At 64.4% G+C, this 54,979-nt stretch carries 58 protein-coding genes and 2 tRNA genes (1 of these 60 running past the window's edge); 35 read left to right on the top strand and 25 right to left on the bottom strand.

Features of this window, described 5'->3' with window-relative positions; translation table 11 throughout:
* A protein-coding gene (recJ, locus tag CO675_RS12780; RefSeq protein ID WP_097672242.1) for a single-stranded-DNA-specific exonuclease RecJ crosses the window boundary here: on the top strand, positions 1–1,262 show its 3' portion. It extends 580 nt beyond the left edge of the window; the window shows 1,262 of its 1,842 coding nt (coding positions 581–1,842); its start codon lies beyond the left edge, outside the window; the stop codon is at positions 1,260–1,262.
* An 18-nt stretch (positions 1,263–1,280) separates the two neighbouring features.
* Positions 1,281–2,090, top strand: a complete 810-nt coding sequence (locus tag CO675_RS12775; protein WP_198964580.1) for an SDR family NAD(P)-dependent oxidoreductase — start codon at positions 1,281–1,283, stop codon at positions 2,088–2,090.
* Positions 2,091–2,449: 359 nt separating this feature from the next.
* Here CO675_RS12775 and CO675_RS40945 read toward each other — a convergent pair whose 3' ends face one another.
* The 4 genes from CO675_RS40945 to CO675_RS12760 form a co-directional block, all read right to left on the bottom strand.
* Positions 2,450–2,617 (bottom strand): hypothetical protein, encoded by a 168-nt coding sequence (locus tag CO675_RS40945; protein ID WP_198964579.1) that lies wholly within the window; start codon positions 2,615–2,617, stop codon positions 2,450–2,452.
* 9 nt (positions 2,618–2,626) lie between these two features.
* A complete protein-coding gene (locus CO675_RS12770) occupies positions 2,627–2,860 on the bottom strand; it encodes a DUF6894 family protein (protein ID WP_050629382.1) in 234 nt (77 codons plus the stop codon).
* 303 nt (positions 2,861–3,163) lie between these two features.
* The gene (locus CO675_RS12765) at positions 3,164–4,399 is read right to left on the bottom strand and encodes a lytic murein transglycosylase (protein WP_097672240.1); all 1,236 of its coding nucleotides are present in this window, start codon (positions 4,397–4,399) and stop codon (positions 3,164–3,166) included.
* 55 nt (positions 4,400–4,454) lie between these two features.
* Positions 4,455–5,024, bottom strand: a complete 570-nt coding sequence (locus CO675_RS12760; protein WP_097672239.1) for a MarR family winged helix-turn-helix transcriptional regulator — start codon at positions 5,022–5,024, stop codon at positions 4,455–4,457.
* A gap of 84 nt (positions 5,025–5,108) precedes the next feature.
* Here CO675_RS12760 and CO675_RS12755 point away from each other — a divergent pair, with 84 nt between their 5' ends.
* The 5 genes from CO675_RS12755 to CO675_RS40540 all read left to right on the top strand — a co-directional run bounded on the left by CO675_RS12755 (position 5,109) and on the right by CO675_RS40540 (position 7,938).
* A complete protein-coding gene (locus CO675_RS12755; protein ID WP_097672295.1) occupies positions 5,109–5,588 on the top strand; it encodes a carboxymuconolactone decarboxylase family protein in 480 nt (159 codons plus the stop codon).
* Between the two features lie 37 nt (positions 5,589–5,625).
* Complete coding sequence (locus tag CO675_RS12750) at positions 5,626–6,132, top strand: cupin domain-containing protein (RefSeq protein ID WP_097672238.1); 507 nt, start codon at positions 5,626–5,628, stop codon at positions 6,130–6,132.
* Between the two features lie 195 nt (positions 6,133–6,327).
* Complete coding sequence (locus CO675_RS12745) at positions 6,328–7,221, top strand: dihydrodipicolinate synthase family protein (RefSeq protein ID WP_097672294.1); 894 nt, start codon at positions 6,328–6,330, stop codon at positions 7,219–7,221.
* A gap of 116 nt (positions 7,222–7,337) precedes the next feature.
* A complete protein-coding gene (locus CO675_RS12740; protein WP_198964578.1) occupies positions 7,338–7,760 on the top strand; it encodes a chorismate mutase in 423 nt (140 codons plus the stop codon).
* 16 nt (positions 7,761–7,776) lie between these two features.
* Entirely contained in the window at positions 7,777–7,938 is a 162-nt protein-coding gene (locus CO675_RS40540) for a hypothetical protein (RefSeq protein WP_158231235.1), read from the top strand.
* Between the two features lie 220 nt (positions 7,939–8,158).
* Here CO675_RS40540 and CO675_RS12730 read toward each other — a convergent pair whose 3' ends face one another.
* The 5 genes from CO675_RS12730 to efp form a co-directional block, all read right to left on the bottom strand.
* Positions 8,159–8,338, bottom strand: coding sequence for a hypothetical protein (locus CO675_RS12730; RefSeq protein WP_097672235.1), 180 nt, complete (start codon positions 8,336–8,338; stop codon positions 8,159–8,161).
* Positions 8,335–8,634 carry a hypothetical protein gene (locus CO675_RS12725; RefSeq protein ID WP_502693377.1) on the bottom strand — a complete coding sequence of 100 codons (300 nt, stop codon included), beginning with the start codon at positions 8,632–8,634 and terminating at the stop codon, positions 8,335–8,337. The genes CO675_RS12730 and CO675_RS12725 overlap by 4 nt, the downstream gene beginning before the upstream one ends.
* Before the next feature lie 394 nt (positions 8,635–9,028).
* Complete coding sequence (locus CO675_RS12720; protein WP_097672234.1) at positions 9,029–9,484, bottom strand: Hsp20 family protein; 456 nt, start codon at positions 9,482–9,484, stop codon at positions 9,029–9,031.
* An 886-nt stretch (positions 9,485–10,370) separates the two neighbouring features.
* Positions 10,371–11,957 carry a peptidoglycan DD-metalloendopeptidase family protein gene (locus CO675_RS12710; RefSeq protein ID WP_097672232.1) on the bottom strand — a complete coding sequence of 529 codons (1,587 nt, stop codon included), beginning with the start codon at positions 11,955–11,957 and terminating at the stop codon, positions 10,371–10,373.
* Positions 11,958–12,104: 147 nt separating this feature from the next.
* Positions 12,105–12,671 (bottom strand): elongation factor P, encoded by a 567-nt coding sequence (gene efp, locus CO675_RS12705; protein WP_092125602.1) that lies wholly within the window; start codon positions 12,669–12,671, stop codon positions 12,105–12,107.
* Positions 12,672–13,034: 363 nt separating this feature from the next.
* On the opposite strand from efp, the gene epmA reads away from it, so the two are divergent.
* The 4 genes from epmA to CO675_RS12685 are packed head-to-tail and all read left to right on the top strand — an operon-like array spanning position 13,035 to position 15,678.
* A complete protein-coding gene (gene epmA, locus CO675_RS12700; protein ID WP_097672292.1) occupies positions 13,035–14,087 on the top strand; it encodes an EF-P lysine aminoacylase EpmA in 1,053 nt (350 codons plus the stop codon).
* A complete protein-coding gene (locus CO675_RS12695; protein WP_097672231.1) occupies positions 14,084–15,175 on the top strand; it encodes a lysine-2,3-aminomutase-like protein in 1,092 nt (363 codons plus the stop codon). The genes epmA and CO675_RS12695 overlap by 4 nt, the downstream gene beginning before the upstream one ends.
* Positions 15,144–15,395, top strand: coding sequence for a hypothetical protein (locus tag CO675_RS12690; RefSeq protein WP_245452731.1), 252 nt, complete (start codon positions 15,144–15,146; stop codon positions 15,393–15,395). Before CO675_RS12695 ends, CO675_RS12690 begins: the two co-directional genes overlap by 32 nt.
* Before the next feature lie 43 nt (positions 15,396–15,438).
* A complete protein-coding gene (locus CO675_RS12685; RefSeq protein ID WP_502693380.1) occupies positions 15,439–15,678 on the top strand; it encodes a hypothetical protein in 240 nt (79 codons plus the stop codon).
* Positions 15,679–15,744: 66 nt separating this feature from the next.
* On the opposite strand, the gene CO675_RS12680 is transcribed toward CO675_RS12685, so the two are convergent.
* From CO675_RS12680 to CO675_RS12670, 3 genes are all read right to left on the bottom strand, one after another.
* A complete protein-coding gene (locus CO675_RS12680) occupies positions 15,745–16,830 on the bottom strand; it encodes a 3-deoxy-7-phosphoheptulonate synthase (protein WP_097672228.1) in 1,086 nt (361 codons plus the stop codon).
* A gap of 233 nt (positions 16,831–17,063) precedes the next feature.
* On the bottom strand, positions 17,064–17,636 hold the full coding sequence (locus CO675_RS12675; protein WP_097672227.1) for an HdeD family acid-resistance protein: 573 nt from the start codon (positions 17,634–17,636) through the stop codon (positions 17,064–17,066).
* Positions 17,637–17,686: 50 nt separating this feature from the next.
* Positions 17,687–18,724, bottom strand: a complete 1,038-nt coding sequence (locus CO675_RS12670; protein WP_097672226.1) for a PrsW family glutamic-type intramembrane protease — start codon at positions 18,722–18,724, stop codon at positions 17,687–17,689.
* A 533-nt stretch (positions 18,725–19,257) separates the two neighbouring features.
* On the opposite strand from CO675_RS12670, the gene CO675_RS12665 reads away from it, so the two are divergent.
* Positions 19,258–20,181 carry a sulfite exporter TauE/SafE family protein gene (locus CO675_RS12665; RefSeq protein ID WP_245452730.1) on the top strand — a complete coding sequence of 308 codons (924 nt, stop codon included), beginning with the start codon at positions 19,258–19,260 and terminating at the stop codon, positions 20,179–20,181.
* 97 nt (positions 20,182–20,278) lie between these two features.
* On the opposite strand, the gene CO675_RS12660 is transcribed toward CO675_RS12665, so the two are convergent.
* Complete coding sequence (locus tag CO675_RS12660; RefSeq protein ID WP_097672224.1) at positions 20,279–21,511, bottom strand: Zn-dependent hydrolase; 1,233 nt, start codon at positions 21,509–21,511, stop codon at positions 20,279–20,281.
* Positions 21,512–21,703: 192 nt separating this feature from the next.
* Between CO675_RS12660 and CO675_RS12655 the strand changes: the two genes are divergently transcribed.
* The 4 genes from CO675_RS12655 to CO675_RS12640 all read left to right on the top strand — a co-directional run bounded on the left by CO675_RS12655 (position 21,704) and on the right by CO675_RS12640 (position 23,223).
* Positions 21,704–22,048 carry a hypothetical protein gene (locus tag CO675_RS12655; RefSeq protein ID WP_143278993.1) on the top strand — a complete coding sequence of 115 codons (345 nt, stop codon included), beginning with the start codon at positions 21,704–21,706 and terminating at the stop codon, positions 22,046–22,048.
* A 398-nt stretch (positions 22,049–22,446) separates the two neighbouring features.
* A tRNA-Glu gene (locus CO675_RS12650) sits at positions 22,447–22,521 on the top strand.
* Between the two features lie 167 nt (positions 22,522–22,688).
* Positions 22,689–22,946: a PilZ domain-containing protein gene (locus CO675_RS12645; protein WP_097672291.1), complete on the top strand. Its 258-nt coding sequence runs from the start codon at positions 22,689–22,691 to the stop codon at positions 22,944–22,946.
* Positions 22,947–22,977: 31 nt separating this feature from the next.
* Positions 22,978–23,223: a hypothetical protein gene (locus CO675_RS12640; protein ID WP_097672222.1), complete on the top strand. Its 246-nt coding sequence runs from the start codon at positions 22,978–22,980 to the stop codon at positions 23,221–23,223.
* 12 nt (positions 23,224–23,235) lie between these two features.
* Here CO675_RS12640 and CO675_RS12635 read toward each other — a convergent pair whose 3' ends face one another.
* The 3 genes from CO675_RS12635 to CO675_RS40535 all read right to left on the bottom strand — a co-directional run bounded on the left by CO675_RS12635 (position 23,236) and on the right by CO675_RS40535 (position 25,615).
* Entirely contained in the window at positions 23,236–23,877 is a 642-nt protein-coding gene (locus CO675_RS12635; protein ID WP_097672221.1) for a glutathione S-transferase family protein, read from the bottom strand.
* Between the two features lie 344 nt (positions 23,878–24,221).
* Complete coding sequence (locus tag CO675_RS12630; protein WP_097672220.1) at positions 24,222–24,674, bottom strand: VOC family protein; 453 nt, start codon at positions 24,672–24,674, stop codon at positions 24,222–24,224.
* 767 nt (positions 24,675–25,441) lie between these two features.
* Complete coding sequence (locus CO675_RS40535; RefSeq protein ID WP_158231234.1) at positions 25,442–25,615, bottom strand: hypothetical protein; 174 nt, start codon at positions 25,613–25,615, stop codon at positions 25,442–25,444.
* A gap of 167 nt (positions 25,616–25,782) precedes the next feature.
* Here CO675_RS40535 and CO675_RS12625 point away from each other — a divergent pair, with 167 nt between their 5' ends.
* The 3 genes from CO675_RS12625 to CO675_RS12615 all read left to right on the top strand — a co-directional run bounded on the left by CO675_RS12625 (position 25,783) and on the right by CO675_RS12615 (position 27,149).
* Positions 25,783–26,130: a GrlR family regulatory protein gene (locus CO675_RS12625; RefSeq protein WP_097672219.1), complete on the top strand. Its 348-nt coding sequence runs from the start codon at positions 25,783–25,785 to the stop codon at positions 26,128–26,130.
* A gap of 237 nt (positions 26,131–26,367) precedes the next feature.
* Complete coding sequence (locus tag CO675_RS12620; RefSeq protein ID WP_158231233.1) at positions 26,368–26,550, top strand: hypothetical protein; 183 nt, start codon at positions 26,368–26,370, stop codon at positions 26,548–26,550.
* 320 nt (positions 26,551–26,870) lie between these two features.
* Positions 26,871–27,149 carry a hypothetical protein gene (locus tag CO675_RS12615; RefSeq protein ID WP_097672217.1) on the top strand — a complete coding sequence of 93 codons (279 nt, stop codon included), beginning with the start codon at positions 26,871–26,873 and terminating at the stop codon, positions 27,147–27,149.
* A gap of 115 nt (positions 27,150–27,264) precedes the next feature.
* On the opposite strand, the gene CO675_RS40940 is transcribed toward CO675_RS12615, so the two are convergent.
* Positions 27,265–27,426 carry a hypothetical protein gene (locus tag CO675_RS40940; RefSeq protein ID WP_171947559.1) on the bottom strand — a complete coding sequence of 54 codons (162 nt, stop codon included), beginning with the start codon at positions 27,424–27,426 and terminating at the stop codon, positions 27,265–27,267.
* A gap of 266 nt (positions 27,427–27,692) precedes the next feature.
* Here CO675_RS40940 and CO675_RS12610 point away from each other — a divergent pair, with 266 nt between their 5' ends.
* The 5 genes from CO675_RS12610 (at position 27,693) to CO675_RS12590 (ending at position 31,212) form a co-directional block, all read left to right on the top strand.
* A complete protein-coding gene (locus CO675_RS12610; RefSeq protein ID WP_097672216.1) occupies positions 27,693–28,454 on the top strand; it encodes an SIR2 family NAD-dependent protein deacylase in 762 nt (253 codons plus the stop codon).
* Positions 28,455–28,653: 199 nt separating this feature from the next.
* On the top strand, positions 28,654–29,316 hold the full coding sequence (locus tag CO675_RS12605; protein WP_097672215.1) for a cold-shock protein: 663 nt from the start codon (positions 28,654–28,656) through the stop codon (positions 29,314–29,316).
* A gap of 123 nt (positions 29,317–29,439) precedes the next feature.
* The gene (locus CO675_RS12600) at positions 29,440–29,919 is read left to right on the top strand and encodes a DUF192 domain-containing protein (RefSeq protein WP_097672214.1); all 480 of its coding nucleotides are present in this window, start codon (positions 29,440–29,442) and stop codon (positions 29,917–29,919) included.
* A gap of 120 nt (positions 29,920–30,039) precedes the next feature.
* Positions 30,040–30,116: transfer RNA gene (locus tag CO675_RS12595), tRNA-Pro, on the top strand.
* A gap of 319 nt (positions 30,117–30,435) precedes the next feature.
* Entirely contained in the window at positions 30,436–31,212 is a 777-nt protein-coding gene (locus CO675_RS12590; RefSeq protein WP_097672213.1) for a cyclase family protein, read from the top strand.
* Between the two features lie 360 nt (positions 31,213–31,572).
* Here the strand turns inward: CO675_RS12590 and CO675_RS12585 are convergent, their stop codons facing one another.
* Positions 31,573–31,839 (bottom strand): hypothetical protein, encoded by a 267-nt coding sequence (locus tag CO675_RS12585; RefSeq protein WP_097672212.1) that lies wholly within the window; start codon positions 31,837–31,839, stop codon positions 31,573–31,575.
* Positions 31,840–32,205: 366 nt separating this feature from the next.
* On the opposite strand from CO675_RS12585, the gene CO675_RS12580 reads away from it, so the two are divergent.
* The gene (locus CO675_RS12580) at positions 32,206–34,026 is read left to right on the top strand and encodes a carbamoyltransferase family protein (RefSeq protein WP_097672211.1); all 1,821 of its coding nucleotides are present in this window, start codon (positions 32,206–32,208) and stop codon (positions 34,024–34,026) included.
* Positions 34,027–34,109: 83 nt separating this feature from the next.
* On the opposite strand, the gene CO675_RS12575 is transcribed toward CO675_RS12580, so the two are convergent.
* Positions 34,110–35,273, bottom strand: a complete 1,164-nt coding sequence (locus CO675_RS12575; protein ID WP_097672210.1) for an OpgC domain-containing protein — start codon at positions 35,271–35,273, stop codon at positions 34,110–34,112.
* Between the two features lie 241 nt (positions 35,274–35,514).
* Between CO675_RS12575 and CO675_RS12570 the strand changes: the two genes are divergently transcribed.
* Positions 35,515–35,820: an ETC complex I subunit gene (locus tag CO675_RS12570; protein ID WP_097672209.1), complete on the top strand. Its 306-nt coding sequence runs from the start codon at positions 35,515–35,517 to the stop codon at positions 35,818–35,820.
* A gap of 30 nt (positions 35,821–35,850) precedes the next feature.
* Here the strand turns inward: CO675_RS12570 and CO675_RS12565 are convergent, their stop codons facing one another.
* The 3 genes from CO675_RS12565 to CO675_RS12555 form a co-directional block, all read right to left on the bottom strand.
* Positions 35,851–36,663: a phytanoyl-CoA dioxygenase family protein gene (locus CO675_RS12565; RefSeq protein WP_097672208.1), complete on the bottom strand. Its 813-nt coding sequence runs from the start codon at positions 36,661–36,663 to the stop codon at positions 35,851–35,853.
* Between the two features lie 236 nt (positions 36,664–36,899).
* Entirely contained in the window at positions 36,900–37,397 is a 498-nt protein-coding gene (locus CO675_RS12560) for an Lrp/AsnC family transcriptional regulator (RefSeq protein ID WP_198964588.1), read from the bottom strand.
* A 2-nt stretch (positions 37,398–37,399) separates the two neighbouring features.
* Positions 37,400–38,053, bottom strand: a complete 654-nt coding sequence (locus tag CO675_RS12555) for a TetR/AcrR family transcriptional regulator (protein WP_097672206.1) — start codon at positions 38,051–38,053, stop codon at positions 37,400–37,402.
* 192 nt (positions 38,054–38,245) lie between these two features.
* Between CO675_RS12555 and CO675_RS12550 the strand changes: the two genes are divergently transcribed.
* The 7 genes from CO675_RS12550 to CO675_RS12520 all read left to right on the top strand — a co-directional run bounded on the left by CO675_RS12550 (position 38,246) and on the right by CO675_RS12520 (position 48,779).
* Positions 38,246–39,418, top strand: coding sequence for an isovaleryl-CoA dehydrogenase (locus CO675_RS12550; RefSeq protein WP_097672205.1), 1,173 nt, complete (start codon positions 38,246–38,248; stop codon positions 39,416–39,418).
* An 87-nt stretch (positions 39,419–39,505) separates the two neighbouring features.
* Positions 39,506–41,110 (top strand): carboxyl transferase domain-containing protein, encoded by a 1,605-nt coding sequence (locus tag CO675_RS12545; protein ID WP_097672204.1) that lies wholly within the window; start codon positions 39,506–39,508, stop codon positions 41,108–41,110.
* A 14-nt stretch (positions 41,111–41,124) separates the two neighbouring features.
* Positions 41,125–43,134 carry an acetyl/propionyl/methylcrotonyl-CoA carboxylase subunit alpha gene (locus tag CO675_RS12540; protein ID WP_097672290.1) on the top strand — a complete coding sequence of 670 codons (2,010 nt, stop codon included), beginning with the start codon at positions 41,125–41,127 and terminating at the stop codon, positions 43,132–43,134.
* Positions 43,131–44,045: a hydroxymethylglutaryl-CoA lyase gene (locus CO675_RS12535; RefSeq protein WP_097672203.1), complete on the top strand. Its 915-nt coding sequence runs from the start codon at positions 43,131–43,133 to the stop codon at positions 44,043–44,045. Before CO675_RS12540 ends, CO675_RS12535 begins: the two co-directional genes overlap by 4 nt.
* A 156-nt stretch (positions 44,046–44,201) precedes the next feature.
* The gene (locus tag CO675_RS12530) at positions 44,202–45,833 is read left to right on the top strand and encodes a sensor domain-containing diguanylate cyclase (protein WP_097672202.1); all 1,632 of its coding nucleotides are present in this window, start codon (positions 44,202–44,204) and stop codon (positions 45,831–45,833) included.
* A 398-nt stretch (positions 45,834–46,231) separates the two neighbouring features.
* The gene (gene ilvD / locus CO675_RS12525) at positions 46,232–47,956 is read left to right on the top strand and encodes a dihydroxy-acid dehydratase (protein ID WP_097672201.1); all 1,725 of its coding nucleotides are present in this window, start codon (positions 46,232–46,234) and stop codon (positions 47,954–47,956) included.
* Entirely contained in the window at positions 47,943–48,779 is an 837-nt protein-coding gene (locus tag CO675_RS12520) for a tetratricopeptide repeat protein (RefSeq protein WP_198964577.1), read from the top strand. Before ilvD ends, CO675_RS12520 begins: the two co-directional genes overlap by 14 nt.
* Positions 48,780–48,812: 33 nt before the next feature.
* On the opposite strand, the gene xth is transcribed toward CO675_RS12520, so the two are convergent.
* Both xth and CO675_RS12510 read right to left on the bottom strand, forming a co-directional pair.
* Complete coding sequence (gene xth / locus CO675_RS12515) at positions 48,813–49,610, bottom strand: exodeoxyribonuclease III (RefSeq protein ID WP_097672199.1); 798 nt, start codon at positions 49,608–49,610, stop codon at positions 48,813–48,815.
* 44 nt (positions 49,611–49,654) lie between these two features.
* Entirely contained in the window at positions 49,655–50,203 is a 549-nt protein-coding gene (locus tag CO675_RS12510) for a GNAT family N-acetyltransferase (RefSeq protein WP_198964576.1), read from the bottom strand.
* Positions 50,204–50,315: 112 nt separating this feature from the next.
* Between CO675_RS12510 and CO675_RS12505 the strand changes: the two genes are divergently transcribed.
* The gene (locus CO675_RS12505) at positions 50,316–51,449 is read left to right on the top strand and encodes an efflux RND transporter periplasmic adaptor subunit (RefSeq protein WP_097672197.1); all 1,134 of its coding nucleotides are present in this window, start codon (positions 50,316–50,318) and stop codon (positions 51,447–51,449) included.
* Between the two features lie 3 nt (positions 51,450–51,452).
* On the top strand, positions 51,453–54,575 hold the full coding sequence (locus tag CO675_RS12500) for an efflux RND transporter permease subunit (protein ID WP_097672196.1): 3,123 nt from the start codon (positions 51,453–51,455) through the stop codon (positions 54,573–54,575).
* Positions 54,576–54,638: 63 nt separating this feature from the next.
* On the opposite strand, the gene erpA is transcribed toward CO675_RS12500, so the two are convergent.
* Positions 54,639–54,968 (bottom strand): iron-sulfur cluster insertion protein ErpA, encoded by a 330-nt coding sequence (gene erpA, locus CO675_RS12495; RefSeq protein ID WP_021081206.1) that lies wholly within the window; start codon positions 54,966–54,968, stop codon positions 54,639–54,641.
* Between the last annotated feature and the right edge of the window lie 11 nt (positions 54,969–54,979).

The following is a 54,979-nucleotide window of genomic DNA, read 5'->3' as shown; positions in this document are numbered from 1 at the left end:
CCGGCGACGAGTTGCCGGAGGTCGACGCGCTGGTCAATCCGAACCGGCCCGACGATCTCTCCGGGCTCGGCCATCTCGCGGCCGTCGGCCTGGTGTTCGTGACGTTGGTGGCGGTGAACCGCGAGCTGCGCCAGCGCGGCTTCTGGACCCGCGAGATGCCGGAGCCCGACCTGCTCAGCGTGCTGCATCACGTCGCGCTCGGCACTGTCGCCGACGTCGCGCCCCTGATCGGGCTCAACCGCGCCTTCGTCGCCAAGGGCCTGATCGCGATGCGCCGCCGCGACCATGTCGGCCATACCGCGCTGATGGATGTGGCGCGGCTCAATGGCCCGCCGGAGGCCTGGCATCTCGGCTTCATGCTGGGCCCACGCATCAATGCCGGCGGCCGCATCGGGCGCGCCGATCTCGGCGTGCGACTGCTGCTCGAAGGCGATGTCTCGGAGGCCGCGCGGATCGCGGCCGAGCTCGATCGCCTCAATGCCGAGCGGCGGGTGATCGAGCAGGCGGCCGAGGCGCAGGCCGAAGCCGAGGCGCTGGCCTCGCTCGGGCTCGAGGACAAGGGCGCGGTCATCGTCACCGCGGCGGAAGGCTGGCATCCCGGCGTGGTCGGGCTGGTCGCGGCACGGCTCAAGGAGAAGTTCGCGCGGCCGGCCTTTGCGATCGCGCTCGAGCCTGGCGGCATCGGCACCGGATCGGGCCGCTCGATCGGCGGCGTCGATATCGGCAAGGCCGTGCGCCAGGCGGTGCATGATGGTCTGCTGATGAAAGGCGGTGGGCACGCGATGGCCGCCGGCGTCACGCTGCGCAAGGAGAAGCTCGCTGAATTCCGCGCCTACATGGAAAGCGCGCTGGCCGACGACGTCGCCAACTCGCGGCACGAGAACGAGCTGTTCATCGACGGCGCCGTCACCGCGCGCGCGGTAACGCCGGAATTCGCCGCGACGCTCAATCGCGCAGGTCCGTTCGGTGCCGCCAATCCGGAGCCGGTGATCGCGCTGCCGTCGCATCAGCTGGTCTATGCCGACGAGGTCGGGCAGGCGCATCTGCGGCTGCGCTTCAAGTCCGGCGACGGTTCCATCGTCAACGGTATCGCATTCCGTTCGGTCGGACAGAAGCTCGGCAGCGCCTTGACGCAAAATCGTGGCCAGCAATTGCACGTGGCGGGCTCTCTTGCAGTCGACCGTTGGCAAGGCACCGAACGTGTGCAATTCCGTGTGCTCGACGTCGCGGTACCGGATCAGGGCCCGGCGGTGATCAGATAAGAAACGTCGGGAGTGGACATGGCAGGACAGGTTGAAGGCAAGGTCGCGCTGGTGACCGGCGGCGCATCGGGTATCGGCGAGGCGATCGTCGAATTGTTCGCGCAGGAAGGCGCGACGGTTGTTGCGACCGACATCGACGAGTTGAGGGGACCCGAGCTCGCTGCGCGGCTCAAGAAAGCCGGTCGCGAGGTGGTTTTCCTGCCGCAGGATGTCACCAGCGAGGAGCGCTGGATCGAGGTTGTCGCCGAGATCGGCAAGCGCTACGGCCGCCTCGATATCATGGTCTCCAACGCCGGCATCGGCATCGGAGCGCCTTCGATCGTCGAGATGTCGCTCGCGGACTGGCGGCGCCAGACCGCGATCAATATCGATGGCGTATTCCTGTCGGTGAAGCATTCGCTGCCGCTGATGCGCAAGACTGGCGGCGGCTCGATCATCATGATGTCGTCGCTGGCCGGCCTGCGCGGCGCGGCGACGCTCTCCGGCTACAGCGCGACCAAGGGCGCGGTGCGGCTGTTCGCCAAGTCGATCGCGATGGAATGCGCGCAGCTGAACGACGGCATCCGCGTCAACTCGGTGCATCCCGGCATCATCGACACGCCGATCTGGGGCAAGATCCCGACCGGCGCGACGGGCGCCGGCCAGAACGCACCGATCGATCCGGAGGAGCGCGCAAGGTTCGCAACGCCGCTCGGCCGCGCCGGCCAGGCGATCGAGATCGCGCAGGGCGTGCTCTATCTCGCCTCCGACGCGTCGCGCTACGTCACCGGCACCGAGCTCGTGATCGACGGCGGCATGAACGCCGGCGGCGTGGTGCGGCAGCCCTGAGCGGAGCCACATCGTCCACGCTGCGTGGATGATAGAGGCGCGGCTGACGGCTTGCCCCGTCTACAGCCCTCGTTTGGTGCATCATTGCGAGCGAGGCGAAGCGCTCCACGGTTCCGCATGCGCGGAGCGATGGATCGCTTCGTCGCGCAACTTCTCGCAATGACGAGGCTGGCTTTCGGATTCAATCGTCAAACAGCAACGAGGATGTAAGTTCGCATTCCCACGGCAATTGGCCCGACGACGGAAGCACTGATTTGCCGCTGGATTGTCGTGTCGCACCCGTAATCGCGAACATCGTCAACATCGATCGCGCCGCGCAAGCCTGGATGCTCCGGGGAAAAGCCGGACAAGGCTCCAATCTACAAGGCGTCGTTGCCATGCTTGGCGCGCCATTTCGGGCCCGGGCCACGCATGTAGTAGCGCTCCGGCCGGTAGGGATCGCGGGCTTTGTCGAGCAGCTCCCACCACTTCGCCATGGTGGTCTTTAGTGGCTGTTCAAGGACCAGGAGTGACTGTGTGATGGACATGGCGACCTCTCAATGTGGCTTGCCGAGCACGAAGGAGAAGGGCATCAAGAACACGTCGTCGCCCCGATCATCGCAGACATGCAGCACCCAGCTGCGCCAGTCCTCAGGACTAAGCTTCATGAGGAAAGAGCGCACGACGCCGGTGGCATGATCGTGGGCCTCGTTCAGATCGGCTATGGCGGCGCCGCATCGGTCGATCAATGTCCCCTTCGGGTGGGAGCAGTGGAAATAGAGCTGACCCATTGTCCGTCTCCTTCAGGCAGAAACCTCACAATGGTCGCGTAGCATTGGAGATGTCAGGGGGAAATTCAGGTCGATTCCCTAAGGGCAGGTACGGAAGACGTCCGTCGTGGCGCTGGTGCCCGTGTGGATGCCAGGGAGGCAGGTCAGCGCGTAGCCCTCGTCGGCCCAGAACGCATGGACGGCGCGCCCGATAACGGGCCCCGCGAAGCAATCCAGCTCACTGCGGAGAACATGAATTGCTTCGGTCGCTTCAGCGCAAATTGCTTTGACAGTTCTGTCGCGCGCTTCTCGCGATGACGGGAGCTAACTTCCCTGCCGCAGCCGCGCCAGTACCTTGAGTCCACCGTAACCATCGGCAGGCAGCAAGCCGGCCTTGATCTGAAAATCCTTGATCGCCTTCATGGTGTCGTTGCCGACGCGGCCGTCGGTGCCGCCGGTGTCGAAGCCGGCCTTGGTCAGCCGCGTCTGCATCTCCTGCACCTCGGCAAGCGTCAGCGCGCGCTCCGAGCCCGGGAACGGCTGGATGAAGGGCGGACCGCCGAGACAGCGATCGCCGAGATGGCAGATCGCCAGCGCATAATTCATCGATGGATTGTAGCTCTTCACCGAATTGAAGTTCGGGCCGAGCAGGAAGGCAGGGCCGCCTGCAACGGGAATCCAGAGCTGCGCCGACGCATTCGGCTGCGGAAACGGCTGGCCGTCGGCGCGGACGACGCCGGCGCTGGCCCAGGCCGCATAGGTGCGACTGCCGCTGGCGCTGCCACCTGGCGCGCGGACCTCGTAGCCCCAGTGCTCGCCGCGGTGCCACTTGCCGCGATTGACCAGATATTTCGCGGTCGAGCCGAGCGCATCGTCGGGCCGGCCGAATGGCGAGACCTTGCCGTCGCCGTCATAGTCGAAGCCGACATTGAGCCAGACTTCCGGCATCCACTGCGAATGGCCCATCGCGCCGGCCCAGGAGCCGTTCATCTCCTCCGGCGTGCTCCAGCCGCGCTGCACGATCTTCATCGCGTTGATCAGCTCGGTCTCCCAATAGGCCTTGCGGCGCGGCTCGTTCCAGGCGAGCGCCGCAAGCGAGGGAAACACCGGCGTCATGTGGTTCTGCTGCACGAGCGGATCGCCATAGGCCGATTCAACGCCCCATAGCGCGAGCAGCGTGCCGCGCTCGACGCCGAAGTCGCGCTCGATCCTGGCGAACAGCGCCTCGTTCTTCTTCAGCGCCTCGCGGCCATGGATGACCCGCCAGTCGGAGACGCGGCGGTTGATGTACTGCCAGATCTGTTCGTGGAATTCCGGCTGGTTGCGCATCTGCTTGAACACGCTCATGTCGGGCTCGACCCGTCCCATGCAGCGATTCCAGGTCGCCTCGGAAATGCCCTTTGCCAGTGCGCGGGCGCGAAAATTGTCGCGCCACTGGTCGAAACCCGCAGGCGCAGCCGCAAGTGCGCCGAATGGATTGGCGAATATTACGCCCGCGGCAAGTCCTGCTTTCAGCACGGCGCGGCGGGCAGGGAAATTCGAAGAATCAGGCTGTTTCATGCGCCCAGTCTAGCGGCGCCGTCCGGGAGGGCCAAAAGCCATGACGCCGCAAGAACTAACTATCCTGCAAATCTGTGGCGATTTTTGACAGCCATTGCCGAACAATTTGCTCCGACTTGCTGTCGAGGCCGGCGCCGAGCCGACGCTCCTGGGCCTGGGCGATATGGCGGCATTTCTCCAGCAGCGTGGTTCCATGGCTGGTCAGCGTCCATTGCAGCACCCGGCCATGGACCGGGTGCGGCGTCTTGCGGATCGCGCCGTCACGCTCCAGGTTGCGGATGATGACGCTGACGGTCTGCGGCGTCAGCAACGCCACCCGGGCCAGGTCGGCGCCCGAAAGGCCCGGATAGGCTTTCAGCATCGTCAGCACCACGAATTGCGGGGAGGTGACGCCGAGGCCTGCCAGCTCGCGCTCCATCGACAGCCGCGAGGCGGCATGCGCCTGGCGCAGCAGATAGGCGAGATAGCCCTGTTCGCCGCGCTTGCCTTCGCCGGGCGGCGGGACGGCGGAGGCGGGCAGGGCGTCTGCGTCCGATCCCCCGATCGCTGCCTTGCGCGCCGGCGTCTTCCCCGCCTGCCGCCGCGCGGCGGCACCGGATTTCCCTGGTTTGTGCATTCCCGCCATGTTGCCTTCGCGAATGTCCGTGTCTTGCTCTATATCAGAGCTCTGATAATATGTCAGTACGCTGATAACATGAGGCCCAAGCCGATGTCACACGCCCGCAAGGAATATCTCGACTTCGAGAAGCTCGCCCCTGATGTCTTCGCCGTCGTGCGTGAGCTCGGCCAGTTCGCCGCGAAGGCCGGTCTCGACAAGCAGCTGCTCGAGCTGGTCAAGCTGCGCGCCTCGCAGATCAACGGCTGCGCGTTTTGCGTGCAGTATCACATCCTGCAGGGCGAGAGCCTCGGCGTCCCCGTCGACAAGCTCAACCTCGTCGTGGTGTGGCGCGAGGTGGCGCAGTTCTCGGCACGCGAGCGCGCGGCGCTGGCCTGGACGGAGGCGCTGACCACCTTGCCGAACGGCGTCAGCGACGCGGTCTATGCCGAGGCCACCGCTGAATTTTCGGAAAAGGAGCTGACCTACCTGACCTCGGCGATCGCTTCGATCAACGTCTGGAACCGGTTCGGCGCCGCCTATCGCTGGACGCCGCCGCCACGCCGGCAGCGGACGGCTGCGGCGGCTTCGTGAGACGGAACGAACGGCAATCGACAGGGGAGAACAACCGATGACCTCGATGGCGATGACACCACCTCTTTCATTCGCGCGGCCGCCGCGGCCGGTGATGCTGGCCGTGACTGCGGGGCTGGCCTCGGCCTTCGTGATCGGGAAGTCGCTGCCGACCCCGATGGATGCGATCTCCGCGGTGATCGCGCCGCTCTGCGCGAGTGCCGATGCGGCATCGCCGCTCGACAAGGTCGAGATCATCACCTCGCATGCGCTGCCGAATGTGGCTGGCAAGCGCGTCACCGTCGTCCGCGTGTTCTATGGTCCCGGCGGCTTCACACCGCCGCATCGCCATTCGGGCTCGGTGACGGCCTACATCACCAAGGGTGAGATCCGTTCCCAGCTCGGCGGTGGACCGGTCGAAACCTTCAAGGTCGGCCAATCCTTCTTCGAGCCGCCGGGCTCGACCCACATGGTCTCGGCCAATGCCAGCACCACGGAGCCGGCGGAACTGATCGCGGTGTTCGTTGCCGACGAAGGCGCGCAGCTGACCACGATGCTGGAATAGCCGCCGGCAGTCCTAATCGACGCCGGCCCAATTCCGCAGATCGCACGCGCCGCTGCACACTGGACCAATTTGCTGTGAAGTCCGCAGCAAACTGGACCTTGCAAGCGGGATTGGGCGCGGTGATTGATGGCGCTGCGGCGTCGACCGCAACGCGATTTCGCCGCTCGCGCGGCGGTCACCGAACAGGAGCAACCGATGGTCAATCTCAAAGGGCTTTCCGCCTTCCCGATCACGCCCTCGAACAGGGATGGCCAGGTCGACGCGGGCGCGCTTCGCGCCTTGCTGGAGCCCCTGATCGCGGCGAGGGTGGATTCGATCGGGCTGCTCGGAAGCACCGGCTCTTATCCATATTTCAGCCGCGATGAGCGTCGGCGTGCCGTGCAGGCGGCTGCAGCGCTGGCAGACGGCAAGACGCCGCTCCTGGTCGGCGTCGGCGCGCTGCGCACCGATGATGCGGTGAAACTGGCGCAGGATGCGCGGGATGCCGGCGCGGCGGCAGGCCTGCTGGCGCCGGTGTCCTATACGCCGTTGACCGATGACGAGGTGTTCGAGCATTTTCAAACAGTGGCGCGTGAAAGCGGATTGCCGATCTGCATCTACGACAATCCGGGCACGACGCACTTTCGATTCACCCCGGCCCTGGTCGGCCGCTTGAGTCACGTTGCCGGAATCGTGGCGGTGAAGAGTCCCGCGCTGGACGCTGCCGCGGTGCCGGGCCATATCGCTGAATTGCGGGCTGTCGTGCCGAGTGGCTTTTCGTTGGGTTACAGTGCCGACTGGAATTGCACCGAGGCGCTGCTGGCGGGTGGCGAGACCTGGTACAGCGTGCTCGCAGGGATTTTCCCCAGGGTCTGCCTCGACATCGTCCGTGCCGTGGCAAGTGGCGATGCCGCCAGGGCGCGGCAGCTCGACGCGCGGCTGCAACCAGTCTGGCAGCTGCTCAAGACATTCTCGAGCGTGCGGGTGGTTTACGCGATCGCCAATCTCAGAGGGATCTGTGCGGCCGAGCCTCCGCGCCCGATCCTGCCATTGCCGGCGGACGCCCAGAAGAAGGTCAGTGAGGTCTTGGCCGGAATGGACATCGGTTGATCGTCGACGCGGTTCGCACTGGAATTCGCGGTGGCTGCAGCGCCATTGCGGCTTCCACGCGCGTACAAAATCGGCATAACAATCGCCCATCGTGCTCACTGACTGGGAGACGCTTGATGCGATTGCCGATGGTTCTGTTGTTGCTTCTGATCCCCGCCGTGGCGCTGGCCGAGGAACCTGTGACTGACGCGCCGGCGTTGTGGGGCAGTCCCACCGTCGACAACGGTGCTTGCTGCAAGACGCTCGGCGAGGTGCGCAGCAATATCGACCGGCTCGACCGCGAGATCGTACGCCTGATGGCCGAGCGCGGCCGCTACGTCCATGAAGCCGCCCGCTTCAAGGCCAACCCCGCGCAGGTCGAGGCGCCGGAGCGCGCCGAGGCTGTCGTGAAGAAGGCGATGGCGCTTGCTGAAGCGAACGGGCTGTCGCCCAAGGTTGCGGAAGCCGCCTATCGCGCAATGGTGCGCGCCTTCATCGACTACGAGCAGGGCATCTTCGCGGACGCCGGGGCACGCGGCGATACGCCGTGGAAGAAATAGGCGGACGCGGCTCACCATGCGGACCGCCCTCCAGCGCGTGCTCGCGGGTGCGACGTTCGTGCTGATCGGCTTTATGGCCGGATCGGTCCCCGCGTTTGCCGACGTCTCGCTCCATAATGTGGCGTTACTCACCAATCACTTCGCAGTTGATACCGATTCTTCAGGCGGGTCGTCGTGACGCTCGTCGCGTGCTGGATCCGGTTGAGATCTCCACCGTCCCGCACCGATGCATGAAGGCTCCAGTCCGCATTCGCTGAGACGATTTCCACGTGGCATACGTGCTCCCCGCCGGGAAGACTGCGTATTTCGCGCAGCGCAATCAACTCGAGATCTCTTGCCGAAATTGGCGTTCTCATCATTGAGCCTCGCCATCCACGCGTTGTCCATGGGCAACCCGATCAGGCGGCCTGGGCCGCCTGAGTGAGATCAGCAAACAGCCGTTCCAGGTTGCGCTTCTCTTCGTCGATCCTTCTTGCGAACTTCTCCCGCTCCTGATCCGATTTGGCAGTGTCGAGCAAGAACTGATAGTGACGGATTACCTTCTCGCTTCCGCGTATCAGAAACTGCTTCGTGCTCATGGCGAGGTGCCTTCCGATCTACCGACGCTCAGCGATGGCCGTTCATGTATTAGAGGTGGCATGTCGGCCGCCAGAGCCTCCATCGCCGAGGATTCCTCGGAAAGACGTCGTTCGATGAACTGGCGCTCAAGGTCGCTCAGCTTGGTGCTGAGTAACCGTCGATACCGCCGGATGTTGTTGCGATGCGCCCGAAGCTGTTCGAGCCGGCGGTCGACGATCTCGCGCTTTTCCTGCCTGGCGCACCAGCGGGCTTCGATTCTGTCTACGATGTGTTTCGGAAGATTGATGTCATTCATATCACCCTCCTACGCCGCCAGCGGACGTACCGTTGAGCGAAGACGGTGGGGCTTGCCGCCCGGCGGATGATGAGGATCGCTATCGAGACGACATAGCGCGTCGAGAATTGCGTCGATCGTTGCCGGTGATCGCAGCTCTGTTGGCGCCCGTAAGTCCGGACGACACGGGACCGCGGCAGCGTCAGACGCCCACGACGCCAGGAGCGCGCGTTTTTCTTCCGTGGTCAGGGAGAGATCCGCCAAGACATCCCGGGGATGATTGAACCGCGCCTTACTGCGGTCAGATCTCAAACAAATGACTTCAGCGGTCGTCGGCCGCATGTTTGCCTCCGTTCTAAGACGAGAATTGAATGTTGAGGCCGCGCTCGGCGTTCCGAACGCGGCTGCTCGTGCGTCACGCTGCAGCTGATTCGAGCTGTTGCGGCCGGTTCGGCTGCGTTGCGTTGATCGCGATCCGCCGCGGCTTCATGGCTTCCGGAATTTCGCGTGCCAGCTCGATCCTGAGCAGACCATTGTCGAACGCGGCGTTCTTCACCAGGACATGGTCCGCCAAGCTGAATTGCCGCCTGAATCGACGGGTCGAGATACCTTGATAGAGATAGTCGCGGTCTGCTTTTTCGACCTTGTTGCCCTCGATCGTCAGGACGTTCTGCTCGGCGGTAACCGAGATCTCGTCCGGTGAGAAGCCGGCGACCGCGAGCGCTATCTGGTAGCGGTCTTCGGCAAGTCGTTCGATGTTGTAGGGTGGGTAGTTGTCTTCGGTGGCCCGCTGAGCTGTCTCGGCCAGATCGAAGAGACGGTCGAACCCGATCGTCGACCGGAAGAGGGGAGAGAAATCGTACGTGCGCATAGCCAAATCCTCCAAAGAGCAAGATGGGTATGAGAAGCACCGGACACGACCGGTGCCCGTTACGCCTGGACCCGACTGGCGTCCAGGTGATCGGCCACGCGGACCGACGTGTCACGAGTTAAATCGGGCTCGAAAAGTGTCAAGAGGTGTTCGAAAAAAAATGCGACAGCATGTGAGCTGCCGCCCCCAAAGGTGCTGGGGCCGTTTCTTTGGGCGCCATCTCGTCACCGGGATTCCACGAAATCCATCTCGGCCGCATTTGGCGCTAATTGTCCTGACGACCGGGGCAAGATTTCATCCCGAAGCAATTTTCAGGTTCCGGTTGAGGGGCCGTCTCGCGGCACGGCCCCTTTTCATTTCACGCGACCAGGTCTCGGCCGGTATCGGTGAACTTTGGCACGTGCCTCTTTCGTGCGCGGCGTCTTGCGGCGCGAGCACTTGATCTCCAGCCGCGTGTGGCCGGCATTGACGGCATGGCAGCGCGCCTCTCGGTCGAATGCGGTGCGAGGATCGTCGTGACCGCTCTGGCACGCGCGAGTTCCTTCGTCGGCGCTTTGCGGCCGCCGACGGAGAGGGGCGTGGGATAATATTGGGGGCCATCGTCCATGATTGCGCCGCCGGCGTTCTGCAAGCCGTGTGCCCCACCGGAACGGACGTTCCGGAAAGCGGAGTCGACGGAGCCGATGGCCTCCAACGCGAGCGGCGGTTGCACGATTTCGGAATAATGGAATGATGCCGCTGAGTTGCCCGACGTGTCAAGTCGTCGTGTTGGGTGACGGCGGCCGCCGGCTACTGTGCATGGGGTTGTTTTCGATATTTTGGCAGTGCGCCCCGAACCGGTGTCCATCCCGCATCAAGTGCGGGACAGGCTTCGCTCGACCACGCGCTAATTGCCGCCGCCTTCCTGGGTGTCGATGCGATGCACGACGTCATCGGGCAGGGCGTGCGCCACCGCGGCCGCAGGTCCAGGCTCCGGTCCGATCTCGTGGCCGCGGCCGCGGATCAGCCGTTCATAGGCCGACACCAGCGTGGTGTAGGGATTGACCCAGAGCCAGCCGTCGCGCGTGAACACCTGCACGTCGAAATGCAGATGCCGTGACGTGCCGTTGGGATGGTCGAGATAGTTCGAGACCACGCCGATCTTCTCGCCCTCGCTGAGGCGGCGTCCATTGAGCAGGCCGTCGGCGTCCATCACTGACGGGTTCATGTGCATGTAGCGGAAGCGGACATGCTCGGTGCTTGTGTTGACCTGCAATGTCGCGGCCTGCTGCTGCGCCGAGCGGATCACGACACTGTCGCGCACCGCGACGACCGCCTGCTGCCTGGGATCGCAACCGTCCTTGCTGTCGGCCGGACACGCGCCCGGCCTGATATCCTGGCCCTGATGGCCGTAGCCGCTGGCGCATTGGCCGACCTCAAAGCTGCGCGCCTCGCAGAAATTGTCCTGCCAGGGATACTCGTCGACCGTCGCGCCTGCCTTGCGCCGGGCGAAGGATTGCGAGTGCGCGAAGGCCGGCGCCTTGTCGAGCGGAAAGCGGATCTGCGAATAGGCGGTGAAATCGGCGTGACCACCCTGCTGCCTGCGGCCGCCGCTGCCCGCGACGATGTCGCCGCTCGGGCGGTAGGTAAAGTCAGCTGATTGAACCATCGGCCGCTCGGCGATGCCGGAGGCGATGTCCCTGCGCGGCCGCGACGGTTGCCCGCCGGCGATGTGCAACGCCTTCAGGAAGCGCTCCGCCACCGGAGTGGCCTCGCGGCAGGCCAGCCGCTTCGGCCGCGGCGCGCTGTCGAGGCACTGGATCGAGACGACATAGGGAATCCCGAAGCGGGTGAAGGCGTAGCGCACATAGCCTTCGCGGATGAAGCGGCGCAGGTCCGGAAACTGCGCGGCCAGCGTCTTGACCGGCTCGCCCTTGCCGCCGAGCCGGTCGGCGAGGTCGTAGACCAGGATCGAGCCCGAGATCTGCACCTCGACCGGCTTGGCAAAGGTCCGCTGCGGCATGCCGTCGCCGACGCCCGGGTCGAGCGAGAACACCGCGTCATAGCCGGCCGCGCCGGCGTGGAAGACGTCAGCCGCGCGGAAGTCGGCCTGGTAGCGCGCAATCGGCACGTTGTCCGGTGCGCCGTTCTGTCGGGCGTCGAGGTAGCTTGCGGGGTCGAAAGGCAGCAGCACCGGAATCGGGCTCTGCGCAATGCCGGGGAAGAGCTGCGACGTCACAGCGTTCAGCTGCACCAGCGCGGGCGTCGACCGCGGATCGGTGGCCGGGACGCGGCGTTGTCCGGCGAATGTGAAGCTGGAGGCGATGTCCGGGCGGGAGGTGATCTCTTGCCGGAGCTGGTCGAGCACGGAGCGCCATTCGACCCGCATAGCCGAGATCGAAGGCGTCCGGAATTCGTCGGCATAAGCGCCGGGAGGAGGCAAGAGCAGGGCTGCCAGCCAGCAACTGATGAAGCTGACGACCGTCCTGTTCACTGCACTCCCCGGGTCATGTCTGATCGCGAGAGATTAGAGCAAGTTCCGGAAAAGTGTGTAGCAGTTTTCCGGAAAATTTGAGGCTGAACAACAACCTGATGCGCGGTGATGATCATGTCACCGCGCCGGGCCCCTCAATCCTTCCGCTCAATCCTTGGCGCGTTCGACGTAGGAACCATCCTCGGTCATCACGACGATGCGCGTACCGGTGGACACGTGCGGCGGCACGCCGGTGCGGATGCCGTTGGACAGCATCGCCGGCTTGTACGACGAGGAGGCGGTCTGACCCTTGGTGACGGGCTCGGTCTCCACCACTTCCAGCGTCACGCGCTGGGGCAACTGGATCGCGACCGGATTGCCGTCGTGCATCGACAGCTTCACGGTCATGTTCTCCTGCAAATACGGCGCCGACGAACCGACGATCTCCTTGGAGACCTGGACCTGGTCGTAGTTGTCGTTGTTCATGAAGTGGAAGCCGTCGGCGTCCTCGTAGAGGTAGTTGTAGTTGTGGTCCTCGACGGTGGCCTTCTCGACCTGGTCGGTGGTCTTGTAGCGCTCCGACACCTTCACGCCGTCGCCGATGCGGCGCATTTCGATCTGGCTGACGGGGGTGCCCTTGCCGGGATGAATGTTTTCGGCGGAGAGGACCACATAGAGCTTGCCATCCTGCTCGATGATGTTGCCCTTGCGGATGGAACTGGCGATGACTTTCAAAGGTGTTTTCCTGAATTTGAGAACGGGGGCGCAAACCGGACCGGCAGCCCCTCGGCCGTGGCGGCGATTTCGGGCTGCAACATACTGATTTGTCCCTGAGATGCCAGTCTTTTGCGGCCGAATTCGGCGGTTTGCCGACCGTTCCCGCCGCCCGAATTCGGGCCGCTTGCCCAGGTTCAGCCGAGGCTGCACATGGACAATGCCGGCTTCTTTCGACAAGAAGGGACACTCGTCGCTGCGTTCCGCTGCGACCAAGGCCGTGTCGACCATGTATTCGTATGGAATCAAGGATTTGCGCCTGGCTCTTCAATCGGGGCAATGGCTTGTTGATGTTGAATCCGTAGCCACTTGGGCGCCCGGCCGATGACCGCCCATGACCAGCCATCGCCCTGGTGGACGCCGTCGCGCTACGCCGACCGCAGGCCCTTCCTGCAGGCGCGGACCGCGATCACGCGGGCGCTGCGGGCCTGGTTCGAGGAACAGGGTTTTGCCGAGGTCGAGACCGCCATCCTGCAGATCTCGCCGGGCAATGAGACGCATCTGCACGCCCCGCGTACCGAACTCAGGCGGGCCGATGGCGAACTGGCGCCACGCTATCTGCGCACCTCGCCCGAGTTCGCCTGCAAGAAGCTGCTCGCGGCCGGCGAGCCCAAGATCTACGAGTTCGCGCGGGTGTTCCGCGATCGCGAGCGCGGCGACCTGCATTTGCCCGAATTCACCATGCTGGAATGGTACCGCGCCAATGCCGGTTACGACGCCATCATGGCCGACACCATTGTCGTGATCGCCCACGCCGCGCAGGCGACCGGGATCGGACGGTTTTCATTCCGCGGCAGGATGGCCGATCCGTTTGCCGAGCCGGAGTTGCTGACGGTGGCCGCAGGTTTCGAGCGCTTCGCCGGCATCGACCTGCTGGCCACGATCTCGGGCGGCGAGGGCGATCGCGGGGCGCTGGCGTCAGCCGCGCGCGAGCGGGTGCGGATCGCCGATGACGACACCTGGTCGGACATCTTCAGCAAGGTGCTTGTCGAGCACGTCGAGCCCAATCTCGGACAGGGCCGCCTGACGGTACTGTTCGAATACCCGTCGCCCGAGGCCGCGCTGGCGCGCACCAAGGCAGGCGAGCCTCGCGTCGCCGAGCGCTTCGAGGTCTATGCCTGCGGTGTCGAGCTCGCCAACGGCTTTGGCGAGTTGACCGATGCGGCCGAGCAGCGCCATCGTTTCACCGCAGCGATGGACGAGAAGGCCCGCCGCTACGGCGAGCGCTATCCGCTCGACGACGATTTCCTTGCCGCCGTCGGCCAGATGCCCGAGGCGAGCGGCGTCGCACTGGGCTTCGACCGGCTGGTAATGCTGGCGAGCGGCGCGCCCCGAATTGACCAGGTGGTCTGGACACCGCCTGCAGGAGAGACATGAACAGGATCGATCCGAAACTGGCGGCAACGCTGCGTCAGCCGCGCGAGCTGGCCGATGCCGGCCTCGTGCCTGTCGCAGCACTCGCCGAGCTCGAACAGGTGGCCGCGCGCTATGCAGTCGCGGTGACACCGGAGCTCGTGGCGCTGATCGATCCGGCCGACGCCAACGACCCGATCGCGCGGCAGTTCATCCCGAGCGCTGACGAGCTCGTGGAGCAGCCGGGTGAGAACGCCGATCCGATCGGCGACGATGCGCATTCGCCGGTCGCCGGGATCGTGCATCGCTATCCGGACCGGGTGTTGTTCAAGCTCGTCCATGTCTGCGCGGTCTATTGCCGGTTCTGTTTCCGGCGCGAAATGGTCGGGCCCGGCAAGGCCTCGGCCTTGTCCGACGATGCCTACCGCGCCGGGCTGGAGTACATCCGTGCCCATCAAGAAGTCTGGGAAGTCATCCTGACCGGCGGCGATCCCCTGATGCTGTCGTCGCGCCGGCTGTCGGAGATCATGGCCGATCTCGCCGCCATCGATCACGTGAAGATCATCCGCCTGCACAGCCGTGTCCCGATCGCCGATCCCGAACGCATCAATCCGGACATGATCGCGGCGCTGCGGGTCGAAGGGGCGACGACCTGGATCGCCATCCACGCCAACCATCCTCGCGAGCTGGGGGCCAATGCCCGCGCCGCCTGTGCACGCCTTGCCGATGCCGGCATCCCATTGGTCAGCCAGTCGGTCCTGCTGCGTGGCGTCAACGACGATGCCGCGACGCTCGCGGCGCTGATGCGCGCCTTCGTCGAGTGCCGGATCAAGCCCTATTATCTGCATCATGGCGACCTTGCGCCCGGCACCGCGCATTTGCGCACCACGATCGAAGCCGGGCAGGAATTGATGCGGGCGTTGCGCGGGCGCGTCTCCGGACTGTGCCAGCCGGATTACGTGCTCGACATTCCCGGTGGCTACGGCAAGGCGCCGATCGGCCCGACCTATTTGTCGCAGCCGGCTTCCCGCGAAAGTGAAGATTCGCCGGAACGGCAGTACCGTATCGTCGATTATTGCGGTGACGTTCATCTTTACCCGCCGCAACCGTGAGCCTGCGATGGGCGGGGCCGGGGACGGACGGCAGGAGCCGCCCGACGTCGAGGGCAGCCGCGGCATGGAAAATGCTGTGATGTTCGGCTTCTTTGTGGTGCTGGTCGCCGTGGGAATCTGGCTCCTTGGCACCATGGCCGATATACGGAAGGTCCAGGATTGCGCAGCGCAGGGACGACGCAACTGTGCTACCGTCGCGGTCCCGGAACGGGCGCAATAGGGTTGAGAAGCGGAGACGCGAGATGCGGAAGACTGTTTTGTTGATGGCTCTGATGATGGTTGGAGCGCCCCAGGTTGGAACGTCCCAGGCATGGGCGCAGCAACAGGGCGGATCGTCCTCCATGCAGAAGAACGCGCCGCTGCCGGAGGCGCCGGTCGGACATCGTCAGCCACGCCGCGGCGACGTTGCCAACGAGAAGAGTATCAGCGATCCGAACAGTCAGGCCAACAAGGAAGACGCGGCGCTCGACAAGAAGATCAAGAGCATCTGCCGCGGCTGCTAGCCTGCGGACGAGACCGGCGGAGCGCGATATCGGCCCCGCCGGCAACGCTCGATCCGTCCGGCCGTGTCAGGCCGAACGCTCCTGCAGGCCATCGCGCCGCACGCTGCGCCTCGCCTCGACGGCATCGGCCAGCTGCTGCAACACGTCAGCCGTCGTCGCGAGGTCGATGCAGCCGTCCGTGATGCTCTGGCCGTAGGTCAGCGGCTTGCCCGGCACGACGTCCTGACGTCCGGCGACAAGGTTGCTCTCGATCATCACGCCGATGACGCGCTGTTCGCCGCTTGCGACCTGCTGTGCGATGTCGGCCGCAACTGCCGGCTGGTTCTCCGGCTTCTTGCTGCTGTTGGCGTGGCTGGTGTCGATCATCAGCCGCGGCGCGACACCGGCGTGGCCGAGCTCGGCGGCAGCCGCTTCGACGCTCGCTGCATCATAGTTCGGCACCCGCCCGCCGCGCAGGATGACGTGGCAGTCCTCGTTGCCGCTGGTCGCGGCGATCGCCGAACGGCCGCCCTTGGTGACCGCCATGAAATGATGCGGGTGCGACGCCGATTTCACTGCGTCGGCCGCGATCCGCACGCCACCATCGGTGCTGTTCTTGAAGCCGACCGGGCACGACAGGCCGGACGCCAGCTCGCGATGGATCTGGCTCTCGGTGGTGCGTGCCCCGATCGCGGCCCAGGAGACCAGGTCGGCGATGTATTGCGGCGTCGTCATGTCGAGGAATTCGGTGCCGGCCGGCAGGCCGAGATTGTTCACGGCCGAGAGCACGTTGCGCGCAAGCCGCAGGCCCTTGTTGATGTCGAAGCTGCCGTCGAGATCGGGATCGTTGATCAGCCCTTTCCAGCCGACGGTGGTGCGCGGCTTCTCGAAATAGACCCGCATCACGATCTCGAGGCGGTCGGCGAGCTGTTCGCGCAGGCCGGCGAGACGCTCGGCGTAATCGACGGCCGCCGCGGGATCGTGGATGGAGCAGGGGCCGACGACGACCAGCAGGCGGTCATCGGTGCCGTTGAGGATCGCGTGGATGGCGTTGCGCGCACCCATCACCACGCGGGTCGCCGTCAGGGTGCGCGGGACCTCCCGCATCACCTCTTCGGGCGTACTCAGCTCTTTCAGTTCCTTGATGCGAAGATCGTCTGTCGTACTCAACACGGCTGGCTCCTTTGGATTTCGAGACCTGCCGGCACAAAAAAGCCGCCAGGTCTGGCGGCTTGTTTTGGACGTTTGCTGCAATTCTTCAGATTGAGCGCGATCCTCCTGCCGCCAGCGAGCTGTCGTAGCTAAAGTACCAAAAATAGCTGGTGGCGACGGTGATCATGGGCGGCTCTATAGCCCACGGATGTCGGCCTGTCACCCCCAAAACCGCGGGGGCAGCCAGTTGGCCGTCAGGTGTTGCGCGCCGCCAACGCCATACCTATCAGCGTCGCCCCTCCGAACATCAGATTGAGGCCGACCAGGAGGCCGATCGCCCAGCCTGCCGACTCCGGCAGGCCCGCGATGATGAAGAAGGCGACGACGACATCCATCAGGCCGGCGATCAAGAGCCAGGACCAGCGTCCCGACAATTCGCGGCGGTGCTCGAGCGCATACATGAGGGTGGTGACGCCCTCGGCGACGAAATAGGCGCCGATCACGATCGTCAGCGTCAGCACGCCCTGCATCGGACGCGCCAGCAGCACCATGCCGGCCAGCACGGCGAGCGCGGCCGAAATCAGCGACCACCAGAAACCCGGCATGTTGCGCGCCCAGAAGGTCACGATCAGCCCGCCGATGCCTGAGATCAGGAACATCCAGCCGAGGAAGATGGTGACGGCGAGGCTCGCGAATGTCGGCACGATCATCGCCGCGATGCCGATGGTCACGAGCAGGATGCCTTCGAACAGGAACGCCTTCCAGTGCTGCTTGACCGCGGCCTGCATTTCCGATCGCAGTTTGTCGAGATCGTTGGACAGGGTCATCGCGGCTCTCCAAATCTGCAACGGTAAAGTCTGCGAGCGTGCGGCGTATCCTAGCTCTGGCTCGGCGCGGACGGAAAGCCCTCCGCGGCGGTCCGCATCCGGTTGCGGCCGAGGAAATAGACGGCGGTGGTTGCAATCAACAGTGCCAGTCCGATCAGGATCGAGGTGAAGCCGATCGGGACCAGGATGAACGACGCATTGCGCTCGGGATTGACGTACCAGTGATGCAACGAGGTGAGCAGGAAGGAGACCCCGGCAAAGCCGGTGCCGCCGCCGACCAGCAGCAGCGCCCACATCCGCCGCAGCTGGCTCAGTCGCTCGCGCGCAACGTCGGTGCGCGGGGCATGATGCCTGCCGAGGCGGCGCACCAGGCGGATCGCAAAGCCGATCGAGGAGAAGCCAATCAAGACGCTCGCCGAACCGAGCAGCAGATGCGTGGTCGAGCTGAGATCGGGAATGCGCTGGAGCGCGAGCAGCGGAAAATCGAACGCCGCGTGCAGCGCGACCGGCGCGACCAGCACGAGCGCCCAGTTGGTGATGCGCGCCCAGTCGCGGTGGCCCCGGTAGGCGCCGAGCGCGCCGCCGGAGCGCGCGATCGCTAGGTAGGCGCCGGCGATGATGCCGAGCGCGCCGTGAAACGGCACCGTGAGCACGCTGCGCAACGCCGCGAGCGCCCGCCACATGTCCTTGTGCTGGACGAGGTAGGCGAGGTTCTCATAGGCCGCAAATCCGAGGCCCGCGGCCGCGCCATAGACCACCGTATCCATCGGATCGGCGAACGCGCGGCGGCGCGTCGAGATGGCGACGATGACGAGAACCTTGACGATCTCCTCCGGCGCCGCGACGCCGAACGCCGCGCGGACCGCTTGGGTCGCCCAGGGATTGTCGGGAATGGCAAGTAGCGCATTGAACGGAATTCGCGCCAGGCCCAGCAGCGAGATGCTGGCCGCGCCGAGCACGAAGGCGAGCCACACCTGCACCGGCGGTCCGGGGCGCTCGTCGGCGGCAATCACCAGCCACAACACCAGCAGGGCGGGCGCGATGGCGGCGGCGCCAATCACAGTCGGAAGCGACTCAAGCAACAACATGAGCCGGACGGCCCCTTTTAAGGCACCAAAGCGATGCGTACCGAAGAAATGGCAGCAAGTTCAGCGGATTGCAAATCAGGCAATTGGGAAATCGGCGTCGGCTGACGCCCTTCTCGTGTCCAATATGCCACGGTTGCCGGCGAAAACGCGGCGTGGGCCTCGATCGGCTCCAAGCAGAGGGCGACCAGCGGCTGCCGGGCAGTTCCTGGCAGCGAAACGCTCCCGGGCTGCGTTCCCGGCGCAGAACCTCAGTACCCGAACTGTGATCGGGTGACGATCTGTCGGTCCAGCCAGCTTGCTTGAATGCCACGAGCCGCGCGGCGATGGCGTGTCGGAGTGAGATGGGCGGCGCGTCGACGAGGTAGCTCAGGGCGTGACGAGATCGCCGACCCGCGGCGAACTTCACGATGCGTGGCTGTAGCGCGACGTGGTGGCGGCAAGTTTCGGCACCGCGTGGCTTTCCATGGGTTATAATGTCGCGGGCAAGGCGACTGATCCGGTAAAAGCCAAAGATGTCTTCGATTGATTCTGCTGTGATCGTTCTTGCCGTGATCGCCCTGTTTGCGGCGTTTGTAAACGGTGCGCTGGGTTACGGGTTTTCCTCGCTCACCGTGCCGGTGGCGCTTGTCTTCTACACCAACCGCGTTCTCAATCCTGCGGTCGTCATCGTCGAAGTCGTCGTCAATCTGTATGTCCTGTGTATCAACCTGAGCGGCGTTCCGGCCGTGTGGCGGCGCGTGCTGCCCATTCTCATCGGCATGCTGCCCGGCATCGCCGTCGGAGCCTTTGCGCTGACGTCGCTGCAACCCGGCTGGATCAAATTCGCCACCTACTCGATCATTCTGCCGCTGATCCTGCTGCAGGCGGCTGGTTGGCGGAAGCCGATCCAGTCGAAGTGGCTCGTCGGCTTGCCGTTCGGAACGGCGCTCGGGGTCCTGTACTCGGTCACGACCATCTCGGGACCGCCGTTGGCGATCCTTTTCAACAATCAGGGCCTCGTCAAAGACGAGTTTCGGGCCGGTCTCGCACTGGTGCGGGTGACAGAGTCCGGCTTGACTGCGATCGCGTATTACAAGCTCGGTCTGTTCATCGAAGAGAGCCGGAGCATCTTGTTCGTGCTGGTTCCATGCGTGGTCGTCGGCATCCCGTTCGGTGCTTGGCTGATCCGGCGGCTGGATGCCGAGACGTTTCGCCGGATCTGCATGAGCTTCGATGCGTGGGTCGTGGGCTTCGGACTGTCGCGCGTGTTGGTCGAAGTGAAGCTGGTGGAAAGCCCGTGGGCCTACAGCGTCATGGCCGGCACGATCCTGATCGACGTCTGCCTGTTGTATGTCTTCTTCACCGCGCGGAGAGGGACCGCGCAGAGCTCGCACGCATTGGCTCCGCTGAGATCCGGAATCGGGGCGACCCAACCTGATGGCGACAATGCCGCGGGGCGGCGTTCGCAAGGTGGCTAGTGCTTTTCGGTTCTGATCGAGTCAGAGCCGAAGCCTTGGATTCTTGCGTTGACGCATTCTTCACACCAGCCGGTGGTCCACTTCGCTCGAAGACGCTCTAACCTGCCAGCAAGCGGCGGCAGGTTTCGACGAACACCTCGGCGCCCGTGACGATATCGGCGTCGTCGGTGTTCTCGCTCCAGTGATGGCTGATGCCGCCGATCGACGGCACGAACAGCATCGCCGCCGGCATGATGGTGGCGAGGACCTGGGCGTCATGGCCGGCGCCGCTCGGCATCCGGATTGACTTGCCGCCGGCGCAGGCGGCGCTCGCGGCCTCGATCGCATCCTGGAAGGCAGGTGTCATCATCGCGGGCACGCCGGTGCGGATGCGCTCGACCTTCACTCCGCTGCGGCCGTGCGCGGTAGCTTCTTCCGCTAGGCGATGCAGATGCGCCTCGAGACGCGCGATCACCTCGGGATTGTCGTCGCGGATCTGGAACAGCATGTCGGCGTGGCCGGGGATGATGCTCGGCGCGCCCGGGTCCAGCGTGATGCGGCCGGTGGTCCAGACCGTGCGCGGTCCGCACAGGGCAGGGAAGCTGTCGTCGATCGCGACGCAGAACCGCGCCAGCGCCAGGCCCGCATCCCTGCGCACCGCCATTCGCGTGGTGCCGGCATGGTTCTGCTCGCCGGTGAAGCTGATGCGATATTGCCAGATGCCGACGATCGAGGTGACGACCCCGATCTTGAGCCGGCTGCTCTCCAGCGTGTCGCCTTGCTCGATATGCGCTTCGAGATAGCCAATATGGCGGCGAGGTTCGCCGGTGAGGCGCGGGCGGCCGGCGAAGCCCGCATCGTGCAACGCCTGGCGCATGGTGCGATCGCTGGAGCGGTCGCGGGCCGCATCGATGTCGGCTTCGGTCACCGCGCCGGCGAACGACCGGCTGCCGAGGAAGCTGCCGAAATGGCCTTCCTCGTCGCACCATGCGGCGACCTCGACCGCGCCGTCGATGCCGGGATCGCCGTTGATGACGCGCGCGGCCTCCAGCGCATAGATCACGCCGAGCGGTCCATCGAGCCAGCCTGCATGGTTCTGGCTTTCGAGATGCGAACCGGCGAGCAGCTTCGGTCCCGCTTTCGCGCTGGTGCCGAACACGTTGCCGATGCCGTCGATCGTTGCGGTGAGGTCGGCATCAGGCAGGTGCGTCGCAAGCCAGTCCAGCGAGCGCAGGTGCGGCTCCGAGAATGTCGGCTTGTGCACGCCGGTCTTGTAGGCGCCGATTGCGCGCAGCGCATTGAGATCGGCGAGCACGCGCCTGCCGTCGAAGCGACCGTTGATGCCTGACATGGTTGGACTCCGGATGAGCGTTTTTTGTTTGCGTCTCGATCTACGACTTCATTTGCGTCTTGGCGCCGCAATCCCGTCTTGATGCCGTCGCGGTTGGATGCGACGGAACAATCAGGGTGAACGATTTCTTAGCGGTTCTGCTCTTAGGTCGCAGGACTGATGTCGCGGTACGAATAGCGTGTGAGTGTGATGATGTCTGCATTCGGGAACTGGGCTCGCAAGGCCGCTGTGCTGTTTCTTCCGATCGCGCTCGGCGCCTGCGCGCAATACTCGCAGCAATACAGCATGACGACCCCGCCGCCGGGAACAGGTCCGTTGGCCTGGGACGGCGCCGGGCAGGATCCCAATCAGCCGCAGGCGCGACGCCATGCGCGGAATGTGTCGCCGGCGATGCCGGAGACGCAACTGTCGGACGCGGATGCGGACGACCGGCTGGCGCGCAAGCTCGTGATCTGCAGCACCTGCATCAAGCAGACGCCGGTGGCCGCGGCCGCGGCGCAGCCGACCAATCGTCAGGACGTCGCCAGCAATCACTAGCGGCCGGCGCGAGCCGGGGCTGCCGTGGGCCTGCAGGCCTTAGTTAGGCCACGATGTCGTTCGAAGCGCAGGCCCATGTCATTCCGAAGAATGTCGTTCCGCAGACTCATTGTTCCCGCCGTCGTCGCCGCGCTTGCGGCCGCTATCCTGATTCATGGCGGCGGCTCGCGGGCCCATGCACATGTGCCGCTGCATTGCGGTTTCTGGACCTCGATCGAGGCCGGATTGTCGTGCAGGTAATCTCCCGGAGGCGGCCTGGGCCGGCAGTCCGGGAAAAGCGTTCTGGACGCTTGCCCGTCCGGCCAATCGCCACTATACGTTCGCCCGTCGCGGCCGTTTGCAGGTCACGGCCGGCACGGCACATCTCACATCTAACGTATTGATTTGCCAGGAGTTTTGCTCCCTTCGTCTATCGGTTAGGACGCCACCCTTTCACGGTGGAGAGAGCGGTTCGATTCCGCTAGGGAGCGCCATCGGCGCCAAACCGGAAATCCAGCAAACTCAACGGATTGTCGCGCCGGCGACCGACTTGCCATGCGGTTCGGCGCACTGTGAACAACGGCACAATCGTTGCAATCCGCCGATCTTTCGCAACCCTTTGGTAAGCCCGCGGCGATACGGCTGAGCCGGGGATGATGTGATGGCTCTAGGATCCAAGAAGCGCGAAACGCGCAAATCGCTGCGTCAATCCGGCTGGATCACGCTCGACGGCGGATTCGCCGCGCGGCCGTGTGTGGTCGAAGACATTTCCTCGTCGGGCGCAAAAATCACCGTGCAGGACAACAACACGCTGCCGGCCAAGCTGCGGCTGGCGTTTTCGCGCGACGCCCGTACCGGGCGCGCCTGCGAAGTGGTCTGGCGCGAGGGCAAGACGTTCGGCGTCAGATTCGTGCGCTAGCCTGATCTCTCCGCGCGCGATAAAAGGCCGGATGCGCAAGACCTGCTTCGCCCTCATCGCCGTCCTGCTTCCCGCCGCCGCGTTCGCGCAGGCCGGCGACCGCCGCAATTTCCAGACGCCGCCCGATGCCGGGAGAAACCTGCCGTCGAAGTCCATGACGCGGAGCAATCCCTGCGCGTCGTTCGGACCGGGCTTCGTCAAGGTCGAGGGCTCCGACACCTGTGTGAAGCTTGGTGGCGCCGTCAGCGTCGGAGCAGGCGTATCCAGCGGACGCTGAGCGGCTAGCCGCTCACGACATCGGCGGCGCGACGATGCGCACGAAGGCCGGCCGCTGCGCGATCTCGGCGAACCAGCGTTCGAGATGCGGCAGCTTCGGCTTGGTCACGCCCTCGACACCGAACCAGCGCCGCGCAAAGGCGCCGAGCGCGATGTCGGCGATCGTGAACTGATCGCCCTCGACGTAGCGGCGGCTTGCAAGTTGTGCCTCGACGACGCGCCATACCGCGCCCGCGGCATCGGCGTCCTTCTGGCTCTGAACCATGTCGCGCTTGTCGGGCGCCGTGCGCACCAGCCCCCAGAACAGCGGGCGCTCGACCGGTTGCAGCGTCGACAGCGTCCAGTCGAGCCAGCGGTCGACGGCCGCGCGCGCCTTCGGCGCCTGCGGATAGACCGGCGAGCTCTGGCCGTAGGCCATGCAGAGATAGCGCATCACCGAATTGGATTCCCACAGCACGTAGTCGCCGTCGACCAGCGTCGGGACGCGGCCGTTCGGATTCATCGCGAGATAATCAGGCTGATCGTTCTTGCCGAACTGCATGCCGGCATCGATGCGCTGATACGGGACGTCGAGCTCGGCGAGACACCACAGCACTTTCTGCACATTGACCGAATTCGGCCGGCCCCAGATCGTCAGTTGCGGCTTGCTGTCCATCACGCGTTTCTTTCCGCTGTTGCTTTGCGCGCGTTCTTAGCCGAATCGTCGCCGAAATGCGCGGGCTGAATTGTACCGAGCGCAAAAAAGAGGCTCCGCCGCGGTGCGGCAGAGCCTCGTCGATATCAGTCAAATCGCGGTCAGTGACCGAACAGCAACCACAGCACGATGATCACCGGGATCGGCACACCCAACAGCCAAAGCAAAAGTCCTTTTCCCATCTCCTCGCCTCCTCGCATTCGTGTGAGGAGGCAACGTCAACCAAAGCGCCATGTTCCTCGCGATCGCTCCGCGCTTCACCGATGGAGAAACGCGGATCAGGAACAGGCGCGCGGGCGTGGCGTTTACCAGTGCCCGGTGTTCGGCATCGAGGCCCATGGTTCGGCCGGCGCCTTCGGATCGCCCTTCTGCAGGATCTCGATCGAGTGCAGGTCGGGCGAACGCACGAACGCCATGTTGCCGTCGCGCGGCGGACGATTGATGGTGACGCCCATCTTCATCAGCTTCTCGCAGGTCGCGTAGATGTCGTCGACCTCGTAGGCGAGATGGCCGAAATGGCGGTCCTCGCCGTATTTCTCCTCGTCCCAATTGTAGGTCAATTCGACCAGCGGCGCGCCGCGGCTCTGCGGCAGCGACTTGAGCAGATGGAGATCTTCCTCCGCGCAGAGAAACACCAGCGTGAAGCGGCCCTTGTCATTGTCGATGCGACGCACTTCCTTCAGCCCCAGCGCGTCCTGATAGAATTTCATCGCGACATCGAGATTGCGGACGCGCAGCATGGTGTGCAGATAGCGCATTTTCTTGTCCTCCTGGGAATTACGAGATTTTGTTTTGGCTCGGGCGAGACGCGCCAAGAAATAGCAGCAAAACGCCGCGCGGGGCAGGGGCTTGCACGACTTTTGCCGACCGTTCGCAGCGGTTGCGTTGTCAAGCTTTCGCGAGCCTTCGCATTGAGCGACCGGCGACACGCTCATGCTGCACGCGATACGAGAAAGCCCCGCCCAGGAAAATTCTGGGACGGGGCTTTCGTGGTCGAGCCTTGGAGGCACGGCCCTCTATCTCATCGAATGCCCATCACGGCCAATCAAGGACGCGCGAGGTTGGACGTCCTCTAAAAAGCAAAACCCCGCGCGTGGGCGCGCGAGGTCTGATGCCGATCGGCATTGGGTGATCGTGCCGGCAAGCGGACATCGAGCGGTGCCTTGCGACGGCAGGTTCCAGCATCCCCAAAATAGAAAGCCCCGCAGGCTGGATGCGGGGCTTTCCCAGTTGACGGACTGGGGATCTCTCAGGGCGTGAGCCGTCAACTGTTGGGGACCAAACTTAAAGTTGAATTTGTAAAATGCAACAGCGCCGCGTAGACGGAATATGCTCGTCCCACAGCGCTGCGCCGAATGCTGGGCCCTGAAATCCCCAGCGCATTTTTGTCTTGGCACCGCGCAAAAGGTTCAAAGGAAAGATCTGGCGAGGCTGCGACGGCGCCCAAGGGCGGCCGGGCCGTCGGATCGCGCGGGAGCTGCGCCGGCAAATGTGCAATGCAAGCGCCTCAAGGCTGGTTGCGATCTTACACCTTGATGTCGAGAAGGGTCTCGACGGCATCGCGGTCGGCCTTGTTCTTGGCGGCGAAGACGTCGAGCACGTCCTCGCTGATGACGCGCGGCTGCTCCTTCGCCGTTTGATCGACGACGAGCTGCACTCTGGCCTGCGTCACTTCGACAGGTACGGGGTAAATGAGCATGGCTCTCTCCCTCCGGCTGTCGAACCTTGTCAGGGCTTTCTTAACGATTTGTAAGCGCCTCAACTCGCGCTTGAGGCCCGAATCAACGGCTGTGCGGTATCGGGCCGCTCGCCTGCCGCCCTGCTTGGCGGGATACTGCGGGCCTTTGCGACCGGACGGCGCGATCGATGAGGAACGGGCTCTATTCGATCCACATCCATATGACGGACGGCGTGCGGGGGCGCGACAGTGGTGTCCTGATCCTGCGCGATGGTCTGCTGCTCGGAGGCGGACCGTACTTCTGGTCGATCGGGGCCTACACGGCGGGCGAGGGCACCTGGAAGGGGCATCTCAAGACCAACCAGCATTCTCCGTTTTCCGACCTGTTCGCCCGGCCGCTGTTCGCCGGCCAGGAGGTGACGAGCGGCTTTTCCGGCACCTTCAGCGGTGACCAGGCCGAAGTGTTCGGGACCGTGCTGGTTGGAACCCGCAGCCTGAGCTTCCAGGCAACGCTGAAAAGGCTGGCCGACGCCTGATTGCGGCAAGGCTGTGGACGAGTGCGCAGCAAGAGCGTGAGTTTGTTGAGCAAATGGACTTATTGAGGCTGTGGATTTGCTGCGGATAGGCGCGGGATATCGTTGTGGATGGATGTCGCGACAATCCCACGGCCGCCTTACCACGCCACCGCTAACCCTACCGGGTTAGGTTAAGAGCAAGGTCGCGTTGTCACCACCTGCGATTGCGGTAGGGATGGTTGCAGGTGACAGCCCATGATGCCATCGTTCCATAGTGCGGACAGACCGACCCACCGGCGCGTGATGGTGGTCGGCTTGCTGCTCTGTTCCGCCTTTGTCGCGCTCAGCTTCTGGCTTCGGCCGCAGCAGGAGAGTGGCAAGGTGCTGGTGAAGGCGGACCGGCTGGTCCGCACGGCGGGAGAGGCGCGGAAGTCTAACTAGAGCAGAAATCGAACTAAAATGGAAAAGCCGAGCCGCGTCCTGGCGCTCAGTCCGGCAGCTTTCCATTCGGATGCTTGTGATACATCGCGATGCCGATAAAGCCGGCAAAGCCCATCACATTCAGCAGCAGTTCCATCCACGCCGGCATCGATGCCAACCTCGCTCACGGAATAGCTAATCATTGAGGTTGTGTTTTTGTTCCAGCGCTAACCGATGGTAGCTTTGCGCTATCGCATGGCTGCGGAACCCGGGCAGGCGTTTTGCTGCAACCATCCCATTGCGCCCGCGTTGGTCGACATAACCACGCGAGGAGGTTCCCCATGAAAAGGACATTGGCAGTTCTGGCGACGGTTGCGACGGTTGGTGCGACGATGGTCACGGCGCCGGCCCAGGCGCGCGGTATCGGCCCTGGCCTGGCGTTCGGTCTGGCCGCCGGCGCACTCGCTGCGGGCGCGGCCGGCGCGTATTACGGCCCACGCTATTACGGGTACGGGCCCGGTTACGGTTATTATGGCCCGCGCTACGGCTACTATGATGACGGATACGTCTACTATCGCGGTCCGTATTATCGGCACCACTACTACCGCCACTATTGGTAACGGCGACGAGCCCGGAGCACATCGCTCCGGGCTTTTTCAACTGCGCGTCAGGGTGTGATCGTGCGGGTGCGCGTTGGCGTCGATCGTCCGGCGAGCGCACGCGGTCGGGGTGGCATCAGGCGCTCTTGCGTTGCAATCCGCTCCAGACATTGCCGAGCGTGTTATCGTAATATTCCTGGCGATCGCGCTCGAACTTCTGCTGCGTCGCGCGGAAGCTGGCAACGCGTGCGACGATCTCTTCGCGCTCGCGCGCGGCACTGTCTTTCTGATCGGCCATTGCCCATCCTCTTCGTCATGGTCCTATCCCCGCCGCGCATTGGCATCGGTGAATTGGGCGTCAATGCGGAGCAGACTTTGCAGGATTGTGATCAAGCCAAGGCAGCCGAAGGAAGGCAGCGAAAGTGCGACAAGGCGATGCGCCGGCGGAGCAGGTCGCCAACGCGATCGCTACGACCTGACCGCAGCCGATCGCTCGCGTGACGGTCGTACTCGCAATCGCTCCGACCATGCTATAGTCGCGGTCGGCCAACCGGATCATTCCCAGTGATTGCAAAAGATCTGCGCAGCGGCGTCGAGCAACTCGGCAACATGATTGCCGAGGCATCGTCGATCGTGCCCTTCACCGGGGCGGGTATCTCCACCGAGTGCGGTATTCCCGACTTCCGTTCGCCCGGCGGGCTGTGGACGCGCAACCGGCCGATCCCGTTCGACGAGTTCGTCGCCAGTCAGGATGCGCGTGACGAGTCGTGGCGCCGGCGCTTCGCGATGGAACCGACATTTGCGGTCGCCAAGCCGGGGCGCGGGCATCGTGCGCTCGCATCGCTTTACCGCGCCGGCAAGGTTCCCGGCATCATCACCCAAAACATCGACAATCTGCATCAGGCGTCGGGCTTCAAGGCCGACGACGTCATCGAGCTGCACGGCAACACCACATACGCCCGCTGCATCGGTTGCGGCAAGGACTACGATCTCGCATGGGTGAAGCTTAACTTCGACAAGACCGGTGGTGCGCCCGACTGCAGCGACTGCGGCGATCCGGTGAAGACCGCGACGATCTCGTTCGGGCAGTCGATGCCCGAGGATGCGATGCGTCGCGCGGCGGAACTCGCCAGGCAGTGCGACCTGTTCCTGGCGATCGGCTCATCGCTGGTGGTGTGGCCCGCCGCAGGCTTTCCGATGATGGCGAAGGAGAGCGGCGCGCGGCTCGTGATCATCAACAACGAGCCGACCGATCAGGACGACATCGCCGACCTGGTGATCCGGCATGACATCGGCGACACGCTTGGTCCTTTCGTAGGCAATTGACGCCCGATTGATTCGCGGCCGTGCAAGCCTGTTCATAGTTCCCGCAAGAATCGTTTTTTAGCTATGCCCGGCAAGCGGGAGTGTTATCTTTTGGTTGAGAGATTCGCGCGGCGTCCAAATGAGTTGGTCATGGAGAGCAGCGTGTCCAGGGTGCGCCGCAACGTCGGCGCTCTGCATTTGATGTGTGGGGTCCGGGGTCATGGGGTCGGACGGATTTGAGTCCAAGAAGCTCGGTGGACCGCCGATAGGCGGAGTTGGGCAAAGCAGGATTGCACAAGGCGAGTACGGCAGCGCGCCGCGCGATCCGGCGCTGGATGCCTTCTCCGGCCTCGGCGACGCCGCGGCCAACCTCGTCGAAGTCTCCGGCGTCATCAAATGGTTCGACGCCTCGAAAGGCTACGGCTTCATCGTCCCCGACAATGGCTGGCCCGATATCCTGCTGCACGTGACGGTGCTGCGGCGCGACGGCTACCAGACCGCCTATGAGGGCGCGCGGCTCGTCGTCGAGTGCGTGCAGCGCGCGAAGGGCTACCAGGCCTTCCGCATCGTCTCGATGGACGAGTCGACCGCGATCCATCCGGCGCAGATGCTGCCGCCGCGAACCCATGTCACGGTGACCGCGACCAGCGGGCTCGAGCGTGCACAGGTCAAGTGGTTCAACCGGCTGCGCGGCTTCGGCTTCGTGACTTGCGGCGAGGGCACGCCGGACATCTTCGTGCACATGGAGACGCTGCGCCGCTTCGGCATGACCGAGCTGCGTCCCGGCCAGTATGTGCTGGTGCGGTTCGGGCCCGGCTCCAAGGGCATGATGGCCGCCGAGATCCACCCGGAGACCGGCCCCTCGGCGCTGTCGTCGCACTGAGCCCTGAGCTGGACTCCCCTGACGGAAACGTGAGCCGCGGGCGAGCTGTCAGGGCTCTGGCATTTGGCGCAATCATCGGGTTAGGGTCCGCCGGAAAATCTTCCCCGGTGTGAGTATTTGTCGATGAATTTCGATCGCATGGTTGGGCGGCTCCGCCCGTGGCTGCTGGCCTCCCTCATCATGATGTTCGGCGCGCTGCTGTCCCCGGCGGCGCAGGCCGCCAGCGTCCAGCCGCTCGAGATCGTCACCAAATCCGGCGTGCACGTCTTCTCCGTCGAAATGGCGACCACCGAGCAGGAGAAGGAGACCGGCCTGATGTACCGGAAGGAGCTCGCGGACGGCAAAGGCATGCTGTTCGACTTCACGCCGGAGCAGGAAGTGTCGATGTGGATGAAGAACACCTACATTTCGCTCGACATGATCTTCATCCGCGCCGACGGGCGCATCCTGCGGATCGCCGAGAACACCGAGCCGATGTCGACCAAGATCATTCCGTCGCGGGGGCTCGCCAAGGGCGTCCTCGAGGTGATTGCCGGCACCGCGCAGAAATACGGCATCCAGCCCGGCGACCGGGTCGGCCACCCGCTGTTCGGCGGCCACTAGCTCGCCGTTCCCCGGCGATTTCCGGATGGAAACCGCGGCCGATTTCCCAGCCGGAAGTCTCGTGCCGCCGCCTTGCTGGCGCTGGCCGAAGCGTGTATCCACGGGGCTTCTCGGAAATATCGGGGTATAGCGCAGCCTGGTAGCGCGGCAGTTTTGGGTACTGCAGGTCGTTGGTTCGAATCCAGCTGCCCCGACCATCCCATCTTGAAGCTTGATCGTAGGAACTGACCGCGCCAGGTCGTGGCCGGCCCGCGCGAGGCTGTCGTATCGTCTGACGCAACAACGCCGCCTGGGCGGAATATGGATCGTCCAGACGGCGTCGCCGAATACTGGGCCCTGAAATCCCCAGTGCCCATGGGTCGTCCGTGCGGGAAATAGGTTCAACGCCGCGGCTCCTTGCCGCTGTCTCAGCCGGCGCAGGCCGTGGCCTGATCTCGAACGGATGTGGCTTGCCGATGGTGCGCGCGGACTGGCAGGTTGCTTCAGCCTGACAAGACCAATCCGGGAGGAGGCCCCATGGCGCGCAGACTGATCGATATCTCCGTTCCCTTGCAGAACGACGTTCCGGCCGATCCGCCGGGCAATCACCCGACCATCCAGTATATCGACCATCAGCAGGGGCTGCCGCGCATGCTGCAGTTCTTCGATGGGCTGAAGGCGGCGGACCTGCCGGACGGGCAGGGCTGGGCCGTCGAGCAGGTCTCGCTCTCCACGCACAACGGAACGCATCTCGATGCGCCCTGGCATTTCCATCCGACCATGAATCGCGGCGAACGGTCGTGGACCATCGACGAGGTGCCGCTGGAATGGTGCTTTCAGCCGGGCGTGAAGCTCGACTTCCGCCATTTGCCTGACGGCTACGTCGCGACGGCGGGCGATGTCGAAGCCGAGCTGAAGCGGATCGGCCACACGCTGTCGCCGCTCGAGATCGTCGTCGTCAACACCAGTGCCGGCGCGAAATACGGCCAGGCCGACTACGTCAATTCGGGCTGCGGCATGGGCTATGAGGCGACGATGTATCTGCTCGAGCGCGGCGTGCGGCTGACCGGCATCGACGGCTGGAGCTGGGACGCGCCGTTCGTCTTCACCGCGAAGAGATACGCCGAGACCAGGGACGCCAGCCTGATCTGGGAAGGCCACAAGGCCGGTCGGCACATCGGCTACTGCCACATCGAGAAGCTGCACAATCTCGAGCTATTGCCGTCGACCGGGTTCATGGTGTCGTGCTTCCCGGTGAAGATCGAGCGCGCGTCGGCGGGATGGACGAGGGCGGTTGCGATCCTCGACGCTTAGGCGCCTTCGGGCCGTTTCGCCGAATACGGGAACCCGTGGACATGCTGTGCATTACGGCAGGTTGTTGCGGCATGGCTACAGCCAGAGGCAGACGAATCTGTTCTCATACACGCCGTAGATGCATTGGGTGATCGGGCCGGCGGCTCGTCCTCGCGTCCCGATTTCCGAAGCGTTCTCTCCCGTGACTAGAGCCCCGGCGTCTCCCCGGGGCTCTTTCTTGTGTGCCGGAGATGAGCCAAGCCCGGGCGGGAGAACCGAGTCCCAGCAGGGCAACCAAGCCGCAAAAAAGAAAATCAGGTGCGCCGGGATCGACGCACCTGATTCATGTCTTCGATATCGCTTGTGTCGGCCGGGTGGTTGTTACCACCGGCAAACGCGAACACCACGCGGGGTCCACCAGCAACGGGGACCGACATAACCGCCGTAGTAGCCATAACCGCGGCCATAGCCCCATCCGCGGCCACGACCCCAGCCGCCGCGATAGCCCCAGCCACGTCCGCCACCGCGCCAGGCTTGCGCGGGCGAAGTGGTGGCGCCGACCAGGATGGCGGAGGTGCTTGCGACATAGACGAACAACAAAGCGACTGCTGCGAGGCAACGAGTCAGGATATTGTAGCGTTTAGTCATTCTGAAGATCTCCAGTCACTTCCAAACATCTGAACTGATGCTGGCTGTCTCGCTTAGACGCGCGAGACCGGCGTCCGGTTCGAGCATGCTAAGACAATATTTTCACTAAGGTTCTTGCGAGCTTTAACGACTCTATTGAGACCAAAAGGTAAGGTCAAGTTACAGTCCCGCCTGCAAAGGATGATGTGGTTGCTACGCTCATCTTGTCGTTCATCCGCCGTTCATTCTGTTCATCTTGCATTGCGCCGATTTGATTTGTGCATCGCAGAAGCAGAGGTTTGCGAGCCGCGGAAAATGCCGTCGAGAACTTGAAGTCGACACGATCATGTTCTCTGAGCGTTTCAGAATCCTTCCTGAAGAGTGCCCATGCCGAAACAACACACCTACGTCCTTGGTCTCAACGTCTACGACCATGACGTGAGCGCCTGCCTGCTGCGTGACGGCGCGATTGCCTATGCGATCTCCAAGGAGCGCATCACCCGCGAGAAACACGCCTCCGGCTTCTACAAGGAGGTCATCGACTACTGCTTGTCCGCCGAGGGCATCACGCTCGACGACGTCGATCTCGTGGTGAGCAACAGCTACATCCTGCCGGTGCCCGAGATGGAGGAGCGGATGCTCCACCAGGACATGCCGGGCTTCCTGCCGATCGCCGAACGCAACGAGGCGATCAAGCATCCGCTGTTTCGCTCCAAGTCCGACAAGGTGGTGTCGATCTCGCATCACCTTGCGCATGCCTACAGCGCGTTCGCGGTGTCGCCGTTCAAGGACGGCGTCGTGATGATCGTCGACGGCGTCGGCAGCTATCAGGCCGACGCGATGGAAACCTATCAGCAGGATGGGGCATCGCCGCTCGCCCGCGAGTCCGAGAGTTACTACAGGTTCGACGACACCAGGCTCGAATGCCTGAAGAAGGTCTTCATGGAGCCGGCGCGCGGTCTGTTGTCGGACGAGTTCTACAACATGCCGGGTCTAGGGGCGCTGTACAGCCGGGTCTCGACCTATGTGTTCGGTGATTGGAACAAGTGCGGCGAGCTGATGGGGCTCGCGCCCTATGGCCGCCACGAGCAGGTCGGCCATCTGCTCGAGATGAAGGACGGCAGATTGGAGGTGCCGTTCTGGGGGGCCGACAACCAGCAGCCCTTCGTGCTCGACAGCGGCAGCTGGGACAAAAGCCCGACGATGCGGCACTGGGAGGACATCGCCTGGCGAGTGCAGGACGACACCGAGAACGTGCTGCTGGCGCGGGCGCGCTGGCTGCGCGAGACCACCGGCGCGAAGAACCTCTGCATCGCCGGCGGCGTCGCGCTGAACTGCGTCGCCAACGGGCGCATCGCGCGCGAGGCCGGCTTCGAGAACGTCTGGATCCAGCCCGCCGCCGGCGACGACGGCATTGCCATCGGATGCGCCTATTACGGCTGGCTCGAGATCCTCAAAGGACGCCGCTCGTTCGTGATGGATCATGCCTATGTCGGTCGGCGCTACAGCGACACCGAGGTCGCGGCCGCGCTACAAAGCTTCCTGGTGCGCATCCAGATCGACGCCAAGCGCAGCGACAACATCTGCCGAGACACCGCCAAGCTGCTCGCCGACCAGCGCGTGATCGGCTGGTTTCAGGGGCCCTCTGAATTCGGTCCGCGCGCACTCGGCAACCGCAGCCTGATCGCCGATCCGCGCAAGGCCGAGATGAAGGACATCCTCAACAGCCGGGTCAAACACCGCCAGGCCTTCCGGCCGTTCGCGCCGATCGTGCTGGCCGAGCGGATGAAGGAGATCTTCGAGGGCGAGGAGGACTCGCCCTACATGCTGATCGCCAAGCCGGTGCGCCCCGAATGGCGCGACAAGATTCCGGCGATCGTGCATGTCGACGGTTCGGCGCGGGTGCAGAGTGTGCGGGAGGAAACCAACCCGGTGCTCTATCGCCTGCTGAAGGAGTTCGAGGCGCTGACCGGCGTGCCGGTCTTGATCAATACCTCGTTCAACGTCAAGGGCGAGCCGATCATCGAGACGCCGCAGGATGCGGTGAGCTGCTTCCTCACCACCGGGATCGACAACCTCGTGCTGCACGACACGCTGGTGTCGAAGACCGCCATGCACAAGGTCGTCACGCCTGTGATGACGACGTTCGGCGACGTCGCCACCATCGTCTCCTCGACGACGCAGGATGGTAGCCGCGGAGGCGCCTAGAGCATGGTCCGGAAAAGTGTGAAGCGGTTTTCCCCGCGACAAACGCGAAGCGTTTGCGCGTAGACCATGCTCAACAAAAAGGCTCAGGCCGCCTTCGCCGGTGCCGCGGGTTTCGGCGCCGGCGGCTTGATCGGCTTGTCCTGCCGCTTCGACCACGAGATGTAATAGGCCACGATCGTCATGATCGCGATGCCGGAAATGCTGACGAAGATCTGCGCGAACAGCGAGCCCGAGCTCATCGAGAGCTCGAAATGTCCGACAAAGGACAGGAACACGCCGACGCAGAACACCGCAAGCGACTGCTGGCCGCAGACGATCAGCGGATCGAACACTTTCCACTCCAGCGCCGACCAGTCCTTCGGGACGAAGCGGATCACCAGCACCGTGATCACCACGAAGTGCAGGAAGCGATAGGGCGCGAGGTTGGTCTTGTCGTTCGGGTTAAAAGCCGAATACAGCCAGTCCGGGAACATCGCGCCGAAGTCCGGAAAGCGGCCGGCCATCGTCATGATCAGGCCAAAGACCAGATAGGCGATACAGAACCACAGCGTGTAGCGCGAATTGATGATGTGCATGTTGGCGCGCGCGCCGCCCATCGCGCACCACGAGCCGAACACGAACAGCACCTGCCAGGCGAACGGGTTGAAGTACCAGGTCCCGGCCGGGTAGGCGGGCAGGTTCCAGCCCATGTGCCGCGACACCAGCCACAGCGCGAGCGAGGCGATCATGGTCCAGTTCGGCTGCCGCAGCATGAACCACAGCACCGGCGGAAACAGGCCCATCAGCACGATGTAGAGCGGCAGCACGTCGAGATTGACCGGCTTGAACTTCAGGAACAGGCCCTGGCGCAACGTCTCAGTGGCGTTGTCGACCAGGCCGGCGACGTTGAACTCGTTGATGATCTCGGAATCGCCGAAGCGCAGCGCCAGATAGCTGATCGAGGCGATGTAGATCACGAACAGGATGATATGGGCGACGTAGAGCTGCCAGACCCGCTTGGTCAGCCTGGTGGCGCCGACGATGAAGCCGCGCTCCAGCATCATGCGGGCATAGACGAAGGATGCGGTGTAGCCGGAGATGAAGACGAACAGGTCCGCGGCGTCGCTGAAGCCGTAATTGCGGGTCGTGATCCAGTTCACGATATTGTCGGGGATGTGATCGAGATAGATCGCCCAGTTCGCGATCCCGCGGAACAGGTCGAGCCGGAGGTCACGTCCTTTATCGGGCAGGTGAGCGTGGATTTCCATGGGCGCCGCTTCCTCGAGATGATGCTGTCGAGAAGGCCGCGCCGCGGACCCAGGGGACTCCAGACCGAAGCCTCCCGAGGCCAGATTGTCACAGCGCGGTAGAATGACTATACCGGTCCGGCGAAGGCTCCCTCCGGGATCGAGGAATCACCGATCAGTTCGTTGAACGGTGTCTCTATACTATCCCGGCGGCTTCCTTCAAATCGCTTCCATATTGCACATCCCACGAGGCCGACCATCCATGACCGCACGCATTTTTAAGCCCGCCAAAAACGCGATGCAATCGGGACGTGCCAAGACCAAAGAATGGCAGCTGGATTACGAGCCGGAGCAGCCGCGCACCGTGGAGCCCTTGATGGGCTGGACCTCGTCTACCGACATGAAGCAGCAGCTCACGCTGCAGTTCGAGACCAAGGAAGAGGCGGTCGCCTATTGCGAGCGCAAGGGCATCGCCTACCAGGTGATCGAGCCGAAGGATTCGGCGCACCGCCAGGTCGCCTATGCCGACAATTTCGCGTTCCGCCGCTGGGAGCCTTGGACCCACTAGAGCGTCCCCGCGACGAAGGGATGACGCCACTCACAGCGCCCAGCCGTGCATATCGGTCGTCACGGCGCCGCTGAGCAGGAAGCGAGGCGCGGCCCCGTTGTTTGGGGCGGCGACGTGCAGCGTCAACGGGTGCAAAAGGATGACATCGCCGGCGGCGCCGATGTTTTCGACGACTTGCAGCGGAATGCCGTCCACTTCCTCGACACGGTTCATAAATCGATCGATGCGGCCCTCCCGGTTACCCTCGGTAAGCAGATCGCGGATATAGGGATGCCTCTGCAACGATCTGCGCATGTCGGCGCTTCGCGCGCCGGCCGCCGGCGGATGGTCCTTGAACCATTTGTGGATCAGCCGATGCGAGCCCGACAGAATCTGGCTGGCGCCACCGCGGGGCACAATGTCGCCGAACAGAGCGTGGGTTTGGACGCCCTTCGGCGGCGCCAGTTGGCTGGCGTAGTTCGCATCGATGTGCCAGCCGCTCGCCGGCACACCCCATTCCTCTTCGGTCGGGAACGCCACGAAAATGGCGCCCCACCTTTTCGGCTTCTCAAAGGCCTGTGTTTCCAAAACGGCGCGAATGGCCGCGAGCAAGCGCGCGCTTCCCACGGCATTGAAGGCAGCATGGTCCTTCAGCTTTTGAAGCTTCACCGGCCGTTCGACGGTCCATGTTGCCGGCGCGTCGCGCTGGATGCCGATACCTGCAAGGCCGTCCCAGACGACGTCGCGCATGGCGGCGGCCTCGGCGTTGTCGAACGACCGAGCTACGCGCATCCAACCGTGGACGCGGAAATGCTCGACGGTCTGGTCGCCGGACGAGGTGAGGGATGCGAAGTCTGAGGCCATGAGGTCCGTCCCAATTGACGGCGCCCCGCGGCAGATCTTTCGCGTCAGCCAGGGGCTGAGGCGTCCGATCTACCGCAGGGCAGTACCCCACGGCTCACCACGAGGCGCGGTGAACGATGGCTTCAGGATGTCACACGTTGGCGTTGCTATCAACCAAGGCGTCGGCGTCGGTCGACGGACGATCCGCGCTGACGATTCGACATCCGGACGCTACCAGGCCGAAGCGGCAGAAACGGTCAACTGGCCGGGCTGGTCGAGGCCAGGACGCCCGGGATCGGTAGCGGCGCATCCTTGGAGACGCCGAGCACCGGAAAACTTCTAATTTTACGCACGTTGGGCAGGCCGGCAAATTGCAGCAGCTGCTGACGCATGTCGTCAACGCTGGGCGCGACGCATCTCAGCATGAAATCGGCATCGCCCGAGATCCGCCAGCATTGCAGGAAGCGCGGCACCGCCGCCACTGCGGCCTCGAACGCCTCGATCGCAACCAGGTTCTGGCTGTCGAGCTGGATCAGGACGAAGGTCGTCACCTCATAGCCCAGCAGCCGCTCGTCGAGCGTGGCGCGGATCGCCTGCACCACGCCGCGGCTGCGCAGGGCGCGGACCCGGCGCAGACAGGGCGGGGCGGTGATGCCGACCCGCTCCGCGAGCTCGTTGATCCTGATCCGGCCGTCCCGCTGCAATTCGGACAGGATCCGCAAATCGATTTCATCAAGCTGTGGGCGCTCTGTCACAGTCACGAGCCCGCTACCGCAGTCCGCGGGCTCTTGCTGCCGCTGCCGACCTGACCGAGCGTGGCTTGCGGCGAGACGCCCGACAGCACCAGTTTCTCGTGCGCGGCGATGATGGCGTCGCGGGTCAGCCGGCCGCCGGGGCGATACCAGGTGCAAAGACCGGTCAGCAGCGCGATGATCGCGAAGGTCGCAACCTGGATATCGACGACCTCGAACACGGCCTCCGACACTCCGTCGGTCAGAATCTGCGCCAGCCGCTGCTCATAGGCGCCGCGCAGCGCCACCACGGCGTCGTAGTTCTTGGCCTCGAGGCTGCGCAGCTCGGAATTGGCGATGAAGACCTCGCGCTTGCGGGTCATGTGATAGCTGACGTGGAAGGCGACGAACGCGCGCAGCCTCTCGACCGGATCGGCCTTGCCCTCCAGCGCAAGATCGAGCTCGCGCAGCAAATCGTTGATATGCTCCTGCACCAGATCGAACAGCAGGTCCTGCTTGGTTGAGATATGGTTGTAGAGTGAGCCGGCCTGGATGCCGACTTCAGCGGCGAGTTGGCGCAGGCTCATCGCCTCGTAGCCGCGCTCGAAGATCAGGCGCACGCCGGCCTTGCGGATCGCCTCCAGCGTCGTGGGGCCGTGTGAGCCGATCGTGCGTGCCATCAGGGCCTCGGAGGGATGTTGGCTTGTCAGGGAGTGCCGGAAACAAGCAAACGACCGTATGTATATCGCATGAAATCCCAGTAAATTCAATGAACTGCGGATTTCATATGCAAACCATAGCACGGTTGCTTGCGAAGCCAAGAAAAAAACGTATGATCGTTTAATTGCAAGATGAATCTCATGGGAGGGATCATGGCCTCGAACCGGGCGGCAATCTTCAATTTCGACCTTGGCGAGACCGCGGATGCGATCCGCGAGACGGTGCATGATTTCTCGACCAACGAGATCGCGCCGCGCGCCGCCGAGATCGATCGCTCCAACAGCTTTCCACGCGACCTCTGGCCCAAGATCGGCGCGCTCGGCCTGCACGGCATCACGGTCGAGGAGGAGTTTGGCGGATCGGGCCTCGGCTATCTCGAGCACTGCATCGCGGTCGAGGAGATCTCGCGTGCGTCGGCGTCGGTCGGGCTGGCCTACGGCGCGCATTCCAACCTCTGTGTCAACCAGATCCGCCGCAACGGCAACGACGCGCAGAAGCGCAAATATCTGCCCAAGCTGATCTCCGGCGAGCATGTCGGATCGCTGGCGATGTCGGAGCCCTCCGCCGGCTCCGACGTGGTCTCGATGAAGACCCGTGCCGAGAAGAAGGGCGACCGCTTCGTGCTCAACGGCAGCAAGATGTGGATCACCAACGGTCCCCACGCCGAGACGCTGGTGGTCTATGCCAGGACCGATGCCAATGCCGGCCCGCGCGGCATCACCGCCTTCATCATCGAAAAGGGCATGAAGGGATTCTCCACCGCGCAGAAGCTCGACAAGCTCGGCATGCGCGGCTCCGACACCTGCGAGCTGGTGTTCGAGGATTGCGAGGTGCCGGAGGAGAACGTGCTCTCCGAGGTCGGCCGCGGCGTCAACGTGCTGATGAGTGGCCTCGACTATGAGCGCGCGGTGCTGGCGGCGGGACCGATCGGCATCATGCAGGCCTGCATGGACGTCGTGCTGCCTTACGTCCACGAGCGCAAGCAGTTTGGCGAACCGATCGGCTCGTTCCAGCTGGTGCAGGGCAAGATCGCCGACATGTACACCACGATGAACGCCTCGCGCGCCTATGTTTACGCGGTGGCAAAGGCCTGCGACCGCGGCGAGACCACGCGCGAGGATGCTGCCGGCGCCATCCTCTATGCCGCCGAGAAGGCCACCCAATGCGCGCTGGATGCGATCCAGCTCTTGGGCGGCAACGGCTACATCAACGACTATCCGACCGGCCGGCTGCTGCGCGATGCCAAGCTCTACGAGATCGGCGCCGGCACCAGCGAGATCCGCCGCATGCTGATCGGCCGCGAGCTGTTCGCCAAGACGGCCTGAGCCGTGCGGCCGCCGTCGCGCCTCTGGCGCGGCGGCCCGTTCTTTCCCGAAATCCTGTCGGCTCCTCCAACGAAACGTGCAACACCGATGCCGCTTCATTCGACGATCGATCCCACATCCTCCGAATTCGCCCGCAACGCCGATGTGATGCGCAGCCTGGTCGCAGAGCTCCGCGACAAGCTCAAGCAGGTCGCCGGCGGCGGGGGCGAGACCTCGCGCAAGCGGCACACCTCGCGCGGCAAGATGCTGGCGCGCGATCGCGTCGACCTCCTTGTCGATCCGGGTACGGCGTTCCTCGAACTGTCGCCGCTCGCCGCCAACGGGCTCTACGGCGGCGACGTGCATTCGGCGAGCGTCATCACCGGCGTCGGTCGCATCTCGGGGCGCGAATGCATCATCGTCGCCAACGATGCCACCATCAAGGGCGGCACTTACTACCCGCTGACGGTGAAGAAGCATCTGCGCGCCCAGGACATCGCGCGGCAGAACAATCTGCCCTGCGTCTACATGGTGGATTCCGGCGGCGCCTTCCTGCCGCTGCAGGACGAGATCTTTCCCGACGAGCGGCATTTCGGCCGCATCTTCTACAACCAGGCTCAGATGTCGTCGCAGGGCATCCCGCAGATCGCCATCGTGATGGGCTCCTGCACCGCGGGCGGTGCCTACGTGCCGGCCATGTCCGACGAGAGCATCATCGTGCGCAACCAGGGCACGATCTTCCTCGGCGGCCCGCCGCTGGTGAAGGCCGCGACCGGCGAGGTCGTCACCGCCGAAGAGCTCGGCGGCGCCGACGTCCACTCCCGGCAGTCGGGCGTGACCGATCACTACGCGCAGAACGATGCCCATGCGATCGGGATCGCGCGGCGCATCGTCGGCACGCTGAAGCAGCCCACGAAGGCACCGCTCAACATGCGCGCCGTCCAGGAGCCGCTGTTTCCCGCCGAGGAGATCTACGGCGTGGTCTCCGCCGACGGCCGCAAGCCCTTCGACGTGCACGACATCATCGCGCGAATCGTCGACGGCTCCGAGTTCGACGAATTCAAGAAGCTCTACGGCACCACGCTGATCTGCGGCTTCGCCCACATCTGGGGCTATCCGGTCGGCATCATCGCCAACAACGGGATCCTGTTCAGCGAGAGCTCGCTGAAGGGCGCGCATTTCATCGAGCTGTGCTGCCAGCGCGGCATTCCCCTGGTGTTCCTGCAGAACATCACCGGCTTCATGGTCGGCAAGAAGTACGAGGCGGGCGGCATCGCGCGCGACGGCGCCAAGCTGGTGACGGCGGTTGCGACCGCCGGCGTGCCGAAATTCACCGTCGTGATCGGCGGCTCCTACGGCGCCGGCAATTACGGCATGTGCGGCCGCGCCTACAGCCCGCGCTTCCTCTGGCTGTGGCCGAACGCCCGCATCTCGGTGATGGGCGGCGAGCAGGCCTCGATGGTGCTCAGTCAAGTGCGGCGCGACGGCATCGAGGCCAAGGGCGAGAGCTGGTCGGCGGAGGAGGAAGACAAATTCCGCGAGCCGATCCGCGCGCAATACGAGAAGCAGGGCAATCCCTATTACGCCACCGCGCGGCTCTGGGACGACGGCGTGATCGATCCCGCCGACACCCGCCTGGTGCTCGGGCTCGGCCTGTCGGCCGCCGCCAATGCGCCGATCGAGCCGACGAAGTTCGGCCTGTTCAGGATGTGACCCAGGATCTGATCATGGACCGCTCAAAACTCTACCGGCGTTTCCGCACGCTTCTGATCGCCAACCGCGGCGAGATCGCCTGCCGCGTCATCCGCTCGGCGCGCGCCATGGGGCTACGCACCGTCGCGGTCTATTCGGAGGCCGATCGCGATGCGATGCATGTCGCGCTTGCCGGCGAGGCCGTGCTGCTCGGGCCGGCACGGGCGCGCGACAGTTATCTCAACATCGAGCGCGTGATCGCGGCCGCCAAGCAGACCGGCGCGGAGGCGGTGCATCCCGGCTACGGCTTCCTGTCCGAAAATGCCGAGTTCGCGCAGGCCTGCCTCGATGCAGGCCTGGTGTTCGTCGGCCCGACCGCCGCGATGATGACGGCGATGGGGTCCAAATCCGGCTCGAAGGCGCTGATGGAGAAGGCCGGCGTGCCGCTGGTGCCCGGCTATCACGGCGAGGCGCAGGACGAGGCGATCCTGGCGGAGGCCGCCAACCGGATCGGCTTCCCGGTGCTGGTGAAAGCGTCGGCCGGCGGCGGCGGTCGCGGCATGCGCGTGGTCAATTCTGCGGGCGAGCTGTCCGCCGCGATCACCAGCGCCAAGCGCGAGGCCAAGGCGGCGTTCGGCGACGACCGCATGCTGATCGAGAAGTACGTGCAGAACCCGCGCCATATCGAGGTGCAGATCATCGGCGACAGCCACGGCAATCTGCTCTCGCTGTGGGAGCGCGAATGCACGCTGCAGCGCCGCCACCAGAAGGTGATCGAGGAGGCGCCGTCGCCGACGCTCAACGCCGCGCAGCGCGAGACGGTCTGCGAGGCGGCCCGCAAGGCGGCCGGTGCGGTCAACTATGTCGGCGCCGGCACCATCGAGTTCGTCTCCGACGGCAAGGACGTGTTCTTCATCGAGATGAACACCCGTTTGCAGGTCGAGCATCCCGTTACCGAGCTGATCACCGGCGTCGATCTCGTCGATTGGCAGCTGCGCGTCGCGTTCGGCGAGGCGCTCCCGCTCAAGCAGAACGAGATCACGCTGAACGGACACGCCATCGAGGCGCGCGTCTACGCGGAAAATCCGCAGAAGAACTTCATGCCTTCGGTCGGCCGCATCAAGACCTGGCGGACGCCGCCGGAAGGCGACGGCCTGCGCATCGATGCCGGCTATCGCGGCGGCGATAACGTCTCGCCGTATTACGACGCGATGCTCGCCAAGGTGATCGCCTGGGCGCCGACGCGCGAAGGCGCGATCGAGAAGCTCAATCGCGGGCTCGAAGGGACCGATGTCCGCGGCATCGTCACCAATATCCCGTTCCTGTCGGCGCTGGTGACGCATCCGGCGACCCGCGCCAATGCGATCGATACCGGCTTCATCGAGCGCGAGTTGAAGAACCTGACATCAGGCACCGGTGCGGCCGGTGAGTTCGAGCTCTGCGCGGCGGTGGCGGCGATCGTCAATGATGAGCAGAAGGCGGCACGCCGCGAGGCGAACTCGCCCTGGCAGGCCTTCGGCTGGATGCCGGTCGGCCGCCGCCAGCGGGTGTTCTCGCTCCGGCAGGGCCACGAGCCGCCGCATGCGATTACGCTGCATTATGGCAACGGACCGATGACACTGTCGGTCGGCGGGCGCGAGCTCGCCTTTGCGATTTCGTCACCCCGCGAGGATGGCTTCGACCTGACACTCGACGGCCTCAAATCGCGCGTCGCATCCGTCATCGAGGGTCACGAGCTTTACCTGCGCACCCGCAACGGCCGCTTCGACCTGCACTGGGTCGATCCGTTCGGCGGCGAGAGCGAGGAACAGGTCGGCGAGGACAAGATCGTGGCGCCTCTGCCGGGCACCGTGGTCGCGCTGCTGGCCGAGGAGGGCGCGACGCTGGAGAAGGGCGCGCCGATCCTCACGCTCGAAGTGATGAAGATGGAGCAGACCCTGCGCGCGCCCTATGCCGGCGTGCTGAGGAAGCTGAAATGCAAGGTCGGCGACATCGTCGGCGAGGGCGTCGAGCTTGCCGAGGTCGAGCCTACGGCCGCGCCATGAGCGATCAGATCCATATCGTCGAGATGGGGCCGCGCGACGGCCTGCAGAACGAGAAGACGCCGGTCAGCGTCGAAGCGCGGATCGCCTTCGTCGAGGCGCTGGTGGCGGCGGGGCTTAACACCGTCGAGGTCGGCGCCTTCGTGTCGCCGAAGGCGATCCCGCAGATGGCGAGTTCCGACCAGGTGCTGCGCGGCGTCGGTCACGTCAAGAACGCCGAATTCCACGTGCTGGTGCCGAACGAGAAGGGCTATGACGCTGCGCGCGCGGCCGGGGCCCAGGTCGTTTCGGTGTTCGCTGCGGCTTCCGAAGGCTTCTCGCGCGCTAACATCAATTGCTCGATCGCAGAATCGATCGAGCGCTTCAAGCCGGTGCTAGCGCGCGCCAAGGCCGATGGCGTCAAGGTGCGCGGCTATATCTCCTGCGTGCTCGGCTGTCCGTTCGACGGCGAGATCAAGCCGAAGGCGGTCGCTGATCTCGCGATGACCCTGTGGGATCTCGGCTGCTACGAGATATCGCTCGGCGACACCATCGGCGTCGGCACGCCGCTCAGGGCCAAGGAGATGCTGCGCGCGGTCGGCGCCGAGCTTCCGGTCGCCAATCTCGCGATGCATTTCCACGACACCTATGGCCAGGCGCTCGCAAATCTCTATGCCGGCATGGAGGAGGGCGTGCGCGTGATCGATGCCGCAGCCGGCGGCCTCGGCGGCTGCCCCTACGCGCCCGGCGCCACCGGCAACGTCGCAACCGAGGATGTCGTCTTCATGCTCGAAGGCATGGGCGTCAAAACCGGTGTCGATATGGACAGGCTGCTGGCCACGACCAACGAGGTCGCAGGGTTGCTGGGCCGTCCGCCGGTCAGCCGCGTTGCATCCGCGCTGAACGCGAAACGGAAGCGGCTCGGCGGATCGTAGTTCTCCACCGCACGGGTTCCAGGAAGCGGACGATGGAACCCGTTTTGCACCGCACCCCCTTTGCTCTGGGTCAAAACGCCTCGAAAGCGTTCATTGCTTGGTGACTCAAACATGCTGAGGTGAGGGGGCTCGCAATTGCTCCAGGTGCGTCTCGCCATGTCCGGACAGGTGTCAGCTTCCCGCGGTCGAACGTTTTTGGCCGGAAAGATCGTCTTCAATTTCGGTCGGTCGGCCTTCGATTGCACGGTCCGGCAGCTCACCGATACGGGCGCCACCGTGGAACTCGAGAGTGTCGTCGGTATTCCTGACCAGGTCCAGCTGTTGATCGTCGGCACCAATCAGGTGAGGCCATGCAAGCGGCTGTGGCAATCGGACCGCCAACTCGGCCTGGTGTTTGAGGCGCAGCAGGCGAGCGCTGCGGCTCCCGCGCCTGCTGCTGCCGTGTCTGCCGCTCCTGTGCCATCCGCCGTTCCGGAGCGGCGCAGCGGCGATATTCTGCGCGGGCACATGCTGGCGCTACGCTCGGCGCTCGATCAGATCCCGGTCGGCATCCTGCTTTTGGACGCGGAGCTGAAGGCCCTTTTCATCAACCGCGCGTTCCGCAACATGTGGCAGCTTCCCGACGCGTCGGCCGACCGCAATCCCAGCTTCACCGACCTGATGCATCACGGCTGCAAGACCATGGCCTACGAGCTGCCGGCTGAGCAGCTTCAAGCCTACGTTGCCGAACGCGTCCGCCTCGTGGCCGTCGGCGACGCAAACCCGATCGATCTCAGGCGCAGCAATGGCGATGTGGTTCGGTGTCAGTGCACACCGCTGCCCGACGGCGGCCGGATGGTAAGCTACACGCCGGTGACCGACATCGTGCGCGCATCGGACAAGTTGAAGGCGCTGACCGGTGCGCTCGAGAACGTGGAGGACGGCGTCGTCCTGCTCGATCGCGATCTCAATGTGGTTTTCCTCAACCGGCGAATGCGGGAATTCTGGGAGGTGAGCGAGGAGGAGGTGGCGCGGCATCCGGCGTACGTCACGCTGCTCACGCGCAGCCGCCGGGCGGTCCCGACGGGCTCGACCCCGGAACAGATCAGAGCGTTTCCAGCAAAGCGGATCGCGGAGATCAAGGCGGGCGATCACAAGCGCGACGTCCAGACGCCCGACGGCCGCAACATCAGGATCCACTGCTCGACGATGGCGAACGGGGGCCGGATGCTGACCTTCGTCGACGTGACTGACCTTGTCGGTAACGCGCGACAGCTCGAAGTGCTCGCGACCACCGATCCGCTTACCGGGCTGTTCAACCGCAGGCATTTCCTCACGACGCTCGATGCAGAGTGGAGCCGGTTCCAGCGCTACTATCGCTCCGTCTCCGTCCTGATGGTCGATATCGACTACTTCAAGAGCATCAATGACCGCTTCGGTCATGCGGCCGGTGACGAGGCCATCAAGGCCGTCGCCGAGATTTGCACGCGCGGCAAGCGCAAGTCCGACGTTGTCGGCCGCGTCGGCGGCGAGGAGTTCGCGGTTCTGCTGCCGGAAACCACGTTGTCGCGCGCCCGAACGGTCGCCGAGCGCATTCGCAAGCGGGCGGAAGGGTTGGCGCTGCGGGTGGACGATCGGCCGGTGTCATTCACGGTCAGCATCGGCGTTGCCGAGGCCATCACCAGCATGTCCGGGATAGACGCCCTGATGAAGGCCGCCGATGCTGCGCTCTATCGGGCCAAGGAGCACGGCCGGAATCGTGTCGTGTGCTGGGCGCCTCCGGCGCCACCGAAGTTGGCGGCTGAGTAGCGACGTCTCCCATCGTCATTCCAGGGCGACCCGGCAGTGCAAGTCCCGCAGCAAAAATATTTTGCTTTATCAGAAATGGAACCTGGTAGGCATTTCGATCCGCAACTTGAGCGAGTTTCGTCGCGGGATGGCAACGTCACGGCCATTTGGTCAGGTCCACGTCAGGTTCCCATAAGGATCAATAATACATGGTTGCCCGGGAGCCACGATTGTTGCGTCATCGCAACAGTTACTGGACATTTAACCCTAAACACAGCCGGTCCGTAGTCGCGCCGCTTTTTGGCCACACCCTGACATGAAAGGATATTCACCTAGCTGAATAGCCAGCGCTCGCGACGACGGGACTTTTGGTCGGTTCCGGCGTTGTTGGAGGAAAGAGCGCCGGGAACAGGGTCGCGATGGACGCCAAGACGAACATCAAGGGCAGGCTGCCGAGCCGTCACGTGACGGAGGGGCCCCAGCGCGCGCCGCATCGGTCCTATCTCTATGCGATGGGGCTGACCACAACCCAGATTCATCAACCGTTTGTCGGCGTTGCTTCATGTTGGAATGAAGCTGCTCCCTGCAACATTTCGCTGATGCGCCAGGCGCAGGCGGTGAAGAAGGGCGTGGCCTCGGCCGGCGGCACGCCGCGCGAGTTCTGCACCATCACCGTCACCGACGGTATCGCGATGGGCCATGACGGCATGCGCTCGTCGCTGCCGTCGCGGGAATGCATCGCCGATTCGGTCGAACTCACCGTTCGCGGCCATTCCTACGATGCGCTGGTCGGGCTCGCCGGCTGCGACAAGTCGCTGCCGGGTATGATGATGGCGATGGTCCGGCTCAACGTGCCGTCGATCTTCATCTATGGCGGCTCGATCCTGCCCGGCAACTTCCGCGGGCAGCCGGTCACCGTGCAGGATATGTTCGAGGCGGTCGGCAAGCACTCGGTCGGCGCCATGTCGGACGAGGACCTCGACGAAATCGAGCGGGTGGCGTGCCCGTCGGCCGGCGCCTGCGGTGCCCAGTTCACCGCCAACACCATGGCGACCGTGTCCGAGGCGATCGGCCTCGCGCTCCCGTATTCGGCCGGCGCTCCGGCGCCTTACGAGATCCGCGACGCCTTCTGCGCCGCCGCCGGCGAGAAGGTGATGGAGCTGATCGAGAAAAACATTCGGCCCCGCGACATCGTCACCCGGGAAGCCCTTGAAAACGCTGCGGCCGTGGTTGCAGCCTCAGGTGGTTCGACCAATGCTGCGCTGCACCTGCCGGCGATCGCCCATGAGTGCGGCATCAAGTTCAATTTGTTCGACGTTGCCGAAATCTTCAAAAAGACTCCTTACGTCGCGGATTTGAAGCCGGGCGGCCGTTATGTTGCCAAAGACATGTTTGAAGTTGGTGGCATTCCGCTGCTGATGAAAACGCTGCTCGACAATGGCCACCTGCACGGGAATTGCCTGACCGTCACTGGCCGAACGATCGCCGAAAACCTCAAAAGCGTGAAATGGAATCCGCACCAGGACGTGGTGCGGCCCGCCGACAATCCGATCACCGTGACGGGTGGCGTTGTCGGGCTGAAGGGTAATCTCGCTCCGGAGGGTGCGATCGTGAAGGTCGCGGGAATGTCCAACCTGAAGTTCACCGGTCCGGCCCGGTGCTTCGACCGCGAGGAAGACGCCTTCGAGGCGGTGCAGAAGCGCACCTATAAGGAAGGCGAAGTGATTGTGATCCGTTACGAGGGACCGAAGGGCGGTCCCGGGATGCGGGAGATGCTGGCGACCACGGCGGCGCTGACCGGGCAGGGGATGGGCGGCAAGATTGCCCTGATCACCGATGGCCGGTTTTCCGGCGCCACCCGTGGCTTCTGCATCGGCCATATTGGACCTGAAGCGGCCGTCGGCGGGCCGATCGGGTTATTGCAGGACGGCGACATCATCGAGATCGATGCGGTCGCCGGCACACTTGACGTAAAATTGAGCGACGCCGAGCTCGCAAATCGTAAGACCAAATGGGCCCCTCGGGCGACTAACCACACATCTGGTGCGCTGTGGAAGTACGCCGAGCAAGTGGGGCCGGCGGTGGATGGCGCAGTCACCCATCCGGGTGGCGCGCACGAGAAACAGTGTTATGCGGACGTTTAGGCGTACGATATTGGCGTTTGCGTTAGGGGCCATTCCGGTGGCAGGCCCCGGATTCGGATTCGACGGCGCCCCGGTCAGCCCCCAGGATACCGTTCTTCCGGTGGTCGCGCCGCAGCCCGGCACGGCCGGTGCCCTGAAGCGGGCCACGACGCCGGTTGCTCCTGCCGCGACCGCGCCGACCTCCTCCTTCAGCACGCTGCAGTACCAGGCCGAGGGTGGTCATCCCGTGGCGCAGTGGAAGCTCGGCAAGATGTACGCCGAGGGCGACGGCGTCATCCAGGACGACATGCGCGCCTTCGAGTATTTCAGCCGGATCGCCAACGCGCATGCCGAGGATTCGCCGTCGGCGCCGCAGGCCTCGATCGTGGCCAACGCCTTCGTGGCGCTCGGCCGCTATTATCTGAGCGGCATTCCCAATTCCAAGGTGAAGGCGGACACCGAACGGGCGCGGGAGATGTTCTCCTATGCCGCATCCTATTTCGGCAATGCCGACGCCCAGTACGACCTGGCCCGGCTCTATCTGAAGACGCCGGATGCCTCGCGGGACGATTTCCGCTATGGCGCACGCTGGCTCGGCCTTGCCGCCCAGAAGGGCCAGCACCAGGCGCAGGCGCTGCTTGGCCAGATGCTGTTCAACGGCGACCGGCTGCCGCCGCAGCGGGCCCGCGGCCTGATGTGGCTGACCCTGGCGCGCGACAGCGCGACGCCGGAAGAGGCCTGGATCAAGGAAAGCTACAACCGGGCGATCGCCAAGGCGTCCGAGGACGACCGCGCGATGGCGCTGCAGATGCTCGAGCACTGGGTGCAGGGCCGCCGGGATTAGAGGCCGCCGGGATTGATATCCTGGCCGCCGGACTTAGGTGGTCTCGAAATCGAGATCGGCCCAGACCGGGACATGGTCGGACGGCTTCTCCCAGGCGCGGACATAGCTGTCGATCCCGACATCGATCAGCCGGTCGCTCGCCTGCGGCGACATCAGCAAATGGTCGATGCGCAGGCCCCAGTTCTTCTGCCAGGCGCCTGCCTGGTAGTCCCAGAAGGTATACTGGCCCGGCGCGTCATTGACCGCGCGCAGCGCATCGGTCAGGCCGAGGCCGAGCAGCGACTGGAAGGCTTCGCGGGTGGCGGGGCGGAACAGCGCGTCATCGGCCCAGGCGGCCGGATTGTAGACGTCGCGGGCCGCCGGAATGACGTTGAAGTCGCCGGCCAGGATCAACGGCTCCTCGGCCTTAAGCCGTTCCCGCGTGTACTCAAGAAGCCGCGACATCCATTTGAGCTTGTAGGGATATTTGTCGGTGTTCGCAGGGTTGCCATTGGGCAGATAAAGGCACGCAACTCGCACCACGCCCTGTTTCAGCGTGACGACGCCTTCAAGGAAGCGGGCATGGGCGTCCTCGTCGTCGCCGGCAAGGCCCGATTTGGTCTCGTCGAACGGCAGCTTGGACAGAAGCGCGACGCCGTTGAAGGTCTTCTGGCCGTGGGTGACGACATTATACCCGAGCGCCTCGACCTCGAGCCGGGGGAACGCGTCGTCGACGCATTTGATCTCCTGCAGGCAGACGATGTCGGGGGAACACTCCTTCAGCCAGGCGACCAGAAGCTCGATCCGTTGCCGGACCGAGTTGACGTTCCACGTAGCGATGCGAACTGCCATCGGACTTCCTTCATTGTGGGGCACGTGACCGAGCGCCGCCCCGCTTAGACCAAGCGCTTCCGCATCTCGATGTGTGGGATGCCGGCCTCCTCGAACTCCGTGCCGACCCGCTTAAAGCCGACGCGCGCGTAGAACTGCTCCGCGTGGGTCTGCGCGTTGAGGATCAGTTCCGGATAGCCGAGTTCGGCCGCCTTGGCCATCAGCGCGTCCAGCACGCGGGCGCCCATACCGGTGCCGCGCGCCGCTTTGACTACGGCCATGCGCCCGATATGGCCATCGGGCAGCAGCCGGCCTGTCGCCACCGGCATGCCGTCCTCGGCCAACGCCAGCGCATGCCAGCTCGTCGCGTCCATGTCGTCCCATTCCAGTTCCACCGGCACGCGCTGCTCCTCGACGAAGACGCTGTAGCGGATGGCACGTGAGCGTTCGCGGGCTTCTTCCCAGGGGCAGACAAGGACGGAGATGGACATAAGGTCGCGATTCGGAAAGCTCGATGAAGCGGAACGATGCGGCGCGGTCAGCCAAGACGTCCGGCGGCGGGCCTGCGCATGACCGGATTTGAAGCCCAGGATTTCACTTAGGTGGCATACCATGGGCGGTCCGCCTGTGCTAACCCTCCCCAGAAACAAGGCGTAACAATTGCCGATGGGGAGTTGCGAAGCGTCCCGGCCTTGAGGGGTAGCGGGCGGCGCACGTGCAAGACGTATGAAAAAACGCAATTTGGTTCTGACTGTCGCTGTTCTCGGCATTGCAGCCGCGGCGGCCTACATGACCCGCGCATCATGGATGGGGGGCGGCACGACCACCGCGCAGGGGACGCCGCGGCCGCGCGTGGTCTCGGTGGATCTCGCCAAGGCCGAACGCAAATCGGTACCGGTCGATGTCGACGCGATCGGACAGGTCACACCGATCTCCAGCGTGGCGCTGAAGTCGCGGCTCGAGACCACCATCGTCTCGGTGCATTTCCAGGATGGCGCCAAGGTCAATGAGGGCGACCTGCTGTTCACGCTCGACGCGCGGCAGATCGACGCCCAGATCGAACAGGCCGAGGGCGTCCTGGCCCGCGACCAGGCCCAGCTCGAGGGCGCGCAGCGCGACCTCCGCCGCTACACCGAGCTGGTCGGCAAGGGCGCGACCACGCAGGTCAACCTCGACAACGCCAAGACCCAGTCCGACGTCCTGATCGGCACCATCAAGGCCGACCAGTTCGCGCTGGAAAACCTCCGCGTCCAGAAGAGCTACACCGTGATCCGCGCACCGTTCTCGGGCCGGATCAGCGCCGCCAACGTCAAGGTCGGAAACTTTGTCCGCCCCGCCGACACCCAGCCGCTCGCGGTCATCAACCAGATGGCGCCGGTCTATGTCACCTTCGCCATTCCCCAGCGTGCGCTGGTCGATCTGCGCGACGCCATGGGGAAGGACGATCCCAAGGTGATCGCGACCATCCCCGGCCACCAGCGCTCCGAGGGCGGCAAGGTGGCGATGGTCGAAAACGCCGTCGATGCGACCACCGGCATGGTCACTGTGCGCGGCATCATGAACAACGCGAACGAAACGCTGTGGCCCGGCACCATCGTGCAGACCAAGCTCATCATCCGCAGCGAAGACGCGGTCGTGGTGCCGACGGTCGCGGTGCAGCGCAGCCAGAATGGCAACTTCGTTTTCGTCGTCCAGGACGGCGTCGCCAAGGTCCGACCGGTCAAGGTCGATCGCACCTTCCAGGGCTCATCGGTGATCTCGGACGGATTGGCGGGAGATGAAAGCATCGTCGTCGACGGGCAGTTGCTGCTGTCGGAGGGATCGCGGGTCGAGCTGCGGGCGCGCAAGGCCGGAGCCTGACCGATGACGCTCTCCGAGCTCTGCATCCGCCGCCCGGTCATGACGACGCTGATCACGGCGTCGATCATCGCATTCGGCGTGTTCGGCTTCCGCCTGCTGCCGGTCTCGGCGCTGCCCAAGGTGGATTTCCCGACCATCGCGGTCACCGCCACGCTGCCGGGCGCCAGCGCCGACACCATGGCCGCTTCCGTCGCCGGCATCATCGAGCGGCAGCTCTCGACCATCGCCGGCATCTCCTCGATGAACTCGAACTCCTCGCAGGGGACGAGCGTCATCACCATCCAGTTCGACCTCAACCGCAACATCGATGCCGCAGCGCTCGACGTGCAGACGGCATTGACCATCGCGCAGCGCCGGCTGCCAATCGAGATGACGATCCCGCCGAGCTTCCGGAAAGTGAACCCGGCCGATTTCCCGGTGCTGTTCGTCTCGCTGGGATCGGCGACGCTGCCGCTGTCGGCGGTCAACGAATATGGCGACATCACGATCGGGCAGGCGCTGTCGCAGCTGCCCGGCGTCGCCCAGGTGCTGATCTACGGCGCGCAGAAATTCGCGATCCGGGTCCAGGCCGATCCGGAGGCCGCGGCCGCCCGCAGCGTCTCGATGGAGGACATCCGCGCTGCGGTGTCGCGCGCCAATTCCTCGACCCCGGTCGGCACGCTGAACGGCCCCAAGCAGGACGTCGCGCTGCAGGCCTCCGGCCAGATGGACAAGGCGGCTGACTACCGCCAGATCTACGTCGCCTGGCGCAACGGCTCGCCGGTTCGCCTCGACGAGATCGCCAAGGTCTATGACAGCGTCGAGAACGACAAGATCGCGACCTGGATGAACGACGAGCGGGCGATCGTGCTCGCGATCCAGAAGCAGCCCGACGCCAACACCGTGGCTGTGGTCGATGCCGTGCTGGCGAAGCTGCCGTCGCTGCGCGCGGCGATCCCGCCGTCGGTGACCATGCAAGTCATGATGGACCGCTCGGTCTCGATCCGGCAGGCGGTCAGCGACGTCGAGGAGACCCTGCTGATCGCGATTGCGCTCGTGATCCTCGTGATCTTCCTGTTCCTGCGCTCGGCGTCGGCGACGTTCATCCCGGCGCTGGCGGTGCCGATCTCGCTGTTCGGCACCTGCGCTGCGATGTACGCGCTGGATTACTCGATCAACAACATGACGCTGCTGGCGCTGACGCTCTCGGTAGGCTTCGTGGTCGACGACGCCATCGTCATGCTGGAGAACATCGTCCGCCATATCGAGCACGGCATGAAGCCGTTCGAGGCGGCGCTGAAGGGCGCCCGCGAGATCGGCTTCACGATCATCTCGATCACCTTCTCGCTGATCGCCGTGTTCATCCCGGTGCTGCTGATGGGCGGCATCGTCGGCCGCGTGTTCCGCGAATTCGCCGTCACGATCTCGGTCGCGATCATCGTCTCCGGCTTCGTCTCGTTGACCTTGACGCCGATGCTGTGCGCCCGCGTGCTGCGCGCGCATGACGCGACCAAGCGGCCGAACATCGTGCTGCGGGCGTTCGAGGCGATGTTCGAGGCCTGGCTGCGCGCCTATGAATGGGCGCTGGACCGGGTGCTGGCCAAGAAGGCCCTGATGCTGATCGTGACGCTCGCGACGCTCGGCGGCACCGTCTATCTCTACATGATCGTGCCGAAGGGCTTCTTCCCGCAGGAGGACACCGGCTTCCTGATCGGTGTGACGGAGGCGGCGACCGACACCTCGTTCGAGGCGATGAAGGTGCGCCAGCAGGCGCTGGTCGAGGTGATGCGGACCGATCCGGCGATCGACTACATCAATTCGACCGTCGGCTCCGGCGGCCCGAACCCGACCACCAATTACGGCCGCCTGTTCATCGCGCTGAAGCCGCAGAAGAGCCGCGACAATGCCTCCGTCGTGATCGGACGGCTGCGCCAGAAGGCGCGTGAGATCCCGGGCATGCAGGCGTTCTTCCAGAGCGTCCAGAACCTCAACATCGGCGGGCGCATCTCCAAGAGCCAGTATCAGTATGTGATGCAGAGTGGCGATACCGAGTCGCTGTATCGCTTAGCGCCCGAGATGCGGGACAAGATCGAGAAGATTCCGGGCCTGCTCGACGTCACCACCGACCTCTACATCAAGAACCCGCAGATGACGGTCGATATCGACCGCGAGAAGGCGGCGGTCTACGGCATCACCGTCGACCAGGTCCGCAACCAGCTCTACAACGCCTACGGTTCGCGGCAGGTCGGCACCATCTACATGCCGTCGAACGACTACCAGATCATCCTGGAGGTGCAGCCGCAGTTCCGCGTCGATCCGTCCGATCTCTCGAAACTCTACATGAAGACCGCGAACGGGCAGACCATTCCGCTAAATGCGGTGGCGCGGTTGGTGCCGACGGTCGGGCCGCTGCAGATCAACCACCAGGGCCAGCAGCCGGCGGTGACGATCTCGTTCAATCTCGCGCCGGGCAACTCGCTCGGCTATGCGGTCGACAAGATCACCGAACTCGAGCAGAACGCGAATTTGCCGCCGACGATCGCGACCGGGTTCTCCGGCACCGCGCAGGTGTTCCAGGATTCGCTGCGCGGGCAGGGTGTCCTGATCCTCGCCGCCGTGTTCGCGGCCTTTGTGATCCTCGGCATTCTCTACGAGAGCTTCATTCATCCGATCACGATCATCTCGGGCCTGCCGTCGGCCGGCATCGGCGCGATCCTGACGCTGATGCTGTTCGGGATGGAGCTGTCGGTGATTGCGATGATTGGCATCGTGATGCTGGTCGGCATCGTCAAGAAGAACGCGATCATGATGGTGGACTTCGCGTTGGAGCGCCGCCGCGTCGGCCTCAGCGCCGAGCACGCGATCCGCGAGGCCGCGCTGCTGCGCTTCCGCCCGATCATGATGACGACGTTCGCGGCGATCTTCGGCACGCTGCCGATCGCGCTCGGCGCCGGAGCCGGCGCCGAGCTGCGTCAGCCGCTCGGTGTCGCAGTGGTCGGCGGCCTCTGCGTGTCGCAGCTGCTGACGCTGTTCATCACGCCTGTGATCTACATCTACCTCGACCGCATCGACCGCAGGCTGCGCCGCAAGCTCGATCCGCAGGCGGGCGGCGATGTCGAGCGCCCGCAGGTGGTCGCGGCGGAATAAGACAGTGGTTGCCGCGAACCGGTTATCGGCTCGCGTCGGGACGCCGCGTCAGCTGAGGAAGCGTCAGATCGAGAAGCTGGTGCCGCAGCCGCAGGAGGCGGTGGCATTCGGGTTAACGACGCGGAACGAGGCGCCGATCAGGTCGTCGACGAAGTCGACCTCCGAGCCCGCGAGGAACGGGACCGAGGCGGGGTCGATCAGCACCACGGCGCTGTCGCGCTCGATCACGAGGTCGTCATCGGCCTGGGTGCGCTCGACGTCGAATTTGTACTGGAAACCGGAGCAGCCGCCGCCTTCGACGGAAATGCGCAGCTTGGCGCCGTCGCCTTCCTTGCTGAGGATCTGCCCGATCCGGCGGGCGGCCCGTTCGCTGACGGTGATGGCAGCAGTCATGGTCGGTCTCC

Source organism: Bradyrhizobium sp. C9 (assembly GCF_002532045.1).
In the GTDB taxonomy this organism is placed as follows: domain Bacteria; phylum Pseudomonadota; class Alphaproteobacteria; order Rhizobiales; family Xanthobacteraceae; genus Bradyrhizobium.
This window is presented reverse-complemented; position numbering and strand designations above follow the sequence as displayed.

Excerpts from the sequence above, each read along its gene's own strand:
- CO675_RS12775 (WP_198964580.1), top strand. The coding sequence starts at position 1,281 with ATGGCAGGACAGGTTGAAGGCAAGGTCGCGCTGGTGACCGGCGGCGCA.
- CO675_RS40945 (WP_198964579.1), bottom strand. The coding sequence starts at position 2,617 with ATGTCCATCACACAGTCACTCCTGGTCCTTGAACAGCCACTAAAGACC.
- CO675_RS12770 (WP_050629382.1), bottom strand. The coding sequence starts at position 2,860 with ATGGGTCAGCTCTATTTCCACTGCTCCCACCCGAAGGGGACATTGATC.
- CO675_RS12765 (WP_097672240.1), bottom strand. The coding sequence starts at position 4,399 with ATGAAACAGCCTGATTCTTCGAATTTCCCTGCCCGCCGCGCCGTGCTG.
- CO675_RS12760 (WP_097672239.1), bottom strand. The coding sequence starts at position 5,024 with ATGGCGGGAATGCACAAACCAGGGAAATCCGGTGCCGCCGCGCGGCGG.
- CO675_RS12755 (WP_097672295.1), top strand. The coding sequence starts at position 5,109 with ATGTCACACGCCCGCAAGGAATATCTCGACTTCGAGAAGCTCGCCCCT.
- CO675_RS12750 (WP_097672238.1), top strand. The coding sequence starts at position 5,626 with ATGACCTCGATGGCGATGACACCACCTCTTTCATTCGCGCGGCCGCCG.
- CO675_RS12745 (WP_097672294.1), top strand. The coding sequence starts at position 6,328 with ATGGTCAATCTCAAAGGGCTTTCCGCCTTCCCGATCACGCCCTCGAAC.
- CO675_RS12740 (WP_198964578.1), top strand. The coding sequence starts at position 7,338 with ATGCGATTGCCGATGGTTCTGTTGTTGCTTCTGATCCCCGCCGTGGCG.
- CO675_RS40540 (WP_158231235.1), top strand. The coding sequence starts at position 7,777 with ATGCGGACCGCCCTCCAGCGCGTGCTCGCGGGTGCGACGTTCGTGCTG.
- CO675_RS12730 (WP_097672235.1), bottom strand. The coding sequence starts at position 8,338 with ATGAGCACGAAGCAGTTTCTGATACGCGGAAGCGAGAAGGTAATCCGT.
- CO675_RS12725 (WP_502693377.1), bottom strand. The coding sequence starts at position 8,634 with ATGAATGACATCAATCTTCCGAAACACATCGTAGACAGAATCGAAGCC.
- CO675_RS12720 (WP_097672234.1), bottom strand. The coding sequence starts at position 9,484 with ATGCGCACGTACGATTTCTCTCCCCTCTTCCGGTCGACGATCGGGTTC.
- epmA (WP_097672292.1), top strand. The coding sequence starts at position 13,035 with ATGACCGCCCATGACCAGCCATCGCCCTGGTGGACGCCGTCGCGCTAC.
- CO675_RS12695 (WP_097672231.1), top strand. The coding sequence starts at position 14,084 with ATGAACAGGATCGATCCGAAACTGGCGGCAACGCTGCGTCAGCCGCGC.
- CO675_RS12685 (WP_502693380.1), top strand. The coding sequence starts at position 15,439 with ATGGCTCTGATGATGGTTGGAGCGCCCCAGGTTGGAACGTCCCAGGCA.
- CO675_RS12675 (WP_097672227.1), bottom strand. The coding sequence starts at position 17,636 with ATGACCCTGTCCAACGATCTCGACAAACTGCGATCGGAAATGCAGGCC.
- CO675_RS12670 (WP_097672226.1), bottom strand. The coding sequence starts at position 18,724 with ATGTTGTTGCTTGAGTCGCTTCCGACTGTGATTGGCGCCGCCGCCATC.
- CO675_RS12660 (WP_097672224.1), bottom strand. The coding sequence starts at position 21,511 with ATGTCAGGCATCAACGGTCGCTTCGACGGCAGGCGCGTGCTCGCCGAT.
- CO675_RS12655 (WP_143278993.1), top strand. The coding sequence starts at position 21,704 with ATGTCTGCATTCGGGAACTGGGCTCGCAAGGCCGCTGTGCTGTTTCTT.
- CO675_RS12645 (WP_097672291.1), top strand. The coding sequence starts at position 22,689 with ATGGCTCTAGGATCCAAGAAGCGCGAAACGCGCAAATCGCTGCGTCAA.
- CO675_RS12640 (WP_097672222.1), top strand. The coding sequence starts at position 22,978 with ATGCGCAAGACCTGCTTCGCCCTCATCGCCGTCCTGCTTCCCGCCGCC.
- CO675_RS12635 (WP_097672221.1), bottom strand. The coding sequence starts at position 23,877 with ATGGACAGCAAGCCGCAACTGACGATCTGGGGCCGGCCGAATTCGGTC.
- CO675_RS12630 (WP_097672220.1), bottom strand. The coding sequence starts at position 24,674 with ATGCGCTATCTGCACACCATGCTGCGCGTCCGCAATCTCGATGTCGCG.
- CO675_RS40535 (WP_158231234.1), bottom strand. The coding sequence starts at position 25,615 with ATGCTCATTTACCCCGTACCTGTCGAAGTGACGCAGGCCAGAGTGCAG.
- CO675_RS12625 (WP_097672219.1), top strand. The coding sequence starts at position 25,783 with ATGAGGAACGGGCTCTATTCGATCCACATCCATATGACGGACGGCGTG.
- CO675_RS12620 (WP_158231233.1), top strand. The coding sequence starts at position 26,368 with ATGCCATCGTTCCATAGTGCGGACAGACCGACCCACCGGCGCGTGATG.
- CO675_RS12615 (WP_097672217.1), top strand. The coding sequence starts at position 26,871 with ATGAAAAGGACATTGGCAGTTCTGGCGACGGTTGCGACGGTTGGTGCG.
- CO675_RS40940 (WP_171947559.1), bottom strand. The coding sequence starts at position 27,426 with ATGGCCGATCAGAAAGACAGTGCCGCGCGCGAGCGCGAAGAGATCGTC.
- CO675_RS12605 (WP_097672215.1), top strand. The coding sequence starts at position 28,654 with ATGGGGTCGGACGGATTTGAGTCCAAGAAGCTCGGTGGACCGCCGATA.
- CO675_RS12600 (WP_097672214.1), top strand. The coding sequence starts at position 29,440 with ATGAATTTCGATCGCATGGTTGGGCGGCTCCGCCCGTGGCTGCTGGCC.
- CO675_RS12590 (WP_097672213.1), top strand. The coding sequence starts at position 30,436 with ATGGCGCGCAGACTGATCGATATCTCCGTTCCCTTGCAGAACGACGTT.
- CO675_RS12585 (WP_097672212.1), bottom strand. The coding sequence starts at position 31,839 with ATGACTAAACGCTACAATATCCTGACTCGTTGCCTCGCAGCAGTCGCT.
- CO675_RS12580 (WP_097672211.1), top strand. The coding sequence starts at position 32,206 with ATGCCGAAACAACACACCTACGTCCTTGGTCTCAACGTCTACGACCAT.
- CO675_RS12575 (WP_097672210.1), bottom strand. The coding sequence starts at position 35,273 with ATGGAAATCCACGCTCACCTGCCCGATAAAGGACGTGACCTCCGGCTC.
- CO675_RS12570 (WP_097672209.1), top strand. The coding sequence starts at position 35,515 with ATGACCGCACGCATTTTTAAGCCCGCCAAAAACGCGATGCAATCGGGA.
- CO675_RS12565 (WP_097672208.1), bottom strand. The coding sequence starts at position 36,663 with ATGGCCTCAGACTTCGCATCCCTCACCTCGTCCGGCGACCAGACCGTC.
- CO675_RS12555 (WP_097672206.1), bottom strand. The coding sequence starts at position 38,053 with ATGGCACGCACGATCGGCTCACACGGCCCCACGACGCTGGAGGCGATC.
- CO675_RS12550 (WP_097672205.1), top strand. The coding sequence starts at position 38,246 with ATGGCCTCGAACCGGGCGGCAATCTTCAATTTCGACCTTGGCGAGACC.
- CO675_RS12545 (WP_097672204.1), top strand. The coding sequence starts at position 39,506 with ATGCCGCTTCATTCGACGATCGATCCCACATCCTCCGAATTCGCCCGC.
- CO675_RS12540 (WP_097672290.1), top strand. The coding sequence starts at position 41,125 with ATGGACCGCTCAAAACTCTACCGGCGTTTCCGCACGCTTCTGATCGCC.
- CO675_RS12535 (WP_097672203.1), top strand. The coding sequence starts at position 43,131 with ATGAGCGATCAGATCCATATCGTCGAGATGGGGCCGCGCGACGGCCTG.
- CO675_RS12530 (WP_097672202.1), top strand. The coding sequence starts at position 44,202 with ATGTCCGGACAGGTGTCAGCTTCCCGCGGTCGAACGTTTTTGGCCGGA.
- ilvD (WP_097672201.1), top strand. The coding sequence starts at position 46,232 with ATGGACGCCAAGACGAACATCAAGGGCAGGCTGCCGAGCCGTCACGTG.
- CO675_RS12520 (WP_198964577.1), top strand. The coding sequence starts at position 47,943 with ATGCGGACGTTTAGGCGTACGATATTGGCGTTTGCGTTAGGGGCCATT.
- xth (WP_097672199.1), bottom strand. The coding sequence starts at position 49,610 with ATGGCAGTTCGCATCGCTACGTGGAACGTCAACTCGGTCCGGCAACGG.
- CO675_RS12510 (WP_198964576.1), bottom strand. The coding sequence starts at position 50,203 with ATGGTATGCCACCTAAGTGAAATCCTGGGCTTCAAATCCGGTCATGCG.
- CO675_RS12505 (WP_097672197.1), top strand. The coding sequence starts at position 50,316 with ATGAAAAAACGCAATTTGGTTCTGACTGTCGCTGTTCTCGGCATTGCA.
- CO675_RS12500 (WP_097672196.1), top strand. The coding sequence starts at position 51,453 with ATGACGCTCTCCGAGCTCTGCATCCGCCGCCCGGTCATGACGACGCTG.
- erpA (WP_021081206.1), bottom strand. The coding sequence starts at position 54,968 with ATGACTGCTGCCATCACCGTCAGCGAACGGGCCGCCCGCCGGATCGGG.